This is a genomic window from Streptomyces sp. NPDC036822, from assembly GCF_055609145.1.
Map to the genome: position 1 here is coordinate 280354 of NZ_JBVJPY010000006.1, position 56421 is coordinate 336774.

49 protein-coding genes (2 of these 49 cut by a window edge) are annotated in these 56421 nt (G+C 73.3%); 19 read left to right on the forward strand and 30 right to left on the reverse strand.

Features of this window, described 5'->3' with window-relative positions; genetic code table 11:
• From ACZ68P_RS17075 to pdxH, 5 genes are all read right to left on the reverse strand, one after another.
• A protein-coding gene (locus ACZ68P_RS17075) for an RNA polymerase sigma factor (RefSeq protein ID WP_471007160.1) crosses the window boundary here: on the reverse strand, positions 1-747 show its 5' portion. Its footprint begins 399 nt before the window's first position; the window shows 747 of its 1146 coding nt (coding positions 1-747); its start codon is at positions 745-747; its stop codon lies beyond the left edge, outside the window.
• A 16-nt stretch (positions 748-763) separates the two neighbouring features.
• Positions 764-1171 carry a YciI family protein gene (locus ACZ68P_RS17080; protein ID WP_471006816.1) on the reverse strand — a complete coding sequence of 136 codons (408 nt, stop codon included), beginning with the start codon at positions 1169-1171 and terminating at the stop codon, positions 764-766.
• A 211-nt stretch (positions 1172-1382) separates the two neighbouring features.
• Positions 1383-5312 (reverse strand): hypothetical protein, encoded by a 3930-nt coding sequence (locus ACZ68P_RS17085; protein WP_471006818.1) that lies wholly within the window; start codon positions 5310-5312, stop codon positions 1383-1385.
• A 112-nt stretch (positions 5313-5424) separates the two neighbouring features.
• Positions 5425-6765, reverse strand: a complete 1341-nt coding sequence (locus ACZ68P_RS17090; protein ID WP_471006819.1) for a PAS domain-containing protein — start codon at positions 6763-6765, stop codon at positions 5425-5427.
• Positions 6766-7184: 419 nt separating this feature from the next.
• Positions 7185-7838, reverse strand: coding sequence for a pyridoxamine 5'-phosphate oxidase (gene pdxH, locus ACZ68P_RS17095; RefSeq protein ID WP_471006821.1), 654 nt, complete (start codon positions 7836-7838; stop codon positions 7185-7187).
• A 197-nt stretch (positions 7839-8035) separates the two neighbouring features.
• Here pdxH and ACZ68P_RS17100 point away from each other — a divergent pair, with 197 nt between their 5' ends.
• Positions 8036-9136, forward strand: a complete 1101-nt coding sequence (locus ACZ68P_RS17100) for a citrate synthase 2 (RefSeq protein ID WP_471006822.1) — start codon at positions 8036-8038, stop codon at positions 9134-9136.
• Here ACZ68P_RS17100 and ACZ68P_RS17105 read toward each other — a convergent pair.
• From ACZ68P_RS17105 to ACZ68P_RS17145, 9 genes are all read right to left on the reverse strand, one after another.
• Positions 9115-10146: an isopenicillin N synthase family dioxygenase gene (locus tag ACZ68P_RS17105; RefSeq protein ID WP_471006824.1), complete on the reverse strand. Its 1032-nt coding sequence runs from the start codon at positions 10144-10146 to the stop codon at positions 9115-9117. The two genes, ACZ68P_RS17100 and ACZ68P_RS17105, sit on opposite strands and share 22 nt — an antisense overlap.
• 483 nt (positions 10147-10629) lie before the next feature.
• A complete protein-coding gene (locus ACZ68P_RS17110; RefSeq protein WP_471006826.1) occupies positions 10630-11208 on the reverse strand; it encodes a TetR/AcrR family transcriptional regulator in 579 nt (192 codons plus the stop codon).
• The gene (locus ACZ68P_RS17115) at positions 11196-11918 is read right to left on the reverse strand and encodes an enoyl-CoA hydratase family protein (RefSeq protein ID WP_471006827.1); all 723 of its coding nucleotides are present in this window, start codon (positions 11916-11918) and stop codon (positions 11196-11198) included. The genes ACZ68P_RS17110 and ACZ68P_RS17115 overlap by 13 nt, the downstream gene beginning before the upstream one ends.
• A complete protein-coding gene (locus ACZ68P_RS17120) occupies positions 11915-13489 on the reverse strand; it encodes a 4-coumarate--CoA ligase family protein (RefSeq protein ID WP_471006829.1) in 1575 nt (524 codons plus the stop codon). Before ACZ68P_RS17120 ends, ACZ68P_RS17115 begins: the two co-directional genes overlap by 4 nt.
• Positions 13490-13534: 45 nt before the next feature.
• Positions 13535-14689: an acyl-CoA dehydrogenase family protein gene (locus ACZ68P_RS17125; RefSeq protein WP_471006830.1), complete on the reverse strand. Its 1155-nt coding sequence runs from the start codon at positions 14687-14689 to the stop codon at positions 13535-13537.
• Positions 14690-14840: 151 nt separating this feature from the next.
• On the reverse strand, positions 14841-16754 hold the full coding sequence (locus tag ACZ68P_RS17130; RefSeq protein WP_471006832.1) for an acetyl/propionyl/methylcrotonyl-CoA carboxylase subunit alpha: 1914 nt from the start codon (positions 16752-16754) through the stop codon (positions 14841-14843).
• A 7-nt stretch (positions 16755-16761) separates the two neighbouring features.
• On the reverse strand, positions 16762-18363 hold the full coding sequence (locus ACZ68P_RS17135; RefSeq protein ID WP_471006834.1) for an acyl-CoA carboxylase subunit beta: 1602 nt from the start codon (positions 18361-18363) through the stop codon (positions 16762-16764).
• Complete coding sequence (locus tag ACZ68P_RS17140; RefSeq protein WP_471006836.1) at positions 18360-20048, reverse strand: acyclic terpene utilization AtuA family protein; 1689 nt, start codon at positions 20046-20048, stop codon at positions 18360-18362. Before ACZ68P_RS17140 ends, ACZ68P_RS17135 begins: the two co-directional genes overlap by 4 nt.
• On the reverse strand, positions 20048-20836 hold the full coding sequence (locus tag ACZ68P_RS17145; RefSeq protein ID WP_471006838.1) for a TIGR03084 family metal-binding protein: 789 nt from the start codon (positions 20834-20836) through the stop codon (positions 20048-20050). The genes ACZ68P_RS17140 and ACZ68P_RS17145 overlap by 1 nt, the downstream gene beginning before the upstream one ends.
• Before the next feature lie 162 nt (positions 20837-20998).
• Between ACZ68P_RS17145 and ACZ68P_RS17150 the strand changes: the two genes are divergently transcribed.
• On the forward strand, positions 20999-22117 hold the full coding sequence (locus tag ACZ68P_RS17150) for a COG1361 family protein (RefSeq protein ID WP_471006840.1): 1119 nt from the start codon (positions 20999-21001) through the stop codon (positions 22115-22117).
• 16 nt (positions 22118-22133) lie between these two features.
• Here the strand turns inward: ACZ68P_RS17150 and ACZ68P_RS17155 are convergent, their stop codons facing one another.
• Positions 22134-23057 (reverse strand): EamA family transporter, encoded by a 924-nt coding sequence (locus ACZ68P_RS17155; protein WP_471006843.1) that lies wholly within the window; start codon positions 23055-23057, stop codon positions 22134-22136.
• Between the two features lie 184 nt (positions 23058-23241).
• Between ACZ68P_RS17155 and ACZ68P_RS17160 the strand changes: the two genes are divergently transcribed.
• Entirely contained in the window at positions 23242-24207 is a 966-nt protein-coding gene (locus tag ACZ68P_RS17160; RefSeq protein ID WP_471006845.1) for a LysR family transcriptional regulator, read from the forward strand.
• On the opposite strand, the gene ACZ68P_RS17165 is transcribed toward ACZ68P_RS17160, so the two are convergent.
• Positions 24204-24797 carry an MBL fold metallo-hydrolase gene (locus ACZ68P_RS17165; RefSeq protein WP_471006846.1) on the reverse strand — a complete coding sequence of 198 codons (594 nt, stop codon included), beginning with the start codon at positions 24795-24797 and terminating at the stop codon, positions 24204-24206. The two genes, ACZ68P_RS17160 and ACZ68P_RS17165, sit on opposite strands and share 4 nt — an antisense overlap.
• A gap of 91 nt (positions 24798-24888) precedes the next feature.
• Between ACZ68P_RS17165 and ACZ68P_RS17170 the strand changes: the two genes are divergently transcribed.
• Positions 24889-25914, forward strand: a complete 1026-nt coding sequence (locus ACZ68P_RS17170) for a GlxA family transcriptional regulator (RefSeq protein ID WP_471006848.1) — start codon at positions 24889-24891, stop codon at positions 25912-25914.
• A gap of 67 nt (positions 25915-25981) precedes the next feature.
• On the opposite strand, the gene ACZ68P_RS17175 is transcribed toward ACZ68P_RS17170, so the two are convergent.
• A complete protein-coding gene (locus ACZ68P_RS17175) occupies positions 25982-28729 on the reverse strand; it encodes an FAD-binding and (Fe-S)-binding domain-containing protein (RefSeq protein WP_471006850.1) in 2748 nt (915 codons plus the stop codon).
• Positions 28730-28791: 62 nt separating this feature from the next.
• Here ACZ68P_RS17175 and serC point away from each other — a divergent pair, with 62 nt between their 5' ends.
• Positions 28792-29910: a phosphoserine transaminase gene (gene serC, locus ACZ68P_RS17180; RefSeq protein WP_471006851.1), complete on the forward strand. Its 1119-nt coding sequence runs from the start codon at positions 28792-28794 to the stop codon at positions 29908-29910.
• 88 nt (positions 29911-29998) lie between these two features.
• Here serC and ACZ68P_RS17185 read toward each other — a convergent pair whose 3' ends face one another.
• The 4 genes from ACZ68P_RS17185 to ACZ68P_RS17200 form a co-directional block, all read right to left on the reverse strand.
• A complete protein-coding gene (locus ACZ68P_RS17185; RefSeq protein WP_471006852.1) occupies positions 29999-30364 on the reverse strand; it encodes a cupin domain-containing protein in 366 nt (121 codons plus the stop codon).
• A 171-nt stretch (positions 30365-30535) separates the two neighbouring features.
• Entirely contained in the window at positions 30536-31546 is a 1011-nt protein-coding gene (locus ACZ68P_RS17190) for a WD40 repeat domain-containing protein (RefSeq protein ID WP_471006854.1), read from the reverse strand.
• Positions 31547-31821: 275 nt separating this feature from the next.
• The gene (locus tag ACZ68P_RS17195) at positions 31822-32613 is read right to left on the reverse strand and encodes a hypothetical protein (protein ID WP_471006855.1); all 792 of its coding nucleotides are present in this window, start codon (positions 32611-32613) and stop codon (positions 31822-31824) included.
• An 8-nt stretch (positions 32614-32621) separates the two neighbouring features.
• Positions 32622-33311: a hypothetical protein gene (locus ACZ68P_RS17200; RefSeq protein ID WP_471006857.1), complete on the reverse strand. Its 690-nt coding sequence runs from the start codon at positions 33309-33311 to the stop codon at positions 32622-32624.
• Between the two features lie 243 nt (positions 33312-33554).
• Here ACZ68P_RS17200 and ACZ68P_RS17205 point away from each other — a divergent pair, with 243 nt between their 5' ends.
• Positions 33555-34250, forward strand: a complete 696-nt coding sequence (locus ACZ68P_RS17205) for a GDSL-type esterase/lipase family protein (protein WP_471006860.1) — start codon at positions 33555-33557, stop codon at positions 34248-34250.
• A gap of 83 nt (positions 34251-34333) precedes the next feature.
• On the opposite strand, the gene ACZ68P_RS17210 is transcribed toward ACZ68P_RS17205, so the two are convergent.
• On the reverse strand, positions 34334-34804 hold the full coding sequence (locus ACZ68P_RS17210; RefSeq protein WP_471006862.1) for a carboxymuconolactone decarboxylase family protein: 471 nt from the start codon (positions 34802-34804) through the stop codon (positions 34334-34336).
• A 112-nt stretch (positions 34805-34916) separates the two neighbouring features.
• Here ACZ68P_RS17210 and ACZ68P_RS17215 point away from each other — a divergent pair, with 112 nt between their 5' ends.
• The 4 genes from ACZ68P_RS17215 to ACZ68P_RS17230 all read left to right on the forward strand — a co-directional run bounded on the left by ACZ68P_RS17215 (position 34917) and on the right by ACZ68P_RS17230 (position 37075).
• Complete coding sequence (locus tag ACZ68P_RS17215) at positions 34917-35426, forward strand: MarR family winged helix-turn-helix transcriptional regulator (RefSeq protein ID WP_471006864.1); 510 nt, start codon at positions 34917-34919, stop codon at positions 35424-35426.
• An 822-nt stretch (positions 35427-36248) separates the two neighbouring features.
• Positions 36249-36587, forward strand: a complete 339-nt coding sequence (locus ACZ68P_RS17220) for a MerR family transcriptional regulator (RefSeq protein WP_471006866.1) — start codon at positions 36249-36251, stop codon at positions 36585-36587.
• A gap of 23 nt (positions 36588-36610) precedes the next feature.
• Entirely contained in the window at positions 36611-36823 is a 213-nt protein-coding gene (locus ACZ68P_RS17225; protein WP_471006868.1) for a DUF6131 family protein, read from the forward strand.
• A gap of 78 nt (positions 36824-36901) precedes the next feature.
• Positions 36902-37075, forward strand: coding sequence for a hypothetical protein (locus ACZ68P_RS17230; protein WP_471006870.1), 174 nt, complete (start codon positions 36902-36904; stop codon positions 37073-37075).
• Between the two features lie 70 nt (positions 37076-37145).
• On the opposite strand, the gene trhA is transcribed toward ACZ68P_RS17230, so the two are convergent.
• Positions 37146-37967 carry a PAQR family membrane homeostasis protein TrhA gene (gene trhA, locus ACZ68P_RS17235; protein ID WP_471006872.1) on the reverse strand — a complete coding sequence of 274 codons (822 nt, stop codon included), beginning with the start codon at positions 37965-37967 and terminating at the stop codon, positions 37146-37148.
• A gap of 573 nt (positions 37968-38540) precedes the next feature.
• Here trhA and ACZ68P_RS17240 point away from each other — a divergent pair.
• From ACZ68P_RS17240 to ACZ68P_RS17255, 4 genes are all read left to right on the forward strand, one after another.
• On the forward strand, positions 38541-38744 hold the full coding sequence (locus ACZ68P_RS17240) for a cold-shock protein (protein ID WP_017237636.1): 204 nt from the start codon (positions 38541-38543) through the stop codon (positions 38742-38744).
• A gap of 252 nt (positions 38745-38996) precedes the next feature.
• On the forward strand, positions 38997-40508 hold the full coding sequence (locus ACZ68P_RS17245; RefSeq protein WP_471006875.1) for a DEAD/DEAH box helicase: 1512 nt from the start codon (positions 38997-38999) through the stop codon (positions 40506-40508).
• Positions 40509-40554: 46 nt separating this feature from the next.
• Positions 40555-40962, forward strand: coding sequence for a CBS domain-containing protein (locus ACZ68P_RS17250; RefSeq protein ID WP_471006877.1), 408 nt, complete (start codon positions 40555-40557; stop codon positions 40960-40962).
• Between the two features lie 49 nt (positions 40963-41011).
• On the forward strand, positions 41012-41323 hold the full coding sequence (locus ACZ68P_RS17255) for an SCO5918 family protein (protein WP_471006879.1): 312 nt from the start codon (positions 41012-41014) through the stop codon (positions 41321-41323).
• Between the two features lie 230 nt (positions 41324-41553).
• Here the strand turns inward: ACZ68P_RS17255 and ACZ68P_RS17260 are convergent, their stop codons facing one another.
• Positions 41554-42609, reverse strand: a complete 1056-nt coding sequence (locus ACZ68P_RS17260) for an SGNH/GDSL hydrolase family protein (RefSeq protein ID WP_471006881.1) — start codon at positions 42607-42609, stop codon at positions 41554-41556.
• Positions 42610-42733: 124 nt separating this feature from the next.
• Here ACZ68P_RS17260 and ACZ68P_RS17265 point away from each other — a divergent pair, with 124 nt between their 5' ends.
• Entirely contained in the window at positions 42734-43723 is a 990-nt protein-coding gene (locus tag ACZ68P_RS17265; RefSeq protein WP_471006882.1) for an aldo/keto reductase, read from the forward strand.
• A gap of 155 nt (positions 43724-43878) precedes the next feature.
• On the opposite strand, the gene thpR is transcribed toward ACZ68P_RS17265, so the two are convergent.
• Positions 43879-44448, reverse strand: coding sequence for an RNA 2',3'-cyclic phosphodiesterase (gene thpR / locus ACZ68P_RS17270; protein ID WP_471006884.1), 570 nt, complete (start codon positions 44446-44448; stop codon positions 43879-43881).
• Positions 44449-44551: 103 nt separating this feature from the next.
• Between thpR and ACZ68P_RS17275 the strand changes: the two genes are divergently transcribed.
• Positions 44552-45058: a GNAT family N-acetyltransferase gene (locus tag ACZ68P_RS17275; protein ID WP_471006886.1), complete on the forward strand. Its 507-nt coding sequence runs from the start codon at positions 44552-44554 to the stop codon at positions 45056-45058.
• A gap of 88 nt (positions 45059-45146) precedes the next feature.
• Here the strand turns inward: ACZ68P_RS17275 and ACZ68P_RS17280 are convergent, their stop codons facing one another.
• Both ACZ68P_RS17280 and ACZ68P_RS17285 read right to left on the reverse strand, forming a co-directional pair.
• Positions 45147-46502 (reverse strand): MFS transporter, encoded by a 1356-nt coding sequence (locus ACZ68P_RS17280; protein ID WP_471006888.1) that lies wholly within the window; start codon positions 46500-46502, stop codon positions 45147-45149.
• A gap of 43 nt (positions 46503-46545) precedes the next feature.
• Positions 46546-47007 carry a MarR family winged helix-turn-helix transcriptional regulator gene (locus tag ACZ68P_RS17285; protein ID WP_471006889.1) on the reverse strand — a complete coding sequence of 154 codons (462 nt, stop codon included), beginning with the start codon at positions 47005-47007 and terminating at the stop codon, positions 46546-46548.
• A 130-nt stretch (positions 47008-47137) separates the two neighbouring features.
• Between ACZ68P_RS17285 and ACZ68P_RS17290 the strand changes: the two genes are divergently transcribed.
• Positions 47138-47329: a ribbon-helix-helix protein, CopG family gene (locus ACZ68P_RS17290; RefSeq protein ID WP_471006891.1), complete on the forward strand. Its 192-nt coding sequence runs from the start codon at positions 47138-47140 to the stop codon at positions 47327-47329.
• A gap of 54 nt (positions 47330-47383) precedes the next feature.
• On the opposite strand, the gene ACZ68P_RS17295 is transcribed toward ACZ68P_RS17290, so the two are convergent.
• Complete coding sequence (locus tag ACZ68P_RS17295) at positions 47384-48835, reverse strand: NCS2 family permease (protein WP_471006893.1); 1452 nt, start codon at positions 48833-48835, stop codon at positions 47384-47386.
• 259 nt (positions 48836-49094) lie between these two features.
• On the opposite strand from ACZ68P_RS17295, the gene ACZ68P_RS17300 reads away from it, so the two are divergent.
• The gene (locus tag ACZ68P_RS17300; RefSeq protein ID WP_365715597.1) at positions 49095-49385 is read left to right on the forward strand and encodes a DUF2530 domain-containing protein; all 291 of its coding nucleotides are present in this window, start codon (positions 49095-49097) and stop codon (positions 49383-49385) included.
• A 137-nt stretch (positions 49386-49522) separates the two neighbouring features.
• Positions 49523-51931, forward strand: coding sequence for an HAD-IC family P-type ATPase (locus tag ACZ68P_RS17305; RefSeq protein ID WP_471006894.1), 2409 nt, complete (start codon positions 49523-49525; stop codon positions 51929-51931).
• 167 nt (positions 51932-52098) lie between these two features.
• Here the strand turns inward: ACZ68P_RS17305 and ACZ68P_RS17310 are convergent, their stop codons facing one another.
• Both ACZ68P_RS17310 and ACZ68P_RS17315 read right to left on the reverse strand, forming a co-directional pair.
• Positions 52099-55299 carry a sacsin N-terminal ATP-binding-like domain-containing protein gene (locus ACZ68P_RS17310; protein WP_471006896.1) on the reverse strand — a complete coding sequence of 1067 codons (3201 nt, stop codon included), beginning with the start codon at positions 55297-55299 and terminating at the stop codon, positions 52099-52101.
• Between the two features lie 957 nt (positions 55300-56256).
• Positions 56257-56421 carry the 3' portion of a DUF3027 domain-containing protein gene (locus ACZ68P_RS17315; RefSeq protein WP_471006897.1) on the reverse strand. Its footprint extends 756 nt past the window's final position, so the window shows 165 of its 921 coding nt (coding positions 757-921); its start codon lies off the right edge, out of view — the gene reads right to left on this strand; it ends in the stop codon at positions 56257-56259.

Genomic DNA, 56421 nt, shown 5'->3' on the forward strand with positions numbered 1-56421 from the left:
CTGAAGGATCTCGACGCCCTCGGCGATCGACGCCGTGTCCCACCGGCTTCGGTCCTGCTCGGCGAGCGGCACCAGGCCGCCGTCGGGGCCGGTCCTGGAGGCGCGCCGGGCGTGGTGCAGCAGCATGAGGGCGAGCAGCCCGGCCACCTCCGGGTGGTCGATCGTGGCCGCGAGCCGGCGGGTGAGCCGGATGGCCTCCGCGGCGAGGTCGACGTCGCCGGAGTAGCCCTCGTTGAAGACCAGGTAGAGGACGCGCAGCACGGTGGCGACGTCGCCGGGCCGGTCGAACCGCACGCCGGAGACGGTGCGCTTGGCACGGCTGATGCGCTGCGCCATGGTCGCCTCGGGCACGAGGTAGGCCCGCGCGATCTGGCGGGTGGTGAGCCCTCCCACGGCGCGCAGCGTGAGCGCGACCGCGGACGACGGCGTCAGGGACGGGTGGGCGCACAGGAAGTAGAGCTGGAGCGTGTCGTCCACCGCCGGCGCGGGTCCGGGCGCCGGCTCCTCCTCGACGCGTACCTCGCGCCGTCGGCGGGCGGCCTCCGAGCGGGTCGCGTCGAGGAACCGGCGCCAGGCCACGGTGACGAGCCAGCCCTTCGGGTCCCGCGGCTGTCCGGCCGGCCAGACGCGGACCGCCTCGACGAGCGCGTCCTGCACGGCGTCCTCGGCCGCCGCGAAGTCGGCTCCGCGGCGGACGAGGACGGCGAGGACGCTCGGCGTGAGGCTCCTCAGCAGGGCCTCGTCCATCTGCGTCACCGGAGGGTCACTCCGTGATGGTGGGGGGCGCGGTCAGGAACGGGCGCAGCTCCAGCCACTCGTGGATCGGCTTCCCGCCCGCCCCGGGGGCGGCCGACAGCTCGCCGGCCAGCTCGACGGCGCGGTCGTAGCCGTCCACGTCGATCACCATCCAGCCGGCGATGAGGTCCTTCGTCTCGGCGAACGGGCCGTCGGTGACGGGCGGGCGCCCCTCGCCGTCGTAGCGGACCCACGTGCCCTCCGGGGCGAGCGCCTGCCCGTCGACGAACTCGCCCGTCTTCTCCAGCCGGGCCGCGAAGTCGCCCATGTACCGCATGTGCGCCGAGATCTCCTCGGGCGTCCACCGGTCCATGGGCACGTCGTTGGCCGGGGCCGGCGCGCCGCGGTAGTGCTTGAGAAGCAGGTACTTGGCCATGGTCGTTCTCCTCGCATCCGGTGCGGACCATTCTGGTCGCGCTCACCCCGGGGACGGAGCGGGACGCGGGTTCTCGACATCGCCGTACGAGATTTCCGGATGTCTTTTCCCCCGACGTCGGCGCTGCGGGCGCAGCCCGGCCGAACGACCCGGGGGGCCGCGGCGAACTTCCGCCGCGGCCCCCGAGCCACTTCTCGTCGCCTCCGGCCGGCTATCCGGTGTAGTAGCCCGCGATGTCGGCCAGCAGGTCGACCGAGCCGGCGTGGTTGTAGAAACCGACCTTGCCGTTGACGACCGGGACGATCACCAGGTTGGGGATGGTCGTCCCGGCGGTGAAGTTGAGGTTCGACGCGCTCGTGCGGGTCGTACCGTCCGGGTACACGGACACGAAGCCCGTCGCCGTCGGGTTCGTCGCGGTCACGTTCAGCACGACCGCCGTGACCCCGGCCGGAATACCGCTCACGCCGGCCACCTGGAGGGTGACGGTCTTGGCCGCTCCCACCTTGGCCTGCGGGACCCCGAGCCCGGTCCGGGTGTCCATCAGCCGGGTGGGCGTGACCGGCTCGTACCCGGAGCCCGTCCCGTCGGTGGTGAAGTACCCGGCGACGTCGGCCAGCAGGTCGACCGAGCCCGCCTTGTTGAAGAAGCCGACCTTCCCGTTCACCACCGGGACGACCACCAGGTTCGGGATCGTCTGCCCGGCCGAGAAGTTCAGGTTCGACGCGCTCGTGCGGGCCGTACCGTCCGGGTGGACCGACACGAAGCCCGCCGCCGTCGGGTTCGTCGCGGTCACGTTCAGGACCACGGCCGTCACCCCGCTCGCCGGAATCCCCGCCGCACCGGCCGCCTGAAGGGTGACCGTCCCACCGGGACCGACCTTCGCCTTCGGCACCCCGATCCCCGCCCGGGTGTCCATGAGCCGGGTCGGCGTGATCGGCTTGTACGTGGAGCCCGTCCCGTCGGTGGTGAAGTACCCGGCGACGTCGGCCAGCAGGTCGACCGCGCCCGCGCGGTTGTAGAAACTCACCTTCCCGTTCACGACGGGCACGACCACCAGGTTCGGGATCGTCTGCCCCGCCGAGAAGTTCAGGTTCGACGCGCTCGTCCGGGCCGTACCGTCCGGGTACACGGACACGAAACCGGCGGCGGTCGGGGCGGTCGCGGTCACGTTCAGCACGACCGCCGTCACCCCGCTCGCCGGAATCCCCGCCGCACCGGCCGCCTGAAGGGTGACCGTCCCACCGGGACCGACCTTCGCCTTCGGCACGCCGAGCCCGATGCGGGTGTCCATCAGGCGCGTGGGGGTGAGGGGCTTGTACGTGGAGCCGTCGGCCGTTCGCGGTGTCACCGTCAGCGAGCCGCGCGCGTACTGCATGCCGCCGGCGATGACGGACGCGCTCCAGGTGCCCACGGGAGCGTTGCGGAGGTCCACCGTCGCCGTCAGGGTGCGGGCGTCCTCGGAGACCGAGACGGTCGTGGCCGTCAGGGGAGCCGGGCCGCCGAACAGTCTCACCTCGTCGCGCAGACGGAGTGCCGTGCCTTTCACGGTCAGAGTGGCGATCCTGCCGCTCTCGGCGGATCCCGGAGAGAGCGACGTGACGGACACCACCTCGGTGCCGCACAGGAACGACGAGCAGTCCAGCCTCGCGCTGAAGTCCGTCCTGGACGCCTTCTCGGGGAGCCCCAGCACGAAGGTCGACGGTGACGAGACCGGCGGGGCCGGCTCGTTCAGGTAGCACTGGTATCCGGCGGAGGCCGCGTTGCAGCGGTTGTCGAGTGCGGCGGTGTACAGCGCGGGCACCGCGAGGTCCGTGGCACCGGAGGTGTCACTCACCTTGACGTCGAGGCGGTCCCTGTGCGCGGTGGGCAGCACCCGGCAGACAGCGGTGTGCTGCTCGTCCAGGGTGCCGGTGATCGGACCGTAGCCGTAGCTGATGTTCGGGACCTTCACGCACTCCGGAGCGGGGCCGGACGGCGTAGCAATCCGCAGGGCGTCGAGACGGTAGGACCCGGCGGCCTTCAGGTGCGGCGGCACGGTGATGAGGACCTGGTAGCGCGTCGAACCCGTCACCGCACAGGCCTTGTTCCGGTAGCCGCAGGTGGGGGCGTTGCCGTCGGCGCCGTAGGCGAGGATGTTCGCCGTGCCGAGCGGGTCCCGGACGTTGAGGTGCAGGGTGTCCCCGGCGGCCTCGGTGGTGACCTGACGGCACAGCAGCGTCCCCGGTGCGCCCATCTCGCCGCCCGTGGAGGCTCCGCCCACCGGAGTCGCGGCGACCGCCGGGCAGCCCTTGGCCGTCGCGGTGACGTCCCGGCGCGTCAGGGTGTAATCCCCGGCGATGTCCCGGCCGGCGAGGAGGACGGTGTGCGCGACACCGGGGGTGAGGTGGCAGGTGGTCCAGGAGCCGAGTGAGGACCAGAGCTGACAGATCTGCTTGCCGGTGGCGTCGACGACCGAGAGCTGCGCGGCGGTCAAGGTGCCCGGTGCCGCCTGCATCTGGAGGTTCTCCGCGATGGAGTGGGCGTCGGCCGGGATGGACAGACAGTGCGAGAAGACCCCTCCGCCGGTTGTGACCCGGGCCGAAGGGCTCAGCGCGGTGAAGTCTCCGACCGGGATCGCGGGACACGTGCTCGGCACGTCCGTGCGGTGCAGGACGGCCCTGTACGCACCGGTCGGCGGCAGGGTGTCGTCGGTGGAGATCAGCGCGCGGTACGGGGCGGGGCCCGTCAGCGCACAGGTGCCCAGCAGGAGCCGGTCGTCACCGCACCGCGTGGTGCCGGTCGCGTCGACCACCACGACGTCCGCACGGGGTTCGGGGCCGCCGAGCGGAGTCATGATCGCGATCGTGGCGTCCTGGGGCATCGGCAGCCGCACGCAGTCGATCTCTCCCGGCGCCGCGAAGGATCCGTCGAGGACGCCGAGCGCGGCGGGCTCGCAACCGGTGGTGGAGGCCCGGTCGAGGATCAGGGTGGGCCGGTCGGTCACCACGGTGTACGCGACATCCGCCGCGAGCTCACAGAGCAACCAGGTCTCGCAGACCGTCCGGCCCTGGTGGTCGTACACCTCGAGGCGGGTGCGCTCACCGTGGCCCGCCGCGACGCCGAACAGGTCGTACGTGCCGGCCGCGGGAGCGGTGAAGGTCCTGCAACCCGTGGGCGACGGCGCTTCCACCGGCGCGGAGCCGTACGCGTTGAGGGGCGCCGCGGCGCACCCCTGCGGGTCGGACAGCCGGCGGATCGTCAGTGTGTACTCGGCGGGGAATCCGTCCTCGACGTGACGGACGTGCCCGAGGACGCGGTACGGGCCGTCGCCGGTCAGCACACAGCCCTCGCTGCCGTCCTCCTCGCGCACGCAGATGTCCCGGCCGGTCCCGTCCGTGATCCAGGCCACCTCGTCGCCGTACTTGGTCGTGCGGAAGTCGACGGTGATCCGCTCGCCCGCCTTGCCGGTGAACGGCTGGCAGACGAGGCCCATGTGACTGGGCACCATCGCCTTCACGGGCTCACGGTCCCAGGAGGTGCCGGTCGCGGTGAGGCAGCCGGCGGTGGTGGCGAGGGGGATGACGACGACGAGCGCCTCGTCGGGGTCGACCGAGCCGTTGACGAGCCGCACGGTGAACGCCCCGGAGCGGGGCAGCTCGCACCAGCCCGAACCCCACCGGTGGTCGTAGCAGTCCAGCTCGGTCTCGCCGTCGAAGACGACGGCCCGGGTGTTGTTGTGCAGGTCGTCCAGCAGGACGCGGTGCAGACCGGGCCGTTCGGCGGTGAAGGTGAAACAGGCGGTGCCTTCGGGCCCGAGAGCGGCCTTCCCGACCGCCTCGCCGGGGTCACCCAGCGGAGCGAGCGGGAGGACGGAACAGTCGTCCGCCGCCGGAGCGTCGGCCGTGGCAGCGGTGGCGGCCGGCCTCTTCGCCTTCGACGCGGGGCCGGCCGGCGCGGGGCCGGCCGAAGGCCGGGCGGCGGCCGCCGTGACCGCCGGAGCCTCGGCCGCCGACGCCTCGATCGCCCGAGCCTCGGGGACGGACGCCGAGGCCGCTCCGGCCGGAAGCAGCAAGGACAGCAGGACTGTCAGCGCGCACAGCACCGCGGTGGACAGCGTGGTGTACGGCGCGGGTCTTCCCGCCGCATCTGGTGACTTGGGCATGCCCGTTCCCCCCGGAGCGGTGACATCGTGAAAGTGACGTGATGATCGCACACGTGACCGACACGAGCTCCGGCGTTGTCCCCAGCCCGCCCCGAGGGGCGGGCCCGGCCCTTCACCTCTCCGTGGTGTCCAGCGCCGCCAGGTCCAGGTACGCCGCCACCCGGCCCCCCACCGTCTCCGCGTATATCGTGTCCGGGCGTTCGAACGAGGGGCGGCAGGAGGAGCGGAGGAAGGTCGCCACGCCCACCGTGCGGCCGCGGCTGCGCAGGGGGAGGCAGAGCGAGTGGGCCGCGTCCTGCGGCCAGTGGCGGTCCGTGGCCCAGCTTCCGGCGGGTGTGGGGGCCGAGGCGCGGATCGGGCCCTGACGGGAGAGGGCCTGGAGGGCGGGGTGGCCGGAGGGGTAGCGGAGCGGGACGCCGCCGCCCGCGACCGGGGCGACCGGGCCCGGGGCGCCCGCGGGGGTGGCCACCGCGCGGGCCAGGCGCCGCTCGCCCGCCGTGACGTCGACCAGCACGTGGTCGGCGAACCCGGCCAGGGCGAAGTCCAGGAGCACGGTCGCCGCCTCCGTCGGGTCCTCGCACTCCGCCGCCGCCGCGCCCGCGCGGTGCAGCTGGCTGTAGCGGAAGCGCAGCCGGTTCGCCTCCTGCTCCGCCAGCCGCTCCTCGGTCACGTCCTGGAAGAGCCACCCCACGCCCAGCGGCACGGGCTCCTCCGCCAGCGGCGACGACAGCCGCACGAAGGCGTTGCGCCAGCACCGTCTGCGCTCGCCGTCCGCCGCCCGGAGCGTCACCCACACCTCGGCCGCCGCCCGGGGCGCTCCCTCCGCCAGCACGTGCTGGAGCGCGCTCTCCAGCTCCTCGACGCCCTGGACGAGCAGTTCGGCGAGCGGCCGTCCGAGCGGGGTCCTGGGCCCGACGCCCATCGCCCGGGCCGCCTGCCCGTTGACGACGGTCGGTCGCAGGTCGACGTCGACCAGGACGACACCCCAGGAGGCGTCGTCGAACAGCGCCTCGCTCAGCGCGATCGACCGCTCCAGGTCGATCTGCGCGTGCACCTCGCTGAACGCGCAGTACACCCCGGCCGGGGCGCCGTCCGCCCCGCGCACCCCCGCCGACTGCGTGCGGACGAGCACCCGGCCGCCGTCCTTGCGGAGTAACGCGAACTCGTGCACCTGCCGGCCCGGCGCTCCCATGGCTCCCATGAGCCGCGCGAGGGCCTCCGCCGCGTCCGGGCTGCGCGCCGCCCACCCGTCGAAACCGCGCCGCCCGACAGCCTCGGCGGCCGACCAGCCGAGGATCCGCTCGGCCTCACGGTTCCAGTGCGTGACGGTGCCGTCGGCATCGAGGGCGCAGAGCGCCGCGTCCATGCCGTCCAGCAGCGCGGCGAGCAGATCCGCCCCGGGCCCGTGCCCGTCGGCCGCCCGTTCCGCGGTCTCGCTCGTGGAAGCACTCATCCCGGACCCCCTGGCAGGACGGTGTACGCGCGTGCACCCGCACGCCCCGCAGCCAATTCAACTGGAACGTGACGCAGGACACACCCTCTTCCGTGAAATCGTTGCGCCCCGGAAGCGAACTCCCGGTGCCGCCTCCGGCACGGCCCTCCGAAAAAACACTTGAGCCCTCGCTCCGCGGTTCTTAAGGTGTGGGTACACGCGAAAGGAGGTGATCCGAAAAAATGGTTTCTTTTCGGACTCGTGAGGTGACTGCGGGCTGACGCCTGCCGTCGCACTCTGTGCCTCGGCAGGTCACGCTGCCGAAACCCCAGCAGTCACCCGACCCGTGGGCCGCCGGTAAGTCCGGCCGGCTCTCGTCCGAACTCGAGCGGACGGGACCAAGGCTCACGGGTCGTCCGCGTTCCCGGGCGGCCTCCGGGTCAGGGCGAGAGGCGCTCGATCCGCCAGTCCCCGCCCGCGCTCACGTACCGCAGCCGGTCGTGCAGGCGGTTCTCGTGGCCCTGCCAGAACTCCACCGTCTCCGGCACGACGCGGAAGCCGCCCCACTCCGGCGGCACCGGCACCTGCTCGCGCTCCGGGTAGCGCGTGGCCAACTCCGCGTAGCGCGTGAGGAGCTCCTCCCGCGACTCGATCACCGAGGACTGCCGGCTGGCCCAGGCACCGAGCTGCGAGCCGTGCGGACGGGTGCGGAAGTACGCCACGGTCTCGTCCCGGCCCGTGCGGGCCGCCCGCCCGGTGACGATGACCTGACGGGCCAGGGGGTGCCAGGGGAAGAGCAGCGAGACGTACGGATTGGCGGCCAGTTCGCCGCCCTTGCGGGAGCCGTAGTTGGTGTAGAAGACGAAACCGGCCTCGTCGAAGTGCTTGAGCAGCACCGTGCGCGACGAGGGACGGCCGTCGGGCGTGGCGGTCGAGACGACCATGGCGTTCGGCTCGTGGATCGCCGGACTGGTGGCGGTCTCCTTGAACCAGCGCGCGAACTGTTCGATCGGTTCGGGGGCGAGGTCGGCCGCGGAGAGCCGCGGGGTCCGGTACTGCTCGCGCATGTCGGCGGGATCGAGAGCGTCGGTCACAAGGTCATCCTGCCGTAGCGACGCAGTTTGCCCGGCACCGCGCGGCGCTAACCCTTCGTCGCCGGATCGGCGCAGTGTGCCGGATGTCACGCTTCCCCGCATCATCGGAACCGTACAGACTCTTCGGCTGGATGACTGTTACTTCCCGACCATGCCCGTCCCGACGGATGATTGATCATCGATAGAGGAGCCGCCTGATGTCCGACTTCGTACCCGGACTCGAGGGAGTCGTCGCGTTCGAAACGGAGATCGCCGAACCCGACAAGGAGGGCGGCGCTCTCCGGTACCGCGGCGTCGACATCGAGGAGCTGGTCGGCAACGTCTCGTTCGGCAACGTCTGGGGCCTGCTGGTCGACGGGGCGTTCAACCCCGGTCTGCCGCCGGCCGAGCCGTTCCCGATCCCCGTGCACTCCGGCGACATCCGCGTCGACGTCCAGTCCGCGCTCGCGATGCTCGCCCCCGTGTGGGGCCTCAAACCACTGCTCGACATCGACGCCGAGCAGGCCCGTGACGACCTCGCCCGGGCCGCCGTCATGGCGCTGTCGTACGTCGCCCAGTCGGCGCGCGGGCAGGGCCTGCCGATGGTGCCGCAGAGCGAGATCGACAAGGCGCAGTCCGTCGTCGAGCGGTTCATGATCCGCTGGCGCGGCGAGCCGGACCCGAAGCACGTCCAGGCCGTCGACGCGTACTGGACGTCGGCCGCCGAGCACGGCATGAACGCCTCCACCTTCACCGCGCGCGTGATCGCCTCGACGGGCGCGGACGTGGCGGCGGCGCTGAGCGGCGCCGTGGGCGCGATGTCCGGACCGCTGCACGGCGGAGCCCCGTCCCGCGTCCTGGGCATGATCGAGGAGATCGAGCGGACCGGCGACGCCACCGCGTACGTCAAGCAGGCCCTGGACAAGGGCGAGCGACTGATGGGCTTCGGCCACCGCGTCTACCGCGCCGAGGACCCGCGCGCCCGCGTCCTGCGCCGTACGGCGCGCGAGCTGGCCGCGCCGCGCTTCGAGGTCGCGGAGGCGCTGGAGAAGGCGGCGCTCGAGGAGCTGCACAACCGCCGCCCGGACCGCGTCCTCGCGACGAACGTGGAGTTCTGGGCGGCGATCGTGCTCGACTTCGCCGAGGTCCCGGCGCACATGTTCACGTCGATGTTCACCTGCGCCCGTACGGCCGGCTGGTCGGCTCACATCCTGGAGCAGAAGCGCACGGGCCGGCTGGTGCGCCCGTCGGCGCGCTACACGGGCCCGGGCCAGCGCAGCCCGCGGGAGATCGAGGGTTACGAGGACATCGCGGGCTGATTCCCGCCGGTCAGCAGGCCCGCGTGATGGCGGGCCGCGGTCAGCGGGTGGGCGCGCAGTTTGCCCTTCAGCTCGTTGCGGCCGTACTCGGCGAACAGCGGGTTCGCCGGGTCGGCCGTGACCCCGGGCGCCGACTCGGCGTACGGGAACTCCAGCGGCCGGATCCGGGCGTCGAGCCGCGGGTTGTAGAAGAACGGGACGGAGAAACGTTCCGTCGCGGCCGGCGGGGAGACGACCCGGTGGTTGGTGGCGAGGAGATAGCCGTTCGTCGCCACTTCGAGGAGTTCGCCGAGGTTGACGACGAAGGCGCCGGGCAGCGGCGGTACGTCGTGGAAGACGCCGTCCTCGCGCTCCACCTGGAGCCCGCCGACGTGGTCCTGCAGGAGCAGGGTGAGGAAGCCGTAGTCCTTGTGGGCGCCGACGCCCTGGTCGTCCCCGTCGTCGGCGGAGCCCGGGTAGCGCACCAGCTTGAGGTGCGGGTGGGCGTGGGCGCCGAAGATGTCGTCGTAGAAGCCGGCGGGCGCGCCGATGGAGGCGAGCAGCTCGTGCAGCAGCCGCTCGGCGACCCCGCTGAGGCGCTCGACCCAGTTCAGGGCGGCGAGGCGCAGCTCGGGAAGGGTGGCGGGCCACTGGTTGGGCCCCTGGAGCCACCAGTACGGGGCCTCGTCCGGGCCGGGCACGTGAGCGGGCCGCTCGGCGCCGATGTCGAGCTGGTCGCGCCAGTCGCGGGAGCCGCCGGTGCGCTCGTCGCCGACCCGGGTGTAGCCGCGGAAGTGCGGCGAGAACGTGGTGTCGATGGCGTGCCGGTCCGCCTCCGGCAGGGCGAAGAAGGCCCGCATGGCGGCGGTGAGCGCCTGGGTCTCGGCGTGGGTGACGCCGTGCCCGACGAGCTGGAAGAAGCCGACGTCGTGGGCGGCGGAGTGGAGCTGCGCGTGCAGCAGGCGCCGGGCCTGGGGGCCGCGGTCGGCGGCGGCGAGGTCGACGATGGGGAGCTGGGAGCTGTAGGTCATGGTGTGCGTCCGCGTGGGGTGTACGGGGGCCCGGCCGGGCGGGGTCTCCGCCGGGTGACCGGGAGGGGTGGGCGTGCCGGGGTCAGGCGGACGGCCGACAGCCCATGCTCGCGACGCGGAGGAAGTCCACGTGGCGACGGCGTACGAGCGAAAGCATGCGACCAGCGTACTGCGGGGGGCGCGGGGCGTATGTGGCGGCCCTCACAGGTGCCGGCCGTCCGCGGTGAGGGAAGCCCGCCGGAACCCCCGGCTCGGAAGGCGCGCGGGAAGCCCGCCGGAACCCACCGGTGCGGGAGGCGCGCGGGAAGCCCGCCGGAACCCCCGGCTCGGAAGGCGCGCGGGAAGCCCGCCGGAACCCACCGGTGCGGGAGGCGCGCGGTGGGCGGCATCCGACACCCCCGGGAAGGCCCTCGGGCCGGCCGGTGGCTCCGCCGAGGGCCTTGTCCACCAGCTCCGCCCACCGGGCCCTCGGGCCGGCCCGGCTCAGCCGAGGGCCTTGTCCACCAGCTCCGCCCACTGGGCCACCACCCGCTCCCGACGGGCGCGGTCGTCCGAGAGGAGGGTCGCGAGGCCGAGGCCGCGGGCCATGTCCAGGAGGCCCTGGACCGTTTCGCGGACGCCCGGCAGGGACTCGTCGGCGCCGAGGAGCTCGACCGCGATGCGGTGGGACTCGCGGCCGACGCGGGCCTCCAGGTCCGTGACGCGGGCGCGCAGCTGCTCCTCGTCGGAGGCGGCGACCCACAGGTGGAGGGCGGCGCGGAAGAGCGGTCCCGTGTAGAGGTCCACGAGGGCGACGACGACCTCGCGGCGGTCACGGGCCGCGAGGGTGCGCAGGGCCTGGGAGCGTTCCTCGGCGACGTACTCGACGGCCGCCGTGAAGAGGTCCTCCCGGGTCGGGAAGTGGTGCTGGGCCGCGCCGCGCGAGACGCCCGCGCGCTCGGCCACGGCGGAGACGGTGGAGCCCGCCCAGCCGTGTGCGGCCAGGCAGGACACCGCCGCCTCCAGGAGCCGCTGCCGGGTGGCCCGGCTGCGGTCCTGCTTGGGAGCGGTCACAGCGCCCATTCGGGGTCCCGTCGTTCGAGGAATGCCGTCATCCCTTCGCGCGCCTCGGCGGAGGCGAACAGCGACGCGGAGCGCTGCACCAGCTCCTCCGCGTGCTGCTCGAAGGTCTCCAGGACTGTAGCCGTGACCAGGCGCTTGGACTCGGCCAGGCCCTGGGGCGAGGCCCTGCGCAGCCCGTCCAGGATCGGTTCCAGCTCCTCCTCGCCCGCCGTGACGAGCCCGACGCGGACGGCCTCCGCCGCGCCGAAGCGTTCGCCCGTGAGGTAGTAGCGGGCCGCCGCCCGGGGCTCCAGCCTGGGCAGCAGGGTCAGCGAGATGACGGCCGGGGCGACCCCGATCCGTACCTCTGTCAGCGCGAAGTCCGCCTCCGGCGAGGCCACCACCAGGTCGCAGGCGCCCAGCAGCCCGAGACCCCCCGCCCGGGTGTGCCCGCGCACCACGCCGACCACCGGTTTGGGCAGCTCGACGATCTGCCGCAGCAGCGCCACGAAGGTGTACGGGTTGGGCGGCGCCTTCAGGTCCGCGCCCGCGCTGAAGGTGGAGCCGGAGTGGGTCAGCACCACCGCCCGTACGCGCGGATCCTTCCCGCACGCGGCCAGCGCCTCGGCCAGCTCGGCGACCAGGCCGGACGAGAGCGCGTTGCGGTTCCCGGGAGAGTCCAGGGTCAGGGTGGTGATGCCGCGTTCCTCGGCGACGGAGACCAGCGTCATGAGCCTTCTCGCTCCCTCAACTCGCGGCGCAGGATCTTCCCCGACGCGGCCCTCGGCACGCCGTCGACGAACTCCACCCGCCGGATCTTCTTGTACGGGGCAACCTGCCCCGCCACGAACGCGATGATGTCCTCGCCGGTCAGTCCCGCCGCGTGCGGCTGCCGGACGACGTACGCCTTCGGGACCTCGTTGCCGTCCTCGTCGTACACGCCGATCACCGCCGCGTCGGCGACGCCGTCGTGCGTGAGCAGCAGCGCCTCCAGTTCGGCCGGGGCGACCTGGAAGCCCTTGTACTTGATGAGTTCCTTGACCCGGTCGACCACGAACAGCCAGCCGTCCTCGTCGACGCGGCCGACGTCGCCCGTGTGCACCCACCCGTCGGCGTCGATCATGGCCGCGGTGGCGTCGGGGCGGCCCAGGTACCCCTTCATGACCTGCGGCCCCCGGATGGCGACCTCGCCCTCCGCGCCCGGCTCGGCGTCCTGCTCCGGGTCGTCGAGGGAAAGGATCCGCATCTCGGTGGAGGGCAGCAGCCGGCCGACGGCCCCGGGCGGCGGGTCCACGGCGTCGAGCGGGACGACGTGGGTGCCCGGGGACAGCTCCGTCATGCCGTACGCCTGCCGGACCGGCGGCAGTTTCAGCCGCGCCGAGCACGCCTCGGCGAGAGAGGCGTCGAGCGGTGCGGCGGCGCTGACGATGTACTCCAGGGAGGAGAGGTCGTAGGCGGCGACGGCCGGGTGCTTGGCGAGGGCGAGGACGATCGGCGGGGCGACGTACAGGCCGTTGATGCGGTGCTTCTGGATGGCGGAGAGGAACTGGTCGAGCTCGAAGCGGGGCAGCACCACCACGGTGGCCCCCTGCCGCAGCGGGGCGTTCATCAGCGCCGTGAGGCCGTAGATGTGGAAGAACGGCAGGACGGCGAGGATCCGGTCGCCGGGGCCCATCGGGACGAAGGGCTCCAGCTGGGCGAGGTTGGTGGCGATGGACGTGTGGGTGAGCATCACGCCCTTGGGGACGCCGGTGGTGCCGGAGGAGTACGGCAGGGCGGCGACGTCGGTGTCGGGGTCGATGTCGACCCGCGGCTCGGGCGCCGTGGAGGCGAGCATCGACTGCAGCGAGCGGTGCCCCCGCGCCGTGTCGCAGACGAATATCTCCTCGATCCCGCCCGCGAGTTCGGCGGCCCGGCGGGCCGGACCGAGGAGCGGGGAGACGGTGACGATCCAGCGGGCGCCGGAGTCGCGGAGCTGCTTGGCGAACTCCTCAGGGGTGGCCAGCGGATGCACGGTGGTCACGGACGCGCCGGCCCGGGTGGCGGCGTAGAACGCCACCGGGAACAGCACGGTGTTGGGGCTGTGCAGGGCGAGGACGTCGCCCTTGCCGACGCCCGCCTCGGCGAGCCCGGCGGCGATCCGCCGGTGGAAGGTGTCGACCTGGGCGTACGTGAGGGTCAGCTCGCCGGCCCCGTCGATCAGGGCCGGGGTGTCGCCGTGTGCGGCGGCCCGGCCGAGGACGGCCTCGTGGATGGGGAGACGGACGGCCCGGACATCCGCGTACTCGCTGTGAAACACCATGCGTGCCCCCTGGAGTGGTGGAAGGTGGCGTCAGGATCGCGTGTGTCAGTACGACTTGGGGAGACCCAGGGACTGGTGGGATACGTAGTTCAGGATCATTTCCCGGCTGACGGGGGCGATCCGGGCCACGCGGGAGGCCGTGACGAGCTGGGCGAGGCCGAACTCGCGGGTGAGGCCGTTGCCGCCGAGGGTGTGGACGGCCTGGTCCACGGCCTTCACGCAGGCCTCTCCCGCCGCGTACTTCGCCATGTTGGCGGCCTCGCCTGCGCCGATGTCGTCACCCGCGTCGTAGAGGAGGGCGGCCTTGCGCATCATCAGCCGGGCCAGTTCCAGCTCGATGTGGGCCTGGGCGAGGGGGTGGGCGATGGCCTGGTGGGCGCCGATCGGCGCCTTCCAGACCTGGCGCTCCTTGGCGTAGGACACCGCCTGGCCCAGGGCGTAGCGGCCCATGCCGATGGCGAACGCGGCGGTCATGATCCGCTCGGGGTTGAGCCCGGCGAAGAGCTGGAGCAGGCCCGCGTCCTCGTCGCCCACCAGGGCGTCCGCCGGGAGCCTGACGTCGTCGAGGGTCAGCTCGAACTGCTTCTCCTGGGCGGCGAGTTCCATGTCGATGACCTGGCGGCCGAAGCCCGGGGCGTCGCGCGGGACGATGAAGAGGCAGGGCTTGAGGTTGCCGGTGCGGGCGTCGGAGGTGCGGCCGACGATGAGGGTGGCGTCGGCTATGTCGACGCCGGAGACGAAGACCTTCCGGCCGCTCAGGACCCAGCCGTCCTCGGTCCTGGTAGCGGTGGTGGTGATGCGGTGGGAGTTCGAGCCGGCGTCGGGCTCGGTGATGCCGAAGGCCATGGTGCGGGTGCCGTCGGCGAGGCCCGGCAGCCACTCCCGCTTCTGCTCCTCGGTGCCGAACCGGGCGATGACGGTGCCGCAGATCGCCGGGGAGACGATCATCATGAGGAGGGGTGCGCCGGCCGCGCCGGCCTCCTCCAGGACGATGGAGAGCTCGGCTATGCCGCCGCCCCCACCGCCGTACTCCTCCGGCAGGTTCACCCCGAGGTAGCCGAGCTTCCCGGCCTCGGCCCAGAGGGCGGCCCGGTCGAAGCCCCGGCCGTGGCGGTGGCCGAGGGCGGAGACGGCGGAGCGCAGGGCGGTGTGCTCGGGGGACTCGATGACGGAACTGGCGGAACGGGCGGAACCGGTCATTGCTCTTCCTCCTGTGCATCGGGCGGTGCGGGCGGTCGGTGCGGGTGCTGCGGTGCGACGGGGGCGAGGAAGCGTCCGTGCAGGGGTGCGGGGCGTGCCGGTACGTCGGCCGGGGGCCGGGACGGCGTGCCGGTCCGTACGCCGGCCAGGGTCAGGCCGGCGTGTCGGGCGCGGGCTCCGCCGCTCCGGCGGCCGGTGTGTCGGGCGCGGGCTCGGCCTGGACGACGGCGAGCAGGGCGCCGACCTCGACCTGGCGGCCCGCGACGGCGTGAAGCGCGGTGAGCGTGCCCGAGGCGGGGGCGGTGACGCGGTGCTCCATCTTCATGGCCTCCAGCCAGAGCAGCGGCTGCCCGGCCGTGACCGGGTCGCCGACCGCGAGGCCGTCCGCGACCCGGACGACGGTGCCGGGCATGGGCGCGAGCAGCGAACCGGGAGCGGTCTGCTCCCGGGGGTCGGGGAAGCGGGGCAGCACGGTGAGGCGGTGGGCGCCGACGTGGACGGTGTCGCCGTACCGGGCGACCTCGAAGTCCCGGACGACCCCGTCGACCTCCAGGCGCACCCGGTGCGGGGTGACGCTCACGGCGCGCACCCCCTCGGGGGCCGTGACCGTGTAGCCGCCGCCCCGGGAGGGCCGGTAGCGCACCTCGTACGGACCGTAGGAACGGCTCTCGTCCTGCGAGCGCACGTTGCGCCAGCCGCCGCCGAACCTGCCGGCGCGCCCGGCCGCCTCGGCGAGCGCGGCGGCGACGGCCGCGTACGCCTCCCCGTCCGGCGCCCCGGTCAACGCGGTGAGGTTCCGCTCGTAGAAGCCGGTGTCCAGCAGGGAGTCCGTACGGAACTCCTCGTGCCGGAGCGAGGCGACGAGCAGGTCGCGGTTGGTGACCGGCCCGTGGATCCGCGCCCGGGCGAGGGCGCGGGCGAGCTTGCGCACGGCCTCGGCGCGGGTGGGGGCGTGGGCGACGACCTTGGCGAGCATCGGGTCGTAGTGCACGCCGACGGTGTCCCCGGAGGCGAAACCGGAGTCGACCCGGACCCCGCCGTCCGGGAACTCCAGCGTGTGCAGCCGGCCCGTCTGCGGTGTCCACCCCCGCGACGGGTCCTCGGCGTAGAGGCGGGCCTCCACGGCGTGGCCGCGGGCGGCCGGCGGCTCCGGGGGCAGCGGGACGCCCTCGGCCACCGACAGCTGGAGGGCGACCAGGTCGACGCCGAAGACCGCCTCCGTCACCGGGTGCTCGACCTGGAGGCGGGTGTTCATCTCCAGGAAGTGCGGCCGGCCGTCCGCGACCAGGAACTCGACCGTCCCCGCGCCGACGTATCCGACGGCCTTGGCGGCCCGGGCGGCCAGATCCACCAGCGACGCCTCCAGCGCCTCCGGCAGGCCGGGCGCCGGCGCCTCCTCGATCACCTTCTGGTGGCGGCGCTGGAGCGAGCAGTCGCGCGTCCCCAGCGTCCACACCATCCCGTGCGCGTCGGCGAGGACCTGCACCTCGACATGGCGGCCGTGCTCGACGTACGGCTCGACGAAGACCTCGCCGTCGCCGAACGCGCTCGCCGCCTCCGCCGACGCGGCGGCCCGTTCGGCGGGCAGGGCTGCGAGGTCGCGGACGATCCGCATCCCCCGGCCGCCACCGCCCGCCGCCGCCTTCACGAGCACCGGGAGGTCCGCCTCGGTGACGTCCACGAGCGGGGCGATGCCCATGAGTTCCTTCGCCCGCGTCTTCGAGGCCATCGCCTCGATCGCGGCCGGCGGCGGCCCGATCCACACCAGCCCCGCGTCCAGGACCTGCCGGGCGAAGTCCGCGTTCTCCGACAGGAAGCCGTAGCCCGGGTGCACCGCGTCCGCGCCCGCCGCGAGCGCCGCCTTCACCACCAGGTCGCCGCGCAGATACGTCTCGGCGGGAGCAGCGCCCGGCAGCCGTACCGCCGCGTCGGCCGCCCGTACGTGCAGCGCGGCGGCGTCCGCGTCGGAGTACACCGCGACCGTCGCGACGCCCAGCTCCCGGCACGTACGGAACACCCGGCAGGCGATCTCGCCCCGGTTCGCGACCAGTACCGACTGAATCATCGAAGCCTCACATTCGGAAGACGCCGAAGCCGCCGCGCGCGCCCTCGACCGGTGCCGTGTGGATCGCGGACAGGCACAGCCCGAGGACCGTGCGGGTGTCGCGGGGGTCGATGACGCCGTCGTCGTACAGCCGCCCCGACAGGAACATCGGCAGCGACTCCGACTCGATCTGCGCCTCGACCATCGCCCGCAGACCGGCGTCGGCCTCGTCGTCGTAGGGCTGCCCCTTGGCGGCGGCCGAGGCGCGCGCGACGATCGACAGCACGCCCGCGAGCTGTTGCGGGCCCATGACGGCCGACTTGGCGCTCGGCCAGGCGAAGAGGAACCGCGGGTCGTAGGCCCTGCCGCACATGCCGTAGTGGCCGGCGCCGTAGGAGGCGCCCATCAGCACGCTCAGATGCGGCACCCGCGAGTTGGACACCGCGTTGATCATCATGGCGCCGTGCTTGATGATGCCGCCCTGCTCGTACTCCCGGCCCACCATGTACCCGGTGGTGTTGTGGAGGAACACCAGCGGGATGTCCCGCTGGTTGGCGAGCTGGATGAACTGCGCCGCCTTCTGCGACTCGGCGGAGAAGAGGATTCCCTGCGCGTTGGCGAGGATGCCCACGGGGTAGCCGTGCAGCGCCGCCCATCCCGTCACCAGGCTCGGCCCGTAGAGCGGCTTGAACTCGTCGAAGTCGGAGCCGTCCACGATCCGGGCGATCACCTCGCGCGGGTCGAACGGCGTCTTGAGGTCCCCCGGCACGATCCCGAGCAGTTCGTCCTCGTCGTACTTCGGCGGCTCGGCGAGGGAGACCGGATCGGGGTGCGCCTTGCGGTGGTTGAGCCGGGCGACGATCCGCCGGGCCTGGCGCAGCGCGTCCGCCTCGTCGACGGCGTAGTGGTCGGCGAGTCCGGACGTCCGGGCGTGCATCTCGGCGCCGCCGAGCGACTCGTCGTCGCTCTCCTCGCCCGTCGCCATCTTCACCAGCGGCGGGCCGCCGAGGAAGACCTTCGACCGCTCCTTGATCATGACGGTGTGGTCGGACATGCCGGGGACGTACGCCCCGCCGGCCGTGGAGTTGCCGAAGACGACCGCGATCGTGGGGATCCCGGCGGCCGACAGCCGGGTGATGTCCCGGAACAGCGCCCCGCCGGGGATGAAGATCTCCTTCTGGGAGGGCAGGTCCGCGCCGCCGGACTCCACGAGCGCGATGCACGGCAGCCGGTTGGCGTAGGCGATCTCGTTCGCGCGCAGGGCCTTCTTCAGCGTCCACGGGTTGGAGGCTCCACCGCGCACGGTCGGGTCGTTGGCGGTGATCAGGCACTCGACGCCCTCGACGACGCCGATGCCGGTGACGATCGAGGCGCCCACGGGGTAGTCGCTGCCCCAGGCGGCGAGCGGGGACAGCTCGAGGAAGGGGCTGTCGGGGTCGATCAGCAGCTCGATCCGTTCGCGGGCGAGCATCTTGCCGCGCTTCCGGTGCCGCTGGACGTACTTCTCGCCGCCGCCCGCGAGCGCCTTGGCGTGCTCGGCGTCGAAGGCGGCCAGTTTGTCGAGCATGGCGGCGCGGTGGGCGGCGTGGTCGGGTCCGCCGGTGTCGAGGGCGGAGGCGAGGACGGTCACAGCAGTTCCTCCGGGATGTCGAGTACGCGGGCGCGGAGCCATTCGCCGAGAGCCTTGGCCTGGGGGTCGAAGCGGGCCTGGGAGGCGACGCCCTCGCCGAGGAGGCCGGTGACGACGAAGTTCACCGCCCACAGGCCCGGCAGGTCGTGGCGCACGACGGGGAGCCCGGCGGTCTCCGGCAGCAGCAGCCGGAACCGCTCCACGGTCAGGGTGTGGGCCAGCCAGCGCCAGGCGGCCTCGGTCCGCACCCACACCCCGACGTTGGCGTCGCCGCCCTTGTCGCCGCTGCGGGCCCCGGCGACGAGCCCGAGCGGGGCGGGCCGCACCGGTCCGGGCGGCAACGGCGCGGGCGGGGGCGGGGCGGGCACGGGCTCCAGGACCCGGGTTCGGGCGGGAACCGGGAGGTCGCGCCGGGTTCCGTCGGGGAGGACGGCGATGTGCGGGACGTCGGCGGCGGGCACGTGGGCGGCCTCGAAGACGCCGTAGGGCGCGCCCTTGGCGGGCGGGGCGGTGACGTGGAAACCGGGGTAGCTCGCGAGGGCCAGCTCGATGGCGGCGCCGGTGAGGGCGCGGCCGACCGGTTCGGGGGCGGGGTCCCGTACGACGAGGCGGAGCAGCGCGCTCGCGGTCTCCTCGGTGTCGGCGTCGGCGCGGTCGGTGCGGGCCGTCTCCCAGCGGAGTTCGGCGGGGCGGGTGCCGGCGCGGTCGAGCGCGTCCTCGATCTGGTCGCGTACGAGCCGGGCCTTGGCCTCGATGTCGAGACCGGTGAGGACGAAGACGACCTCGTTGCGGAAGCCGCCGAGCCGGGTGATCCCGGCCTTGAGGGTGGGGGGCGGGGCCTCGCCGCGTACGCCGTCGATCCGCACCCGGTCCGGGCCCTGCGGGGTGAGCCGTACGGTGTCGAGCCGGGCGGTCACGTCGGGTCCGGCGTAGCGCGCGCCGGCCGTCTCGTAGAGGAGCTGGGCGGTGACCGTGCCGACGTCGACGACGCCGCCGGTGCCGGGGTGCTTGGTGATGACGGAGGTGCCGTCGGCGTGGATCTCCGCGAGGGGGAAGCCGGGGCGGCGGACGTCGTGGCCGGTGAAGAAGGCGTAGTTGCCGCCGGTGGCCTGGGTGCCGCATTCGAGGACGTGCCCGGCGACGACGGCGCCGGCCAGCTTGTCGTGCCACCCCGGTGTGTCCGGGCTCCAGCCGAAGCGCCACTGGGCGGGTCCGGTGACCAGGGCCGCGTCGGTGACCCGGCCGGTGACGACGACGTCGGCCCCGGCGTCCAGGCAGGCGGCGATGCCGGCGCCGCCGAGGTAGGCGTTGGCCGTGAGGGCGCCGTCCGGGGACGGGAGGCGGTCGCCTTCGACGTGCGCGATCCGGGCGGGGACGCCGAGGCGTTCGGCCAGGGCGCGCAGGGCGTCGGCGAGACCGGCGGGGTTGAGGCCGCCCGCGTTGGTGACGATCCGCACCCCGCGCTCATGGGCGAGGCCCAGGCCCTCCTCCATCTGGCGCAGGAACGTCCTGGCGTAGCCGGATGCCGGGTCCTTGAGCCGGTCGCGGCCGAGGATGAGGAGGGTGAGTTCGGCGAGGTAGTCGCCGGTGAGGACGTCGAGTTCGCCGCCGGTGAGCATCTCGCGGACGGCGTCGAAGCGGTCGCCGTAGAAGCCGGAGGCGTTGCCTATCCGCAGGACGTCCATCAGGCCCCCCGGGGCGGGCGGCCCGGTCCCGCGGGACCGGCGAAGGCCTGGGCGATACGGGTCCACCGCTCGGCCTCGGCGCCTTCGGTGGTCAGGGCGGTGTCGTCGCGGTGGACGCGCTGGGTGACGAGGAGACAGAAGTCGAGGGCGGGCCCGGTGATCCGCTGGGTGGCGTCGGGCGGTCCGTACAGCCACGTTCCGCCGTCGGGCGCGGTCAGTTCGACCCGGAAGGGCCCGGCCGGCGCCGGGATGCCCCGGACGAGATAGGCGTAGTCGCGGGCCCTGATGCCGATCCACGCCACGTGGCGCAGCCGGGCGGTCGGCTCGGTGGCGACGCCGAGCGCGTCGGCGATGTCCCGGCCGTGCGCCCACGTCTCCATGAGCCGCGCGGTCGCCATGGAGGTGGCGCTCATCGGCGGCCCGTACCAGGGGAAGCGGGCGCCCTCCGGCGCCGCGCGCAGAGCCTCCCGGAGCCGCTCGCGGCCCTCGCGCCAGCGGGCGAGCAGCTCCGCGGGCGGCAGCGCGGCGCCTTCGGCCGCCCCTTCGTCGACGAAGCGGTCGGGGGCGGCCATCGCCTTCTCCGTCTCGCCGGCGAAGGCGTCGGGATCGGTGGCGGCGAGCAGTGCGGCCCGGTCGGTCCAGGCGAGATGCGCGATCTGGTGGGCGACGGTCCAGCCCGCCGCGGGCGTCGGGGCCGCCCACCTCTCCTCGGCCTGCTCCCGTACGAGCCGGTCGACTTCCTCGCTCTCCTCGCGCAGGTCGTCGAGGACGACGGCGGGGTCGGACACGGTGCGCTCCCCTCGGGAAGGGTGGGACACGGGCGTGCCGAGGAGCATGGCAGCGGACGGGGAAACAATCAAGCATGCTTGCTTGGTTAATCGTCGTACAACCTTCCGGGCGGTCGGGTCGTCCAACGGTCAGGCGTGGGGCGACGAGCGGGGGACGGGCGTATGAGGCGTGGTCCGGCACGGACGATGACGGGCATCGGGGCGGCGACCCTGCTCCTGGGGGCGCTCACGGCGACGGCGCACGCCGCACCCGTCGCGGACGGTGTGGACGTGAAGGTTGCCCTGACGGCGGACGTCGCGGTCGTGGCTCCGGGAAAGATGGTGATCTTCACCGTCGGTGCCGGCGTCGTGTCGGGGACGGTGCCCGCCCTGGGCGTGTCGATCGCGCTGCCGCGCGGAGTCACGTACGAGAAGTCCGGCAGCCACCCGGCGCGCTGCGCACCCACCACGGACGGGCGCACCCTCACCTGCCGGGCCCGGGGCTCCGAGCAGCACGTGGGGGAGCAGGTGTATCTGAGGTTCGACGAGGACACGCCGGCGGGGACCACGCTGACCCTCACGGCCACCGCGGACATCGGCGACGCGGTCGACACCAGGCCCGAGGACAACACCGCGACCGCGACGGTCGACGTCCGGACGGGCAACGACGTGGGCGTGGAGTGGAAGGCGCCGTCCGGTTCCGTGCGGCCGGGCGAGACCGTCCGGACCGAGCTGGTCGTGACCAACCACGGGCCCGGACGGATCGAGAGCTTCGTCGTGCGCCTGTCCCTCTACGGCGACTACCACGACTACTGGCCCAGGGGGTACGACAAGGCCTGCTGGGCCGACCCCGGCTCCCTCACCTGCGACCTGTACGACGGCCTGGCACCCGGCGAGAGCCGCGCCCTCCCCTTCACCTGGAAGTTCCCGCAGAAGGCGGCCGGGACGACCTTCCGCGTCCCGACGGGGCTGCTGCCCGACACCCTCGACCCCGTGACCGAGAACGACAGGGACGAGCTGGTGATCCGGATCGCGAAGGGGCCGAAGCCCACGCCGACCGCCACCCCGCCGACCGGGTCGCCGAGCCCGGAGCCCACCGCGACTCCCGCGCCGACCTCGTCCTCCCCGGCCACGACCCCGGCCGGCACCCCGACGAAAGGCTCCGGTTCCGGGGGCGAGCTGGCCCGCACGGGCAGCGGTTCGGTGGCCGCGACCGCCGGCCTGGCCGGGACGCTGATCGTGGCCGGCGGACTCGCGCTGCTCGTGCGGCCCCGCAAGGTCAGCGGTCGGCCGCGCGCCTGACCCGGGTGCGGACGGGTCAGCGGTCGGCCGCGCGCCCGACCTGGGTGCGGACCGCGCCCATGCTCGCCGCGATCACGAGCGCGATGGCCAGGGCGTCCGTCGGGGAGGGGGCCTGACTCAGCACCAGGAGACCGGCGGTCGCCGCGATCGCCGGCTCCAGGCTCATCAGGACCGCGAACGTCGGCGCGGGCAGCCGTCGCAGCGCCAGGAGCTCGAGCGTGTACGGCAGGACCGAGGAGAGCAGGGCGACGGCGAGGCCCAGGCCGATCGTCGACGGCACGAGCAGCGAGTCACCCGCCTCCGCGATCCCGAGCGGCAGGCTGAGGACGGCGCCGAAGGCCATCGCGAGCGCGAGGCCGTCCGCCTGCGGGAAGCGGCGGCCGGTGCGGGCGCTGAAGACGATGTAGGCCGCCCACATCGCACCGGCGGCGAGCGCGAACGCCGCGCCCACCGGGTCGAGGCGGTCGAATCCGCCGCCGCCGAGCAGGACGACACCGCCGAGGGCCAGTCCGGCCCAGAGCACGTTCACGAGCCGGCGGGAGGCCACCACCGACAGGACCAGCGGGCCGAGGACCTCCAGGGTCACGGCGGCTCCGAGCGGAATCCGGTCGGCGGCCTGGTAGAAGAGGACGTTCATGCCCGCCATGGCGGTGCCGAAGGCGACGACGGTGGCCCAGTCGGCGCGGCCGTAGCCGCGGACCCTGGGCCGGCAGACGACCAGCAGGACGGCGGCGGCGAGGACCAGACGCAGGGTCACCACCCCCAGCGCGCCGGCCCGGGGCATCAGCAGGACGGCGAGGGCGGACCCGAACTGCACGGACAGGCCGCCGGTGACCACGAGCGCCACCGGGCCGAGGCGGTTCGCGCGCCCAGGACCGGCGGAGACGGTCGCGGCCTCCGGCACGGAGACGGCGGCGATGTCCTTGACCGGGCTGTCCACCGGCTCACTTCCTCACATGATCCATACGGTTCAGCTCAATGCACTTCCAGTACAGAATAGTGCACTGTCGTCCAGGTGTCGCAGCACCCGGCGGGCATCCCCGCGGAGAGCCACCGACTGTCACCGTACGAGCCCCCGCGCGGCGCCGGAAATGCCGATTGGGCTGCGGTTATGCTCGCCCGACATGGGCATCGAGCTGCGTCACCTCCGCTCCTTCCTCGCCATCGCCGAGGAGGGCAACGTGACGAGGGCCGCCGCCCGTCTCCACCTCACCCAGCCCGCCGTCTCCCGCACGCTCGCCGCCCTGGAGAGACACCTCGGCGTCCGGCTCGTCGACCGCTCCACCCACCACCTCGCCCTCACCATTGAGGGCCACGCCTTCCACGACCGGGCGGCCGCCGCCGTCGCCGCCTTCGACGCCGCCCTGGACCCGGAGCTCCTGCGCCACCGGCCGCTGCGGCTCGGCCACGCCTGGGCGGCCTTCGGCCCGTACACCACCCCCCTGCTGCGGCGCTGGCAGCGCGAGCACCCCGAGACCCCTCTCGACCTGCTCCGCGTCGACGACCGCACCGCCGGACTCGTGCGCGGCGAGGTGGACGCGGCCCTGCTCCGCGGCGAGGTGGACGCGCCGGGCCTCGTCACGGAGGAGCTGATCACCGAGACGCGGGTGGCCGCGCTCCCGGCGGACAGCCCCCTGGCGGGGCGCGAGAGTGTGCTCCTCGCGGACCTCGCCCGCGAGACCGTCGTCCTCAACACCGTCTCCGGCACGACCACCCTCGACCTCTGGCCCACCGCGCCGCGCCCCGTCGGCACGCTCACCGTCGCCAACACGGACGACTGGCTCGCCGCGATCGCCGCGGGCCGGGGCGTCGGTGTCTCGGCCGCCTCCACGGCGGACATGCACCCGCATCCGGGCGTCACCTACCGCCCCCTCACGGACGCGCCCCTCGTCCACACCGTCCTCGCCTGGCGGGACGCGGCCCCGCATCCGGCGATCGGGGCGCTGGTCGCCCTGGCCCGCGAGATCACCCGGAGCCCGGAGTCCGGCCCGGACGACAGGCTCCGGAGACCGCCCGGACACGACCCGGCCCGACACCCGGGCCGTGCCGGCTGGGCCCGCACGGCACCCCGTCCGGACCGACCCGGCTAGACCGGCACGCGGTCCACCGTCGCGAACGGCTCCCCGTGCCCCGGGACGATCACGTCCGAGGCCGCCATCACCCGGAGGCGCGAGGTGCGCAGCGTGTCGCGGTCCGGTGCCACCGGGTCGTCCGCCGGGCCGTCCGGGCGCCACCACAGGTCGCCGACGAAGGCCACCACACCGTCCGCCGTCCCGGCGAGGAGGGTGATGTCCTCGGCGCTGTGGCCGGGGGTGCGGATCAGCCGCAGGGAGCCCGTGAGTTCGTGGCCCTCGGCGTCCCGGTCGGTCCACTGGTCGTCCAGGTACTCCGCCTTGTGGTCGTGGACGCGGGCCCGCCCGAAGAGACCGACGTTCATGGTGTTGTCGGGGTGGTGGTGGCTGAGCACGACATCGGTGATGTCCTCCGGTCCCAGGCCCAGTTCCGCGAGCGGCCCGAGGATGCGGTCGCGGTGGGCCACCATGCCCGGGTCGACGATCACATGCCGGTCGCCGTCGTGCACGTACGAGACGGTGGCGGCGACCCCGGGGCCGGTGGAGAGCGTGTAACCGGTGGTCAGGACGGTGTAACGGGCGCTGGCGCCGAGCGGCTTCTCTGTCATGCCCCCACTCTCGCCGGGCCCCCGGCCCGTCACGAGTGGCCGTCCTGCCACCGATCGCGGGTTTCGTGCCAAGCCGTGGCACACTCCCCGCATGAAGGTCGCCGCCTACGCCCCGCCGCGCGTCGGCATGCTCGCCGTCGGTCTCGTCGCCGAGGTCTTCGACGCCCGCGCCCCCGGCCTGCCGCGATTCGACTTCGCGCTCTGCACCGAACGGCCCGGTCAGGTCCCCACCGACCTCGGCGTGCCGCTCGCAGTCGAGCAGGGACTCGACCGGATCGCCTCCGCCGACCTCGTCCTCGCCCTGCCCTGGGCCGACTTCCGCACCCCGCCTCCCGACCCCGTGCTCGACGCCCTGCGGGCCGCCCACGCCCGCGGCGCGCTGGTCGGGGCCCACTGCGTGGGGACGTTCGCGCTGGCCGCCGCCGGACTGCTCGACGGGCTGCGGGCCACCACGCACTGGCGGTTCGCCGATCTCCTCGCCCGCCGCCATCCGTCCCTCACCGTCGAACCCGACGCGCTGTACGTGGACGAGGGCCGGATCCTCACCGGCGCGGGCGCCGCCGCCGGGTTCGACCTCTGCCTGCACCTGCTGCGCCGCGAGTACGGGGCCGCCGCCGCCAACGCCGTCGCCCGTGACCTCGTGCTGCCCCCGCACCGCGACGGTGGGCAGGCGCAGTACCTCGCGGCCCCCGTCCCCGAGGACGGCGAGGACGAACGGCTCGCGGACGTCCTCGCCTGGGCCCGCGCGCACCTCCACGAACCGCTGCCCGTCGCGGAGCTGGCCCGGCGCGCGCTGATGAGCCGCCGCTCCTTCGCCCGCCGCTTCACGGCCGCGACCGGCACGACCCCGCACGCGTGGGTGCTGGGCCTGCGGCTCGCCCGGGCGGAGGAGCTCCTGGAGACGACCGACCTGCCGGTCGAGGAGGTCGCCCGCCGCGTCGGGTACGGCAGCGCGGCCGTCCTGCGCGAACAGTTCGTCCGCCGCCGGGGCGTCCCACCCCGCACCTACCGCCGCACCTTCGGCCGCACCCCGGACCGCGGGGTTCCCCCGGGCAAGGCACCGGACCCGCCGGCCGCCACGGGCAAGGCACCGGACCCTGAGGCCCCGGCTCCCTGAGCCGGGGCAGTCACGGGCGGAAGGCCCGGCCCCCGGGACTCCCACCGGCCCCCCGGGGCCGCCGCCCCTACCGCTCCTCCTCCTCGCCGGAGGTCAGCGCCTCCGCCAGGACCTCCGCCAGGTGGCGGGCCTGGTGGTCGGTCAGGTGGCCGATCTGGGTGCGGCAGGAGAAGCCGTCGGCGAGGACGACGGCGTCCCCGCCGTCCGCCGCCGCCGTCCGGAGCGCGGGCAGGAGCTGGTCCTCGGCGCACGCCACGGACACCTCGTAGTGGCCGGGCTCGAAGCCGAAGTTGCCCGCCAGACCGCAGCAACCCCCGCTCAACTCGCCCTCGAGGCCCGCCCGTCCGCGCAGCACACGCTCGACCGAGTCGCCCAGCACCGCGTGCTGGTGGCAGTGGGTCTGGCCGACGACGCGCCGGTCGAGCCGCGGGGGCTCCCACCCGGGCGCGAACTCCTCCAGGGCCTGGGCGAAGGTCCGTACGGACGAGGCGAGCCGGGCCGCGCGCGGGTCGTCCGGCAGCAGCTCCGGCAGGTCCGTGCGCAGGGCCGCGGCACAGGACGGCTCCAGGACGACGACCGGCGCCCCGAGCACCGGATCCATCACGTCCAAGGTCCGGCGCATCGTCGTCCGGGCGCGGTCCAGCTGGCCGGTCGAGACGTACGTCAGGCCGCAGCAGACCCGTCCCGGCGGCAGGCCCACGCTGACGCCCGCCGCGCCCAGGACGCGTACCGCCGCCTTGCCGACCCGCGGCGCCAGGTGGTTGGTGAACGTGTCGGGCCACAGCAGCACGTCCGACGACGTCCCGAGCCTCGCCCCGAACCAGGAGACGAAGGTCCGGGCGGCCACCCTCGGCAGCGGCCGTTCGGGGGCGGAGCCCGCCAGGCGGGCGGCGAAGGGAAGCATCCGCCCGATGTTCAGGGCCGGCCCGAACCAGCGCAGCCACTCCGGCAGCCGGCCCATCGACAGATGCGCCCGCGGCCTGCGCCGCCCTTCGTAGTAGCGGTCGAGGAACTCCGCCTTGTACGCGGCCATGTCGACGCCCACCGGGCAGTCGCTCCTGCACCCCTTGCACGACAGGCACAGGTCCAGCGCCTCCCTCACCTCCTCCGAACGCCAGCCGTCCGTGACGACCTCCCCGAGGGCCATCTCGTGCAGCAGCCTGGCCCGGCCCCGGGTCGAGTGCCGCTCCTCCCCCGTCGCGCGGAACGAGGGGCACATCACGCCCGGCCCCGTGCTCGGCCCCTCCACCCGGCACTTGGCGACTCCCACGCAGCGGGCGACCTCGGGAACGACCACGGGCAGGCCGGTGAAGCGGAGGTTCTCGTCCAGCCGGGCCGGCCGCACCAGCATGCCCGGGTTCAGACCGCCGTCCGGATCCCACAGGTCCTTGACCTCGCCGAAGAGACGGACGAGGCCGGGGCCGTACATCCGCGGCAGCAGTTCGGCCCGCGCCTGCCCGTCCCCGTGCTCCCCCGACAGCGAGCCGCCGTGCGCGACCACCAGGTCCGCGACAGCCTCGGAGAACTCCCGGAACCGTCCGACACCCGCCCCCGTCCACAGGTCGAAGTCGACGCGGACGTGGACGCAGCCGTCACCGAAGTGCCCGTACGGCGTCCCGCGCAGCCCGTACTCCTGCAACAGGGCCCGGAACGCGCGCAGATACGACCCCAGGCGGGCGGGGGGCACCGCGCAGTCCTCCCAGCCCGGCCAGGCCGCCGTACCGTCGGGCATCCGGGTCGCCGTCCCGGCGGCGTCCTCGCGGATCCGCCACAGCGTGCGCTGCCCGGCCGGATCCGTCACCACCGCCGCGTCCAGGGCGTCCGCCGCCCGGACCAGGGACCGCGCCGCCGGCTCCCCGTCCATCTCGACGAAGAGCCACGCCCCGCCCCTGGGCAGCCCCACCGGGTCCCGCACCAGGTCGGCGGCCATCCCCTCCACCGTCAGCGGACCGTGCGCCAGGAGCCCCGCCGCCGCGTCGGCCGCCGCGCTCTCGTCCGCGTACCCGAGGACGGCCAGCACCGGCGAGGCCGGCGCCTCGACCAACCGCACGGTCGCCTGGGTCAGCACCCCCAGCGTGCCCTCGCTCCCGCAGAACGACCGGGCCACGTCCGCGCCCCGCTCCGGCAGCAGCGCGTCGAGCGCGTAGCCCGAGATCCGGCGCGGCAGACCGTCCGGATAGCCGGTCCGCAGCGCCGCCAGGTGCGCCCCGACCAGGTCCCGCAGACCGTCGGGCGCGCCCCGCCAGTCCCGGCCGAGGCGCAGCCGCGTCCCGCCGTAGGTGAGGACGTCGAGCTCCCGGACGTTGTCGGCGGTGGTTCCCCAGGCCACCGAGTGCGCCCCGCACGCGTTGTTCCCGATCATCCCGCCGAGCGTGCAACGGCTGTGGGTGGACGGGTCGGGTCCGAAGGTGAGCCCGTGCGGGCGGGCCGCCTCCCGCAGCCGGTCGAGGACGACCCCCGGCTGGACGACGGCCGTCCGGGCCTCGGGGTCCAGGGAGACGACGGCGCGCATGTGGCGGGTGAAGTCGAGCACGACGCCCGTGCCGGTCGCCTGTCCGGCGATGGAGGTGCCGCCGCCGCGCGCGACCACCGGCACGCCGAAGTCCCGGCACACGGACAGCGCCGCCGCCACGTCCGCCGCGTCGCGGGGAGCGACCACCCCGAGCGGTACCCGGCGGTAGTTGGACGCGTCCATCGTCATCAGGGCACGCGCGGTGGTGCCGAAGTCGACGTCTCCGGCGACGGCGACGCGGAGCGCCGCTTCCAGTCCTTCGTCTCTTCCCACCAGGTCAGGATGGACCACACGTCGTCTCATCCGTCGTCTCATCCGGCGGACATCGTCTGACGCGGCCCTTCCGACCGGATACGCTCCGTCTCGTGGCTGAGATCCGGATTCCCGCTGACATCAAGCCCGCCGACGGCCGTTTCGGCGCGGGCCCCTCCAAGGTGCGTACGGAGGCGCTGGACGCCCTGGCCGCCACCGGCACCTCTCTCCTCGGCACGTCCCACCGCCAGGCCCCGGTCAAGAACCTGGTCGGCGAGGTACGTGCCGGAGTGCGTGACCTCTTCTCGCTGCCCGAGGGCTACGAGGTGATCCTGGGCAACGGCGGCTCGACCGCCTTCTGGGACATCGCGACCCACGGGCTGATCGAGTCGAAGTCGCAGCACCTCAACTTCGGCGAGTTCTCCTCCAAGTTCGCGAAGGCCGCGAAGCTGGCCCCCTGGCTGGCCGAGCCGACCGTGATCTCCTCCGACCCGGGCACCCACCCGGAGCCGAAGGCCGAGGCGGGCGTCGACGTCTACGCGTTCACCCACAACGAGACCTCCACCGGTGTCGCGGCCCCGGTCAAGCGGGTCGCCGGCGCCGACGAGGGCGCGCTGGTCCTCGTCGACGCGACCTCCGGCGCGGGCGGCCTGCCGGTCGACATCACCGAGTCGGACGTCTACTACTTCGCCCCGCAGAAGTCCTTCGCGGCCGACGGCGGTCTGTGGCTCGCCGCGTTCTCCCCGGCCGCCCTGGAGCGCGCGAAGAAGATCCACGAGTCCGGTCGTCACATCCCGGAGTTCTTCTCCCTGCCCACGGCGATCGACAACTCGCTGAAGAACCAGACGTACAACACCCCGGCCCTGTCGACCCTCTTCCTGCTCAACGAGCAGCTGAAGTGGATCAACGGCCAGGGCGGTCTGGACTGGGCCGTGGCCCGTACGAAGCAGTCGTCGCAGAACCTGTACGGCTGGGCCGAGGACTCCAAGTACGCGACGCCGTTCGTCACGGACCCGGCGAAGCGCTCGCAGGTCATCGGCACGATCGACTTCTCCGACGAGATCGACGCGGCGGCGGTCGCCAAGGCGCTGCGCGCCAACGGCATCGTGGACACCGAGCCGTACCGCAAGCTGGGCCGCAACCAGCTGCGGGTGGCGATGTTCCCGGCGGTCGACCCGGCGGACGTGCAGGCGCTGACGGCCTGCATCGACTACGTGATCGACAAGCTCTAGCGGTTCTCACGGCGAGGGGCCCGGCGGTGACACACCCCCGGGCCCCTCGCCGTATCCCGCTCCCCCGTCGTCCCTCACCCGGGTCCGCTCAGCCCGACTGCGCCTTCACGTGGTCGATCACCTCGTTGAACTCGACGGTCGGCGAGAACTCCACGACGTCGACGTCCTCCAGCGCCTCGGGCGCGTGCCCGGGACCCCAGTAGTAGGCCTGGCCCGCCTCGTAAGTCTCCTCACCCGAGGCGGTCCGCATCCTGATCCGGCCGCTCAGCAGATAGCCCCAGTGGGGGCACTGGCAGAGGTCGCCTTCCAGGCCCTTGAGCGCCGGTCCCATGTCGGTGCCCTTCGGGAGGTGGATGAAGGCGACGGTCATGTCGCCTCCGGCCTCACGCATACGGAAGTCCACGCCCCCGCCCTCCATGGCGACGGGGGTGTCCTCGCGAGTGAATCCGGTCATGGTTCCTCCACGCCTCTCACGACCGGTCCGGTCCCGGCGTCGGGTCCTCCGGTCCCCGGTGACCGGTCTCCTTCCAGTCTCGACCCGGGGGCGCGCCTGGTCGACGCGGGCAGGTCGGCGGCGGTCGGCCCCGCCGGGCGAGAGGGCCCCCGCGCCGCGGGTCGGCGGCGGTCAGCCCCGCCGCAGGAGACGCTTTCCGCCGATGACCAGGGCGGTCGCGAGGCCGAGGACGATCACGCCGGTCGTGAAGTCGCCTTCCTCGCCCTCCTGCCCGCCGGTCCCGCCCTTGCCGTTCCCTGCGCCGTCCCCGCCGCCCGGCGGGGTGGTGGCCCCTCCGGAGGCCGACGGGGCCGGATCACCGCCCGCCTTCCCCACCTCGACCCGTACGACCCGGCTGTCCTTCCCCTCCGAGCCGAACATCAGCGCCGAGCCGTCCTTCGTGTACGTCACCGACTCCGCCTGCCCCTGGAACGGCGCGCCCACGGACTCTCCCTCGCCCGCGATCCGGCCGTCCTTCCAGCCATAGGCCCGGGCGGAGAAGTAGCCGCGCAGGACGAGCGTCCCGCCGTCCGGCGAGAAGGCCCCGTCGGTCACCCACGGCACCTCGCCGATCCGCCGGAAGACGTTGGTACCGGCCGAGGAGAGCCGCTCGGGGCCCGCGTAGAGGCCGCCGCCGTCCTCGTGCTTGCTGGCGATGTAGACCCGGCCGGTCCTGGGATGGACCATCAGCGTCTCGGCGTTGCGGGCGCCGTCGGCGTACTTCACGTCGTACTGCCTGGCCTGGACGGTCTGGTCCTTCAGCACCTTCGGCTCGGGGAAGCGGTAGATCCACACGTGGTCCCAGGAGCCGTCGAGGTTGTCGCCGATGTCGCCGACGTAGATGTCCCCGTCGGGGCCGACGGAGACGGCCTCCATGTCCCGGGGGGTGCCGACGCCCTTCATGGTGAGCGTCGCGACGGTCTCGCCGGTACGGGAGTCGATGCCGTAGATCAGCGGGGCGTCCTGGTCGTTGTGCGTCCAGTAGACGCCGGGGTGGGCGCGGCTGGCGGCGAGACCGCTGGACTCGGTGATCCGGGCGTCCTTGACCGTGAAGTCCTGGTCGGCCTCGGCGGCCCCGGCCGGGCCGGCCGCCGAGAGCAGGAGGAGGACCGCGGCACCGGAGGCGTACAGGAGCGAGCGCATGGCCCAAGCCTGCCACGGGCGCCGACGGGACCGCCCCCGGGTGACCGGGGGCGGCCGTCACACGGAGGACGGTCCACCAGCGGGCCCAGGAGCGGCCCACGGGCGGTCCACGGGCCGTTCGCGCCGGTGGTCACGGGCCGCTCGTGGGCCGCCCTCGCGGGCCGTTCGCGCCGGTGGTCCCTCGGGAACCGCGGCCGGGTGCCCGCGCCGGTGGACCGGGCCGTCGGGCCGAGCCGTGCGCCGCGGTCGTCGGCGGCCGGAGCCGTGGCCCGCGGTCAGCAGCCGGAGCCGGCGGTCGTCGCCGAGGCGGAGAAGCGCTTCTTCGCGACCGGCTTGGCCGCCTTGAGCTCCGCGGCGAGCAGTTCGGCAGCCTGGCCGGCCATCCGGTCCTCCAGAGCGGCGGTGGCGTTCGCGCCGGCCGCCGGGGCGGCGGCGGGCGCCTTGACGGCCTTCGCCGTCCGGTGGGCGCGGCCCTCCAGTTCGCCGTTGCCGATGATCCCGGCGTCGTAGGGGATCTCGGATCCTCCGCCGAGGCCGCGCCAGCGTGCGGGCTCGGGCTCGTCGCCCGGCGCGCACCGGGCCTCCTCCCAGACCATGGCCATGATGTAGGAGTGCCCGGTCTCCACGCGGGGCCGCTCGTGCATGGCCATCTTCCGCGGGGCGTCGACGGCGCCGTCGCGGAACTGCCATCCGAACGCGTTGTAGTTCCAGGTCTTCGGCGCCTGTCGCGTGGCGCCCTTCCGGGACCACAGCACCTTCTCGATCCGCAGGGTGACCTGGCGTCCGAGGACCCCCTCGCCGCGGTCGACCTCCTGGCGGCTCGGCGGGAGCCGTCGTTCGGCGACGGCGGACACCACGACGACGTGGTCGGCGTAGGTGACCCAGTCCTCGGCGGTCGTGCTGGGCAGGTGGTCGGCGGCCTCGCCCAGGAGCACGCCGTCGGCGGCCGGGTCCTGCGCGGCGGGTCCGTCCGGGGCGGTCAGCAGGGAGGCGGTCACGGCGGCGGTGACGACCGCGGTGACGACGGCCGTCGCTCCGGCGGCCGCGATACGTGTACGGCGTCTCACGGTTCCCCCTAGAAGACGGAGTTGATGTTGTCCCGGTTGTTGGCCCCGAGGCCGACACCGTCACCCACGGGGGTCACCATGCAGCCGAGGGCCGTGTTCGTGTTGGTGAGCCGAGGGGACGCCTGCTGGCCGTGGACGAGGCCGATGGCGTGGCCGGTCTCGTGGCAGGAGAGTCCGCGCGAGTAGTAGCCGGCCCCGCGGATACGGATGTACTGCTGGTCGCAGCCGTACGAGCTGCCGTCCACCGCGTCGTTGCACCAGGTGACGCCGTCCGAGCTGTCGGACAGGTTGGTCGAGCCCTCCTGGTAGACGATGTCGGTCTCCGCGTCGCCGCTGAAGACGGGCGAGGAGTCGTAGGAGATCGTCAGGTCGGTGGGCCCGTAGTCGTTGCTCATGGTGCTCTGGACGGCGGTCCGGTCCGGGGACTCCAGTTCGTACTCGCCGCCGCTGTCCATGTAGTAGCTGACGGCCGCGTTGTCGGTGCGGCAGCTGATCTGACCGTCACCGCCGTCGGGGTCGTTGTGGCAGGTGCCCGTGTTGTTGGCGGTGGGGTGGATGTTGTCGGTGGTGGCGGCCCAGGCCACCCCGGCGCCGATCCCGACCGTCAGCGCGACGGCGAAGGTGGTCCATCTCGCGGCACGGCGGCGCTTGTCCCTGCCGGTGGTCTCGTCCGTGGATCTGTCCGTGGCTATCGGCACGGTTCCCCTTCTTCGTGCGGTCAGTGTCACTGCGGTGATCTGTTGCACGCGGGAGACAGTAACCCCTCGACGACACCTCACGAAGGGCAATTTCGTTACGGACAACGGGAGTTGGAGATCGGAAGGGGGCATCCCGCGACGTGGGGTGACGTCCGGGCCGAAGGCGGGGCGTGCCACATCGGTCCGGTGCCGTGTCCGGGATCACGTCGCAGGCCGCCGCCGCCGTCGGTGATGATGGGCGCCATGCGTTTCATGTTCGTCGGTGACAGTTGCACGATTGGCAGTGCCGGCGACTGCACGTGGCGCTACCGGATGTGGCAGCACCTGGAGTCCGGGTTCGGCGGACCGTACGAGATCGTCGGCCCGCGCGCCGAGCTGTACGACAAGGCCGCCGGGGCGCCCCTCTCGCACGACTACGCCGATCCTGCGTTCCCCGCCGCCGCCCGGCGCCACCTGGCGGGCTGGGGCGAGGGCTGGCTGCACATGGCGCCGCTGATCGGCGAGGCGATGACCACCACGCGGGCGGACGTCCTGCTGGTCTTCCTCGGCCTGATAGACCTCGGCTTCTACACGAACAGCGATCAGACCGCCGCCAACGTCCGCGCCTTCGTGGCGGCGGCCCGGGCGGCGAACCCGCACGTCAAGGCCGTCCTGATGCCGGTCATCCCGAACGTCAGGGCCGAGTCCGACGCGCCCTTCGCCGCCGAGTGCGACCGCTTCAACGTGCTGCTCGCGAAGACCGTCGCCGACCTGGACACGGCGGCCTCCCCGCTGCTGCTCGCCACCACCCCGGAGTCGTACGACCTCCGCGCGGACACCTACGACGGCACGCATCCCGGCCCGACGGGCGAGCACAAGCTGGCGGGCGCGTTCGCGGACGCCCTGCACCAGGCATGGGGCCTCGGCGCTCCGTACGGAGCGCCGGCCGCCACCCGCTGAGGACCGCCCGCCCACCCGTTCCCGCAAGGGCCCGGACGACGGCGGATCGTTCCCGTTCGACGAGCGGAGGGCCGACCGCCGTCTCACGCCGAGCGTGTGAGGCGGTTCGCCAGGGTGGACAGGGTGTACGCGCCGATGCCGAGGACGACCTCCAGGGCGTTCCGGCGGTCGTAGCCGTGCCGGAGGAAGCGGTGCAACTCGTCGTCGCCCACCGCGCCGGACGAGGCGAGCACCGCGCAGGTGAACCGGTGGATCGCCGCCAGCCGTTCGGGATTCTCCGCCGGACCGAGAGCGGCCAGCTTCTTCTCGTGCAGCGCGATGCACAGGTGGCACTGGTGGCGGTGGGCGACCGCGAGGACGACGGTCTCGCGGGAGTGCGGGTCGAGGGTCGTGGACTCGAACTTCGCGCTCAGTTCGAGGAAGCCGTCGAGCGCGTGCGGGGACTCCGCCATGCGGGCGACCGCCTGCGGGAGGTGACCCCAGGCGGCGGTCACGGCCTCCATCGCGGGACGGGCGGCGGGCGGGGCGGTCTCCACGGTGTGGTCGGTGAACAAGGCGACTCCAGGGCGAGAGGGACGGGCAAGAGGGATGGGCGAAGGAGGCGTGGGGCGGGAGGAACGCGCGAGAGCAGCGTGAGGCGGCACGCCCGGACGTAGAATCGTCAACATGGTTGACCATGCCGAGGAGAGAAACGTAAACCAGGTTGTCGAAGAGGGCAAGGGCTACGAGCTGCCACTCCTCCTCTTCGCCGGCTTCCGCACACTCATCGACCGGCTCCACGCCGAGCTGGCCGGTCAGGGCCACCCCGGTCTCCGCCCGGCCTACGGCTTCGCCATGCAGGCCATCGGCCGCGACGGGGCGACCGCCAGCGAGATCGGGCGGCGGCTCGGCGTCTCGAAGCAGGCGGCGGGCAAGACCGTCGACCGGCTCCTCGACCTGGGCTACGCCCAGCGCACCGACGACCCCGCCGACGCGCGCCGCAAGCTCGTCCGGCTCACCGCGCACGGCTTCGACGCCCTGGCGCGCTCGGCCGCGACCTTCGACCGGCTGCGCGCGGAGTGGACGGACACCCTGGGCCCGGGGCGCGTACGGGACATGGAGGACGCGCTGCGGGCCGTCGTACCGCCGGAGACGGCGTACCGCCTCGACGCCACGAGCTGGCTCGGCGGCCCCTGACCGGCGCCCCCGCCGAAGGACGTACATCCGGCGATGACCTCCCCGCGCCCGCCGAGGCCGTCACGGGGGTCGATTACCTCACCGACGGGTGCAGGAAAATCTGTGCTGGCTGGAGTAGACATTGGGTGGCGCTGTCGTTATGGTTTCTCTCGTAGCCCAGAGAGACAGCAGGGCCCGGCAGAGACGAACTGCCGGGCAGCAGTACCCGCAGTTGCAGTGCGCAGGACGGTGCGGTGGTGGAGTTTCGAAGCCAGGGTTGTTGCAGGACGGCGACGGGACTGACCACCGGACCGGGTGGCCCGCAGTGATCAGGGGCCGCCGACGGCACCGCCGTCATGGCGTTGGCGGTGCCGGGAGTGTCATACGCAGTACCCAGCAGCGAAGTCAGTCAGTGGTACCCCGGTGAAGGCGTCGGCTGCGGACGCGCGCACCGGGAAGTTCGGCAGTGGGGTTCCAAGCCAGAGCAGACGCAGGACGGGCAACGGGGCTGGCTGCCGAAGAGCGGCGCTGTCACAGGCCGCTGAGCAGTTCGCATCACCAGCAGTACGCAGTAGAGGTAGTTGATCCCGAGGGAAAGAAACGGAGGAGCGAAGCGCCATCAGGATCGCCCGGGCGGAAGTCTTGGGCCCGGGTACCGCAGGACATCGATAGTGAGGTGGTCTCCGGTCAAGCAACCGCGATCCCCGCACCCCCGACAGCATTCGGGTCCGGTGGGGCGAAGGCCGGCGCAGTATCAGGGCCGGCAGATGGTGTAGTTCCTTCGGGGCCCTGGTGCCGTACGGCACCAGGGCCCCTCCACGCGTCGACCGCAGAGAGGTGCAGATGACAGCAGACGACTCCTACGGCCGTCTCGACGACGACGACTACCCCGCCTACACGATGGGCCGGGCCGCCGACATGCTCGGCACCACACCGAACTTCCTCCGCGCTCTCGGCGAGGCCCGCCTCATCACCCCGCTGCGCTCCGAAGGCGGTCACCGCCGCTACTCCCGCTATCAGCTGCGCATCGCCGCCCGCGCCCGCGAACTCGTCGACCAGGGCACCCCCATCGAGGCCGCCTGCCGCATCATCGTCCTGGAAGACCAGCTCGAGGAAGCCCAGCGCATCAACGCCGAGTACCGCCGCACCGCTGAAGCGGCCCAGCCGCCGACCGCGGCCTGAGACACGGTTTGCGCGCCCGCCGGATGCCGGCGGGCCCCGGGCACGTGGTGCGGCGGGCACCGGACGAGGCCGGAGGTCACCATGATCCTTCTCGGGGTCACCCTGCCTGTATCGGCTTCGTGGCCGGCACTTCCCTCCTGCGGCCCATCGGGAGCATCCTGGTCCTGATCGGCGTCGCTCCGTGGATCCTCGGAGCGGTCGGTCACGCGGTCGGTGGACGCCGGCATGACTGGTAGACAGCTCGGCCCCGAGCGGACGCAGCTCACGTGGTCGAGTCTTCACCCGGCCGCCCTGCCGCAGGGAGGCGTTGCGCGATGTTCCTCTTCCTGATCCTCCTCGGCAGCGCCATCGCTCTGATCGTCATCGGCGCTGTCGTGGACGGAATGCTGTACCTGCTCTCCACCGGCGTGCTGCTTGTCGTCGTCGCCGTGCTGTACCTGCTGGTGCGCTCGATACTGCGCTCGCGCCGAAGCCGGTCCACGCCGTGACGCCAGGGGTCGACCTCGCGGGCCCTCCGGATGGCCGGCGAGTGGGTGAGGCGGCCCACGCCTCGCCCGCTCAGCGAGCGGCGAGAAGGATGGCGATGTAGTGCGCGGTGAAGGCCGCCACGGTCAGGGCGTGGAAGACCTCGTGGAAGCCGAACCAGCGGGGCGAGGGGTTGGGGCGCTGGAGGGCGTAGACGACCGCGCCCGCGCTGTAGAGAAGCCCGCCGGTCACGATCAGGGAGACGACGGCCACCCCGCCGCCGTGGAGGAAGTCGGGCAGGTATCGCACGGGTGCCCATCCCAGAGCCAGGTAGCAGGGGGTGTACAGCCAGCGGGGAGCTCCCACCCACAGGACGCGGAAGGCGATACCGACCAGCGCGCCCGTCCACACGACCCACAGCAGGAAGGACCACTGGTCCGGGGAGAGCAGGAGCACCGCGAGCGGCGTGCACGTGCCGGCGATGATCAGGAAGATGTTGGCGTGGTCGAGGCGACGCAGAACGGCCTCACCCAGTGGTCCCCAGGTGCCGAGGTGGTAGACGGCGCTGGTCCCGAACAGCAGCCAGGCCGCGACGGAGTACACCGTGCAGGCCCATACGGCCTGCGGTGTCCCCGCCAGACAGATGAGGACGATGCCCGCGGCGAGCGACGCCGGGACCATGCCGGCGTGGAGCCGGCCACGCAGTCTGGGCTTGATCGGTTCCACCAGATCGGCCGCCCGCTCGACGAGATCGGCGACCGGGTGGGAGCCCTCGGCGGTCCCGTCCCGGTGCGATCCGGAGGAAGGGCCGGTGGACTCGCGCCCCTCCCTCCGCGTGAACGGCGCAGGTCGGGCGCCGTCTCGGGACACTGCTCCCCGTCCCGAACCGGACGGCTGAGTCTCTCGGGAAACCATGTGCACATGCTAGGAACCGATCCACGACAGAACCCCGGCGGCCCACCGGATCGCCCCGGGGATCCGGATCGCTCCGGAGAGTGGCTGCCGGGCGGTCTCCTGGACTGCCGCAGGCAGGACAGGCCGAGATCCGCATCGTCGCCGCCGACGCCGAAACCGCCCGCGCCGTCGCCGAGGAAGCGCCGAGATCGAGGGCCCCGGCCCTCGTACCGCAGGCACCGGATTCCGATGACCTGCCGACGCCGCAGTCGGTCGACCGCCTTTGCTTCCGAGGCACTGCACTCGGAGTCCCTGAATACCTGTGCCCGCGGCCTGAGGATTTAGCGGCCATCGCGGAAAGAGTTTTTGTCGGCGGCGCACAGGGAGAAATATCCGAGGCACTCAGGCTGCGGCGACGTGCTACTGTCGATCTCAGTTGCAGTTTTGGTACCCAAAAACTTCGGGCGCCTCCCGCCGGCCACGTGCTTGTGGAAGCGTTCTGTATTTCCGGTCATTTTCCGGGCAGGGCATCATCGCGGCGACACGGCGTCCGTACGGTACGGATGCCGTCGTACTGCCCAAAGGAGAAATGACATGGCTGCTGGCACCGTGAAGTGGTTCAACGCGGAAAAGGGCTTCGGCTTCATCGAGCAGGACGGTGGCGGCGCTGACGTGTTCGCCCACTTCTCGAACATCGCCGCCCAGGGCTTCCGCGAGCTCCAGGAGGGCCAGAAGGTCACCTTCGACATCGCGCAGGGTCAGAAGGGCCCGACGGCCGAGAACATCGTCTCCGCCTGACGCTGACGCGTAATACGTAGCTGGGGCCCGCATCCTTCGGGGTGCGGGCCCCAGCTGCGTGCATTTCACAGGTCTTCGACCTGCACTGCGCCACCCGTATTTTCTTCGCTTGCCCGCTTGCGCGTCGACAGCTGTTCGACCCGGTTCAAGCCGCTTGCTTTCACATTTCATTCGGCCCGTGCCTGTGATTCCCCACGCTTTTCATTCGCTGCCGGAATTCCTAGATACGCGCCGTATCAAGGAAGGTTCTGAATGAACCCCACACGCACGAACAGCCGTTCCTCCCGCACTCGTGGCACCGGCGGTCACGCGTACGGCTCCACCGCACGTTCGCCCCGGAGCAGTCGCTTCGCATCGTCCGCGCCGAGCCGTTCGGGCGCGCCGAGCCGCTCCGGCGGCTACGGCCGTCGGCCTGCCGCGGTGCAGGGAGAGTTCGCGCTCCCGAAGACGATCACGCCGGCGCTGCCGTCCGTCGAGGCGTTCGCCGACCTCGACATGCCCGGGCAGCTGCTGGCCGCGCTCGGCGCGCAGGGGGTGTCCGTGCCGTTCCCGATCCAGGGGGCGACACTGCCGAACACCCTCGCGGGCCGTGACGTCCTGGGCCGCGGCAGGACCGGCTCCGGCAAGACCCTCGCCTTCGGCCTCGCCCTGCTGGCCCGTACCGCCGGGCAGGTCGCCGAGCCCCGCCAGCCGCTCGCCCTGGTCCTCGTCCCCACCCGCGAGCTGGCACAGCAGGTGACCGACGCGCTGACCCCGTACGCCCGCTCCCTCAGGCTGCGGCTTGCCACGGTCGTCGGCGGGATGTCGATCGGCCGCCAGGCCGGTGCGCTGCGCAGCGGTGCGGAAGTGGTCGTCGCCACCCCGGGCCGGCTCAAGGACCTCATCGACCGCGGTGACTGCCGGCTGAACCAGGTCGCGATCACCGTCCTGGACGAGGCCGACCAGATGGCCGACATGGGCTTCATGCCGCAGGTCACCGCGCTGCTCGACCAGGTGCGTCCCGAGGGGCAGCGGATGCTGTTCTCGGCGACCCTGGACCGCAACGTCGACCTCCTGGTCCGCCGCTACCTCACCGACCCCGTCGTCCACTCCGTGGACCCCTCCCAGGGTGCGGTCACCACGATGGAGCACCACGTCCTGCACGTGCACGGCGCCGACAAGCAGCGGATGACGACGGAGATCGCCGCCCGCGACGGCCGCGTGATCATGTTCCTGGACACCAAGCACGCCGTGGACCGCCTCACCCAGGACCTCCTCGACAGCGGTGTGCGGGCCGCCGCCCTGCACGGCGGGCGCTCCCAGCCGCAGCGCACCCGCACCCTGGCGCAGTTCAAGACCGGGCACGTCACCGTCCTGGTCGCCACGAACGTCGCCGCGCGCGGCATCCACGTCGACAATCTCGACCTCGTCGTCAACGTGGATCCGCCGACCGACCACAAGGATTACCTCCATCGCGGCGGCCGCACCGCGCGGGCCGGCGAGTCCGGCAGCGTCGTCACCCTCGTCACCCCCCAGCAGCGCCGCGACATGACCCGCCTCATGACCACCGCCGGCATCGTGCCCGTGACCACCCAGGTCCGCTCCGGCGAGGAGGCACTCGCCCGGATCACCGGCGCCCGCACCCCCTCCGGCATCCCCGTGACGATCACCGCACCCGTCACCGAGCGGCGCAAGCGCGGCACGACCACCCGCGGTCGGCGCGGCCCCGTCGCGACGGCGAGGCGTGCCGGCGCGCGGCGTCCCGCCGCTGACGCGGCGGCCTGAACACGACGTGATCCGAAAGCTGACCCATCTCCTCAGGAGGCACGTCGTGACGCTGGTCCAGACGCATCCCCGCCCGACATGCCCCGCTCCCGCGCAGCCGACGGCGGCCCACACCCTGGACGCGACCGGACCGCAGGTCAGCGATGACATGACCGTCGAGGTCGCCCTCTCGGTCATGGCCGGCGCCCGCACCGGACACCTGCTCGTCTGCGACGACGACGACCTGCGCATCGGCCTCGTCACCCGGGCTCAGCTCACCACCGTCCGCGACAGCCCCACCTACAGCGACCGGCTCCAGCTACGCGACCTCTCCCGCGACGGCGGACCGCGCACCTCGGCCACCGCCCTGCCGACCGGACGGGCCGTACGGCCCCGCCGGGTCGTCACGCCGTCCGTCGTGGGTGACCTGGACGGCACCCAGGGCGTCCCCGCGCCCGCCCTCGTCCTTGCGTGAACCGCCTCCCCACGGCGGACCCTCCCTCTTCCTCTCCCTGTGAGGCATCATGCGCTGTGTCATCGCCCGCTTCCCCTTCGACCTCACCAAGAGCGGCGTCCTGGAGTCCATGAAGGGCGTCAAGCCCGAGGAGGCCGTCGGCGAATCCGTGATCATCGGCCGCCGCACCTACCCCGCCAAGCAGGTCGGCCAGGTCATCACCCGTCAGGACCGCCGCGACTTCAGCGCCGGCGAAGTCCTCCGGGCCATGGCCAAGCTCGGATTCACCTGCCGCGACCTCCCCTCGAACGCCATGCCCGCCCGCGGCCTCAACCCCCTCCAGCACGCCTCCGCGATGCTCGGCGCCCCCGTGGCGGCCTGACCGTGGCCCGAGGGCGGACGTGAGCTGACACGCCGAGAGGGCTCGACCGGCACACGCCGGTCGGGCCCTCTCGCGTATCGGCCGCCCGCTTGCGCCGGAGGCGGGGCGGTGGGTCCCTCGGCAGGGGCGGCCCGTCGGCTCAGGAATCAAGCACGGCGGCGATGGCTGGATCTCACGTGCTCCCCTCCTCCACGACCGGATCACCGATCCGAAGGTCGGAGAGACGCCCTCTAGGCCGGACCCCGCCCGTACATCGCCGCGACCGACTGGGCCACCGTGTCGCCGTTCGTGTCCCGGCCCGTCTCGTTCGCCCAGAGGAACCACGGGAACGTCTGGTGGTGCAGCGTCACCTGCGACGGCTCCAGGAGGCCACCCACCGCCCGCCCCGTCCCGTCGCAGGCCGTCGCCGCGCCCGTCGCTGCGTAGAGGTCGACGAAGTGGGCGCCGTGCCGCTTCGCCTTCTCGGCCATCAGCGTGTTCAGACGGGCCTGGACCGAGTCGTCGAGCAGCGGCCACGCCGCCTCCGGCACGTCCGCCAGCGGACGGCCGGCCCCACCCGGAAGCTCCGTACGGCACAGCGCCCGGTCCTTCGGGACCAGCCGTGGATAGCCCACGAGCACGACGTCGGCCGCCGGGGACTCGCCGGAGATCTCCGAGAACAGCTTGTCCAGGTCCTTGCCGGTCTCCCCGAACCGCGTCTCCAGCCAGGCCGCTCCCGCGCCCCGGGCGAAGTACGCGGCGCACTCGCCCGCCGGGGACCCCGCGTCCACGGGGGCGTCCGGAAGGAGCGAGCCCTCCGTGCCGCGCAGGCGCGCGGAGCACTGCTTGAGCACCTGTCCGACGCCCGCCGTGCCGGCGCCGAGGCCCACGACGACCAGCCGGGTCTCCTTCGTCAGGGCACGCTTCTGGGGGGCGGCGCTCAGGCCCCCGCCGAGGTCCTGCGTCTCCCAGACGTGGTTCAGCCGGGCGCCCGCGCAGGAGACGTCCGCCGTGATGTCGAGCAGGATCGACTGATCGGCGAGCTGGTCCTCGATCACGTCGGGCAGGTTCTCCCGCGCCCGCACGCACAGCAGCGCGCCGTCCTCGACGGGGGCGATGCCGTAGCCGCCGATCGACGCGTCGCCCAGGAAGACCGCCGGCACCGGCCCGGCCGGCACCGGAGCGCCCGCACCGGACCGCGGTCCCGGTCCAGGGGCCGGGGGCTCCGGTCCGGCGCCCCCAGCCCCTCCCCCCACCGCCGCCATCAGCAACGCCACCGCCGCGCACGCCGTGCTCCTCAGCCCCATGCCCGCATTGAAGCGCGTCGTCCGGACGGACTCACCGCGTCCGGGCCCGGCTCACCCGGAGGAGCGATACGACCGAAATCAAACCCTTGCTTCGAGCGCACTCCAACGCCTTGGCTGTATGTCCATGAAGTACACGCAGCTCGGACGCACCGGACTCAAGGTCAGCCGACTCGTCCTCGGCACGATGAACTTCGGCCCGCAGACCGACGAGGCCGACAGCCACGCGATCATGGACGCCGCGCTCGACGCGGGGATCAACTACTTCGACACCGCCAACGTCTACGGCTGGGGGGAGAACAAGGGCCGCACCGAGGAGATCATCGGTACCTGGTTCGATCAGGGCGGCGACCGGCGCGACCGGACCGTCCTCGCCACCAAGGTCTACGGCAACATGGCCGCCGACGGAGAGGTGTGGCCGAACCACGACCGGCTCTCCGCCGTCAACATCCGCCGGGCCGTCGAGGCCAGCCTCAAGCGCCTGCGGACCGACTACATCGACATCTACCAGTTCCACCACATCGACCGCCGGACCCCCTTCGACGAGATCTGGCAGGCGATCGACGTCCTGATCCAACAGGGCAAGATCCTTTACGCCGGATCCTCCAACTTCCCCGGATACAAGATCGCCCAGGCCAACGAGGCCGCCGCCCGGCGCGGCGCCGTCGGGCTCGTCAGCGAGCAGTGCCTCTACAACCTCGCCGAGCGGCGCGCCGAGATGGAGGTCATCCCGGCCGCGCAGGAGTACGGCCTCGGAGTCATCCCCTGGTCGCCGCTGCACGGCGGCCTGCTCGGCGGCGTCCTGAAGAAGGAGAGCACGGGCAAGCGGCGGGCGTCCGGGCGGTCGGCGGACGCGCTGGCCAACACCTCCGTACGCGCGCAGGTCCAGGCGTACGAGGATCTGCTCGACAAGCACGGGATCGAGCCCGGCGAGGCGGCCCTGGCCTGGCTGCTCACGCGGCCCGGCGTGACCGGTCCGATCGTCGGCCCGCGCACGGCCGAGCAGCTGCACAGCGCGCTGCGGGCCGTCGAGCTGGAGCTCTCGGAGGAGGTGCGGGCCGGTCTCGACGAGATCTTCCCGGGCCCGGGGCCGTCCCCGGAGGCCTTCGCCTGGTGACGGGTGCGGCCGGTCACCGGGCCGGTCGGCGGCCGGTCGGCGGGCGCGGTTGACCCGCGGCCTCACACGACGGAGGCCACCGCGATGATCGCGAACATCAGGACGAGTACGCCGGCCATGATCCGGTTACGGGTTTTGGGGTCCACCCTTCGAGGTTAACCCGCCCCGCCCAGCGGCCAGGCGCCGACCTTCTCGTACCGCGGCTGTTCTCCCGGCACACCGCTCGCCGGGAGACGGCTGCGGACGAGGGCCAGCTCCCCCACCTGCCAGCGGGTGCCCTCGAAGGGGGCGAGCGCGTCGAGGAAGGGGCGCACGTCCGTGTCCACGCGGGCCCGGGCGATCGTCAGGTGCGCCTGGTAGCGGCGGTGCTCGTCCATCGCCACGCCCGCCCGGCGCGCGGCGGCGTCGGCACGCTCGGCCAGCAGGCGCAGCTCGTCCAGGCCGCCGGCCGCCCCCACCCACAGGGCGCGCCGGCCGAAGTGACCGCCTGAGTGGAGGCGCAGCGGGAACGGCGCGGTGCGGTGGGCGGCGCGGGCGAGGCGCTCGTGGAGGTCGGGGAGCAGCTCCTCGTCGACCTCGCCCATGAAGGCGAGCGTGAAGTGCCAGCCGGGCCGTGAGGTCCAGCGCAGAGCGTCGGCGCCGGGGAGGTGGGCCAGGCGGTCGACCACCCCGGCGAGCTCGTCGGTCGCTTTCCCGGGCGGCAGTACGGCAGCGAAGAGCCTCATGGGAAGAGTCTGGCAGCGGTGGGGGCCCGGCTCCCGGATCAGGCGCGAGGAACCGGTCGAATCCGGGGACGGGACCGGAGGGTCAGGCCCTACCCTCGGGCGGATGGAGATCAAGATCAGGAAGGGCGGGGCGGACGACGTACCCGCGATACTCGCGATGCTCGACAGTGCCATCGCCTGGCTGAACGGCAAGGGCATCACCGACCAGTGGGGCACCGAGCCGTGGTCGGCGCGGCCGAAGGCGGTGCGCCAGGTCGAGGAGACGGTGCTGGAGGGCAGCCCGTGGATCGCCGAGATCGACGGTGTCCCGGCGGGCACGCTCACCCTGACGCCGCACCCCGGCCCCCACGTGGCGCGGGTGGACGAGCCGGAGCTGTACGTCCGGCTGCTGACGATCGACGGCCGCTTCCACGGGCGGGGCGTCGGCGCGGCGCTTCTCGCGCACGCGGTCGAGGAGACGCGGCGGCAGGGCCTCTCCCTGCTGCGGGTCGACTGCTTCGCGGGCAGCGAGGGGCGGCTGGTGGCGTACTACGAGAGCCAGGGCTTCACGCCGACGGAGCCGTTCGCGGTGGGCGAGTGGCGCGGCCAGGTCCTGGAGCGCCGGGTCTGACGGGCGGGCGCGCAGGGCGGAGGGGCGGAGGGGCGGAGGGGCGGAGGGGCGGAGGGGATTCTCCCGGGCCCCTCGCGTCCCGCCCCGATCACGCCGCCGTGGCCAGGCGCTCGCGGGACTCGCGGGCCACGAGGCTGACCCGCGGGTGGCCGCGGCGCCACGCGAACGACATCCTCAGGCCGCCGACCTTCGCAAGGATCAGGGCGATGACGACGGCCGCCGTCAGGCTGACCAGCCCGCCCGTGGCGAAGCCGACCCGGGCGCCGTAGGTGTCGGTGACCCAGCCGAGCAGCGGGGCCCCGATCGGGGTGCCACCGACGAAGATCATCATGTACAGGCTCATCACCCGGCCCCGCATGACGGGATCCGTCGCCAGTTGGACGGCCGAGTTCGCGGTGACGTTGACCGTCAGGCCGACCATGCCGATCGGGACGAGCAGCAGCGCGAAGAGCCAGAAGGACGGGGAGAGGGCCGCCGCGATCTCCAGGAGTCCGAAGGCCATCGCCGCGCCGACCACCATCCTCAGGCGCGAGCTGCCGCGCCGGGCGGCGAGCAGGGCGCCCGCGAGGGAGCCGGCCGCCATCAGCGTGTTGAGGAAGCCGTACGTCCCCGCGCCCACGTGGTAGACGTCGTCGGCGAAGGCGGTCAGCCAGATCGGGAAGTTGAAGCCGAAGGTGCCGACGAAGCCTACGAGGACGATCGGCCACATGAGGTCCGGCCGCCCGGCCACGTACCGCAGACCCTCGCGCAGCTGCCCCTTGCCCCGGGGGGCGCGCGCGACCTCGTGGAACTCGCTCGGCCGCATCAGCAGGAGGCCGGTGAGCGGGCCGAGGAAGAAGAGCCCGTTGAGCAGGAACGACCAGCCGCTGCCGACGGTGGCGATCAGCACGCCCGCGACGGCCGGGCCGATCAGCCGGGCGGACTGGAAGTTCGCGGAGTTCAGGGAGACGGCGTTGCGCAGCTGGTCGGGACCGACCATCTCGGAGACGAAGGTCTGCCGGGCCGGGCTGTCGACGACGGTGACCATGCCGAGCAGGAAGGCGACGAGGTAGACGTGCCAGACCTGGACGTGGCCGGAGAGGGTCAGGACGGCGAGTGAGAGCCCGCAGAGGCCGAGGGCGGCCTGGCTGAAGAGAAGGATGAGGCGCTTGGGGTAGCGGTCGGCGATGACACCGCCGTACAGGCCGAAGAGCAGCATCGGCAGGAACTGGAGCGCCGTGGTGATGCCGACGGCCGCCGAGGAGCCGGTGAGGCTGAGCACCAGCCAGTCCTGGGTGATCCGGGCCATCCACGTGCCGGTGTTGGAGACGATGGCGCCGGTGAAGAAGAGGCGGTAGTTGCGGATCTTGAGGGAGGAGAACGTTCCGCGGTTCCCGGTCCCGGGAGAGGTGTCGGTGTCGGTGGGGTGGACGGGTGCGGAGTCTGCTCCGGGTCCCGTACTCAAAGCGCGTCGCCTCCTCGGCGTCGGTTGCGGGGCGGTCGGGCGACTACCCGCGGGGAAGGGGCGTCATGTGGGCGAGCTTCTCCAGGACGGGGGCGGCGGCACGCAGCGTGGCCCACTCGTCCTCGTCGAGGCCCTCGGCGAGGGTGGTCAGCCAGGCGTTCCGCTTGCGGCGGGACTCCTCGAGCATGGCCTCGGCCCGCTCGGTCTGGCTGACGACCTTCTGGCGCCGGTCGTCGGGGTGGGGATCGAGCCTGACCAGGCCCTTGGCTTCGAGCAGCGCCACGATGCGGGTCATCGACGGCGGCTGGACGTGTTCCTTGCGGGCCAGCTCGCCGGGGGTGGCGGAGCCGCAGAGCGACAGCGTGCCGAGCACCGACATCTCGGTCGGGCTCAGTGACTCGTCGACGCGCTGGTGCTTGAGGCGTCGGCTCAGCCGCATGACGGAGGAGCGGAGCGCGTTCACGGCCGCGACGTCGTCTGCGGTGCCGTGGGACAGGTCGGGCATGTTCCTTAGACTAACTCATTACTCTGGCTAAGTACCAACGGGAAGGGCGAGTCCCGTATGCATCACCCGAACGAGTGAGATGCATGCGGAAAGTGACGCAGCGGGCCGGTCAGCCGCGACCCTGACGGGCATGGCATCGACAGTGCTCAGCCTGCGCATCGACGGTGAGCTGCTCGACCGGCTCAGGGGACATGCCGCCAAACGCGGAATGAGCGTCCAGGACTATGTGGTCCGGACGCTCATTCGCGACGACTTCGACGAGCGGTTCCAGACCGCCGTCGACGAGACGGAGAAGTTCTACGGGGTGACCGGGCCCACGTGAGCCGCGGACGCGAGCCGCGAGCCGCGAGCCGTGGAGGCCCCGCGGGAGCGGCCGTTACGTGAGGCCGAGCGCCGGCATCGCGTAGTAGAAGACGAAGACCGCCGACACGACGTACATCGCCACCGGGACCTCGCGGCCCCGGCCGGCCGCGAGACGCAGCACGCTGAAGGCGATGAAGCCGATGCCGATGCCGTTCGTGATGGAGTACGTGAACGGCATCATCACCATGGCCAGGAACGCCGGCACCGCGATGGTGAAGTCGCTCCAGTCGATGTCCCTGACCGATCCCGCCATGATCAGGAAGCCGACCGCGAGCAGCGCGGGCGTGGCCGCCTGGGACGGGACCATCGTCGCCAGCGGCGTGAGGAACAGCGCCACCGAGAACAGCGCACCGGTCACCACCGAGGCGAGGCCCGTGCGCGCGCCCTCGCCGACGCCCGCCGTGGACTCCACGAAGCAGGTGGTGGCGGAGGACGAGGTGGCACCGCCGGAGGCGACCGCCAGGCCGTCCACGAGGAGCACCTTGTTGATGCCGGGGAAGTTGCCGTCCTTGTCCATCAGCTTGGCCTCGTCGCCGACGCCGAGGATGGTGCCCATCGCGTCGAAGAAGCAGGACAACAGCACGGTGAAGACGAAGAGGACGCCGGTCAGCATGCCGACCTTGTCGAAGCCGCCGAAGAGGCTCACCTCGCCGACCAGGCCGAAGTCGGGCGAGGCCACCGGGTTGCCGGGCCAGGTCGGGGTGGTCAGACCCCAGGACGGGACGGTGGCGACGGCGTTGATCACCATCGCGACGAGCGTCATCACGACGATGGAGATCAGGATCGCGCCGGGGACCTTGCGGATGATCAGGGCGAGGGTCAGCAGGGTGCCGAGGACGAAGACCAGGACCGGCCAGCCGGTGAGGTGGCCGTCGGCGCCGAGCTGGAGCGGGACCGTGGTCTGCGCGGCGTCGGGCATACGGGAGACGAAGCCCGAGTCGACGAGCCCGATGAGCATGATGAAGAGGCCGATGCCGATCGCGATGCCCTTGCGCAGCCCGACCGGGACCGCGCTCATCACGCGCTCGCGCAGGCCCGTCGCGACCAGCAGCATCACGACGATGCCGGCGAGGACGACCATGCCCATGGCGTCCGGCCAGGACATCCGGGGCGCGAGCTGGAGCGCGACGACCGTGTTCACTCCGAGGCCGGCCGCGAGGGCGATCGGGACGTTGCCGATGACGCCCATGAGGAGCGTCGAGAAGGCCGCGGTGAGCACGGTCGCGGTGACCAGCTGGCCCCCGTCGAGCTGGTGCCCGTACATGTCCTTGGCGCTGCCGAGGATGATCGGGTTCAGCACGATGATGTAGGCCATCGCGAAGAAGGTGGCGAAGCCGCCGCGGACCTCGCGGGCGACGGTCGAGCCGCGCTCGGAGATCCTGAAGAAGCGGTCGAAGCCGGAGACGGGCCCCTGGGGGGTGCCGGGCTCGGGGGCGGAGGCCTTGGCGGCGGCCGTACTGCTCATGCGGGGGTTCCTCTTCGGGGTCTCAATTTGGCGGTTCATACGAGAGAAACCCGCCAGAGGCAAACCGTTTCAGTATGAACACATGAACGAGCGACCGTCCATCTCCGCGCGTAGACCCCCGTGTCGACGCCCCGGACCCACCTCGGCGGACGGGGCCGGGAGCTCCGGAGCCGGGCCGGCGGACGGGGCCGAGGCCGCCGGAGCCAAGTCGGCGGACCGGCCCGGACGACCCGGGAGGCCCGCCGCCTAGACTGGCCGCATGGCGAAGTGGATCCCGAAGCACGAGGCACCCGACCCCCTGGAGGGGCCGGTCGTCGCCACCATCACCGGCGGCACGATCCTCTGGTTCGTCCTGTTCCTGGTGCAGGTCCCCTTCTACGGCTGGTTCGACGACCGGGACGCCGCCTGGTGGGTGTGGACCTGCCTGGCCGGTGCGGGACTCGGCCTGATCGGCATCTGGTATGTCCGCAGGCGCGAGGCGGCCATCCGGCGGGCCGAGGCCGCGGCCCGGGAAGCGGAGCCCGCGCAGGCCCCCGGGGACCTCCCGTAGCACCGCGGGCCCCGGGCGCTCCCGTCAGCCCCTCCGGGTCCTCCCGTAGTACCCCGGGACCATTCCGGTCCTCCTCCGGTCCGATCTTCCGTCCCTTCGGCGGGTGAACGACTCCTTCCGGTCGTAACGTCGAGAACATGACTCAGCGGGCGAAGATCGATACGGACGGCGTCGAGGGCACGACCACCGAACCCCCCGTCGTCCACCGCGTCGCCGGCCTCACCTCCGCCGAGGTCGCCGAACGCGTCGCCCGCGGCGAGGTCAACGACGTACCCGTCCGCTCCAGCCGCTCCACCGCCGACATCGTCCGCGGCAACGTCTTCACCCGGTTCAACGCGATCATCGGCGTCCTCTGGGTGATCATGCTCTGCGTCGCGCCGATCCAGGACAGCCTCTTCGGCTTCGTGATCGTCGCCAACACCGGCATCGGCATCATCCAGGAGCTGCGCGCCAAGAAGACCCTCGACGGGCTGGCCGTCATCGGCGAGGCGAAACCCACCGTCCGGCGCGACGGCGTCACCGCCGCGGTCTCCACCTCCGAGATCGTCCTCGGCGACCTGATCGAACTCGGACCCGGCGACAAGGCCGTCGTCGACGGGGAGGTGGCCGAGGCCGACAACCTGGAGATCGACGAGTCGCTGCTGACCGGCGAGGCCGACCCGGTCGTGAAGAAACCCGGCGACCCGGTGATGTCGGGCTCGTTCGTGGTCGCGGGCGGCGGCGCGTTCACCGCCACCAAGGTCGGCCGCGAGGCGTACGCCGCCCAGCTCGCCGAGGAGGCCTCCCGCTTCACCCTCGTCCACTCCGAGCTGCGCTCCGGGATCTCCACCATCCTCAAGTACGTGACCTGGATGATGATCCCGACCGCGCTCGGGCTCGTCATCAGCCAGCTCGTCGTCAAGGACACCGATCTCAAGGACTCCGTCGCCCGGACCGTCGGCGGCATCGTCCCGATGATCCCCGAGGGGCTCGTCCTGCTCACCTCCGTCGCCTTCGCGATCGGCGTGATCCGGCTCGGCCGCAAGCAGTGCCTCGTCCAGGAACTGCCCGCCATCGAGGGCCTCGCCCGCGTCGACGTCGTCTGCCTCGACAAGACCGGCACCCTCACCGAGGGCGGCATGGACGTCACCGAGCTGCGCCCGCTGGGCGGCGCCGACGAGGCGTACGTCCGCAAGGTCCTCGGCGCCTTCGGCGAGTCCGACCCCCGCCCCAACGCCTCGCTCCAGGCCGTCATCGACGCCTACCCAGACGCCGAGGAGTGGCGCTGCACCCAGGCGCTGCCCTTCTCCTCCGCCCGCAAGTACAGCGGCGCCGCCTTCAGCGAGGGCAACGGCGAGAGCTCCGCCTGGCTGCTCGGCGCGCCCGACGTGCTCCTGGCCGCCGACGACCCGGCGCTCGCCGACATCGACCACCTCAACGAACAGGGGCTGCGCGTCCTCCTCCTCGCGCGCACGACCCGCGACCTCGACGCGCCCGACGTCGCCCGCGAGGCCCGGCCCACCGCGCTCGTCGTCCTCGAACAGCGGCTGCGGCCCGACGCGGCCGACACGCTCGCCTACTTCGCCGACCAGGACGTCGCCGCCAAGGTCATCTCCGGCGACAACGCCGTCTCCGTCGGCGCCGTCGCCCTGAAGCTCGGCCTGCCCGGCGCGGCGCACACCGTCGACGCCCGCCGGCTGCCCGCCGAGCGCGAGGAGATGGCGAAGGTCCTCGACGAAGGTGCCGTCTTCGGCCGGGTCACACCGCAGCAGAAGCGGGACATGGTCGGCGCACTCCAGTCCCACGGGCACACGGTCGCCATGACCGGCGACGGCGTCAACGACGTCCTCGCGCTCAAGGACGCCGACATCGGCGTCTCCATGGGATCGGGCTCGGAGGCGACCCGGGCCGTCGCCCAGATCGTCCTGCTGAACAACTCCTTCGCCACCCTGCCCTCGGTGGTGGCCGAGGGCCGCCGGGTCATCGGCAACATCACCCGGGTGGCGACCCTGTTCCTCACGAAGACCGTCTACTCCGTGCTCCTCGCCGTCCTGGTGGTCTGCTCGCAGGTCGAGTACCCCTTCCTGCCGCGGCACCTGACCCTGCTGTCCACCCTCACCATCGGCGTCCCCGCGTTCTTCCTCGCACTCGCCCCCAACAAGGAGCGCGCCAGGCCGCACTTCGTGAAACGGGTGATGCGGTACGCCGTCCCCGGCGGCATCGTCGCGGCGGCGGCCACCTTCACCACCTACCTGCTCGCCCGCTCCCACTACGCCGGCCCCGGCGCCCTCGACGCCGAGACGAGCGCGGCGACCCTGACCCTCTTCCTGGTCTCCATGTGGGTTCTGGCGATCATCGCCCGCCCCTACACCTGGTGGCGCCTGTGCCTGGTCGCCGCGATGGGCGGATGCTTCCTGCTGGTCCTCGTCGTCCCCTGGCTCCAGGACTTCTTCGCCCTGAAGCTGGTGGGCGTGACGATGCCGTGGACGGCGGTCGCGGTGGCGGCGGCGGGGGCGGCGGTCCTGGAGTTCGCCTGGCGGTGGGTGGACCGGAGGTTCCCGGCGTAGGCCGGACGGGCGTCCCGGGCAGCGGCGGTACGGGCGTCCCGGGCGCGGCTCTCCGGGAGTCCGCCCGCATGTGCCCTACGGGAGTTCCCCGCGCCCCAGCCGTACGGGACGGCGAAGGGCCCCGGTCGCGTGTCGCGGCCGGGGCCCTCGCCGTTTCGGGGCGGGTGTCAGTCGAACCAGCGGTCCCGTGCCAGTTCCGCCGTGCGGGACGGGTCTTCCAGGAGGGCGGCCACCTCGAAGCGGCGGGGCCACTGGCCCGCCGCCCAGGCGAGGCCCGCGGCGACGCCCTCCAGGGTGGCGGCGTGGATGACGCCGTCCGGGGTCCGGCGCCAGTCCAGCTCCACGCCGCCGGCGCGCAGCTCCTCGTGCTCGACGTACGAGTCCGGGGTCGCCGGGCCGAGAAGGGCGTGCACCGAGGACGGGACGTCGTGCTCCTCGCCGACCGACGTGACCTCCGCCTCCACCGTCTCGCTCAGGCGCCGGACCTGGAGCAGCTCCGCCAGGTCGGCCGCACGGGACGGCGAGACCGGCAGCAGCGGCAGGTCCCCGGCGAGCGGCAGCAGGTCGGGGGCGTCGGCCACCAGCGCCTCGGAGGCGTCCACCACCACCAAGGAGCCGTCCACGACCGCGCGCAGTTCGTCCGGGAGGGTGACCTGCTCGGGGTCCAGATCGGCGAGCGCCGTGTAGAGGGCGTGCAGCTGGGCGCCGGTCACCTCGCGCTCCGGGTCCGCGAGACGGGACAGCAGCTCGGCCGCCCCGCCCGGCTCGTCCAGGAGCGCGGCGACCGAGGTGCGCACCCCCAGCGCCCGCAGGACCTGCTCGTCCTCGAAGCCCGTCGCGTCGGCGGAGTCGTACAGCCCGGCGAGGAGCGGGTCGGTGCCCGCCGCCCGCAGACCGGCGGGGCGGCGGCCGTCCAGGACGGGATGGTCGCGCAGCCACCACGCGGTGTATGAGCGGACCGTCTCCGTCGTCCCGTCCGGCATCAGCACCCGTACGGGCTGGGTGAGCGCGTCCCGCAGCGGCGGCCGGGCGAGCAGGGCCAGCGCCTGCGGCCAGGCGTCGTCGTCGACGAGGTCGAGGTCCCGGACGGCGACGATCTCCGTCGCCACCGGCGGGACCGGGGAGTCCGGCAGCCGGTCGAGGACGTCCTCGCACCACACGTCGACCGCGTCGAGCAGCCCGGCGTCGTCCGGCTCCGCGAAGTCCCCCTCCCGGGGCTCCAGTTCGTCCGGGTCGAGGACCAGGTCGGTGGCCCGGACCAGGGTGAAGTTCGCGAGCACCCCGCAGGCGGCCAGCGGCTGCTCGCCCCAGCGTTCGGCCAGCTCGGCGTCGCACAGGGCCAGCTCGTCGTCCCGCATCACCGCGGCGAAGGCGCTTCCGGGCAGGACCAGTTCACCGGCGGGCGCCGGCTCGCCCTCCTCGTCGGGCAGCGCCAGCGCGCCCAGCCACGGCTCGTCGCCCGGCTCCAGCTCCGCGTCCCGGACGAGCGCGAGCACCGTCTCGGCCAGCTCCTCCGCGTCCAGGGTGTCGGCGTCCTCGTCCCAGATCTCCCCCGCGTCCAGGGACGCGGCGACCGCCGCCCTGACCTGCGGGGTGGTCAGGACCGCCCGGGGCGTGGCGGGCAGCGCGCCGAGCTTCTCCAGGAGCGGGTGCGCCGCGTCCGGGTGCGCCACCTTGAGACCGAGCCGGGTGAGGTCGGCGGGCGTACGGTCCTGCGGCAGCAGGACGTGACGGGGCCCGATGGTCGTACGGGTCCGGGCGGCCGGCGCCGGCTCCTCCGGGTCCCCGCCGAACGCGGTGGGCTCACCGGCCGCGCCCGGCGCCGGGCCCGCCAGCGGGACCGGCAGGCCGGTCAGCCGGTCCGGGTCCACGCCCGCCAGGGAGTCGTACAGCCGCCACCACCACGACGGCGCCCGGTCCACCCCCGCGAGCCGGTCGATCGCCTCGGTCAGCGGCACCCGGCCGACACCGAGGGTCCGCAGCTCCGGCCGCCGCTCCAGACCGGCCGGCAGCAGGGCCGGGAAGACCTCCGCGAGGACGGCGACGGTCTCGGCGCCCGCCCCCTCCACGACCTCGGCCTCCAGGGGCCGCAGCGCGGGCAGCTCCTCCGAGGGCGCCGCGGGCGCCAGGAACGCCACGCGCGGCAGGCGTCGCAGGATCGCCGCCCGCAGCTCGCCGTCCAGGGCGCCCTTGCCCAGCGGCCCCGGCACGAGGTCGATCGCGGCGACCGTCACCGGCTGCCAGCCGCCGAGGAGTTCGGCGTACGCGTCCGCCGCGCGCTCCACGAGGAAGTCGGTGAGCGGCCCGGCCGCGGGGTGGCGGCGGGCGGTGTCCAGCGGCAGCGACGCGATCAGGAGGGCGGGCAGGCCGAGCGGCTCGTCGGTGGGGGTGGGCGCGTGGACGACGGGGGCGGTACGGGGGAATCTCGGCGCCCCTTCCCCGTCCACCGGCACGGCCCACGTCACCGACCAGTGCGGACGCAGCCGTTCCTCGACGGGCCGGCCCTTGAGGAGGGCGGGTTCGAGGGAGCCGCCATGGCTGACGGTCCGCCAGCGGTGCGTGCCCTGGGCGGCGCTGTCGTCGACGTGGACGTACCCCTCGTGCTCGGAGCGCGTGAGGGTCCGTACGCCGTCGGGGGTCTCCACCACGACCTCGGCGAGGCCGGGCAGGGTGAGGAGCAGGGCGTCGTCGATGGAGCCCAGGAGCCGCTCGGCGAGGTCGACGGCGGCGGAGTCGCGCAGCGGGAGCACGACGACGGTGTCGTAGCCCTCGGGGGCGGTGCCCTCGGCGGGCAGCGGGAGGCGCAGCAGGGGCACGTGGCCGTCGCGGCGCCGCAGCTCGTCCCCGAGACCGGGGCTGTGCCGGGCGGCTTCGGCGGCCAGCTCGCGGGCCTCGGCGAGGGACCAGCGGACGCCGCCGTGGCGGCCGAGGACGGCGGGCTCGTCGCTGACGGCGAGGACGGCGGCGAAGCCGACGCCGAAGCGGCCGACGGCGCCGGTGTCGTTCTCGCGCTTGGCGGAGGCGCGCAGGGTGGACAGGGACTCGACGCCGGTCGCGTCGAGCGCGGCACCGGTGTTGGCCGCGGCCAGGACGGCGGGGGCGTCGGGGCCCGCGGGGTGGAGGGTGAGCCGGAGGCGGCCGGTGACACCGGCACGGCCGGCGGCGTCGGCGGCGTTCTGGGCGAGCTCGACGACGAGCCGGTCGCGGTAGCCGCCGAGGGCGAGGTCCTCCTCGGCGTTGGCGTCCTCCCGGAACCGGGCGGGCCCGGCCCCCCAGGCATCGAGCACGCCCCGCCGCAGCCGGGCGGTACCGAAGGGGTCGGCTCCGTCGGTCGACGTCCTGACGCTGACGCTCACGTCTGACTCCACTCTGCGGAACGGGATGGGATGGGATGGGATGAGGCAGGGGCCCGAAGGTACCGCGCCCGGGCCCGACCTGGTGCGGGGCACCCGGCGAGGCGGTGTCCGGGAGGGGGGCGAGGGGTTCCCCGAACCGGGCCGGTCCGACCCCCGCGCCGGCGGCCTGCCGACCGGGGGCGGAAGGTGATCTCCCGCCCCGGGGCGGGCGGAGACGCACGGCGGGAGGGAGGGGAAGGCGACCCACGCCAAGCGGCCTGCGGGCAATGCGGAGGCCGCCCCGGGCCAGGCGGAAGACGACCCACGCCACGCGGCCTGCGGGCCTGTGGCCGGACGGGGAGCCTCCGGCGGGAGGCTCACGCCACGCGGCCTGCTGGCGGGCGGGGAACTCACCCTCGGGGTGGAAGGCGGCCCGCGCCACGGCGGCCTGCGGGCCGGACTCCGGCGACGGGCGGGCCGTACGCCTGTTCGCGAACGCGCCGGACCCTGCTGCGCGGTGGCCCGGGGCACCCCTGCCGACCGGTCGGGGCGTTCCGGCCGCGCGTCCGCCGGACACGGTCGCCGGCGGCGGCCTCGGGAACGCCTCGCCGGGCGGCCGGGGCAGGCGGCGGAGGGCCGGTCCCGCCGGACGGACACGACCTAGCGGTCTGTCAGGTCGCACCCGCCGGGCGGCCGGACCGGGCAGGCGGACGCGGTCGGCCGGGGTGACGGCGTCGAGGCGGCGGACCTAGCGGTCCGTCAGGTCGTACCGAGCACCTGGGCCGGCGAGGACCGCCCGTCGCGGCCTCGCGCGGGGTGCGGACGGAGGCGGGCACTCACCCGGTGGAGCCGAGCAGCCCGGCCGGAACCCCGATCAACCGGACCGAGGCCCACCCGCAGCCGGGCCGGCTCAGGCCAGGCCCGGCCGGACCGCAGGTCACCCGGACGGAGGCCCTCCGCAAACCGCGGCGCACCCCACCCGCGACCGGACTAGGAGTGGCCCAGGTCCTCCGGGGTGCCGTCCGGTTCGGAGACCGAGCCGGAGTCCTTGGACGGGCGCAGGGGGAACTCGTCCATCGCCATCGAGTCGTGGACCGGGGGCGCCGGGCGCGGGGGCTTCGGCATGACCGCGGCCTCGGAGTGGCCGCCGCAGCC

Bases quoted from the DNA above. Each gene is read 5' to 3' on its own strand.
- ACZ68P_RS17295 (WP_471006893.1), bottom strand. From the start codon at position 48,835: ATGAGCAGTACGGCCGCCGCCAAGGCCTCCGCCCCCGAGCCCGGCACC.
- ACZ68P_RS17175 (WP_471006850.1), bottom strand. From the start codon at position 28,729: ATGAGACGACGTGTGGTCCATCCTGACCTGGTGGGAAGAGACGAAGGA.
- ACZ68P_RS17230 (WP_471006870.1), top strand. From the start codon at position 36,902: ATGTTCCTCTTCCTGATCCTCCTCGGCAGCGCCATCGCTCTGATCGTC.
- ACZ68P_RS17160 (WP_471006845.1), top strand. From the start codon at position 23,242: ATGGGCATCGAGCTGCGTCACCTCCGCTCCTTCCTCGCCATCGCCGAG.
- ACZ68P_RS17275 (WP_471006886.1), top strand. From the start codon at position 44,552: ATGGAGATCAAGATCAGGAAGGGCGGGGCGGACGACGTACCCGCGATA.
- ACZ68P_RS17185 (WP_471006852.1), bottom strand. From the start codon at position 30,364: ATGACCGGATTCACTCGCGAGGACACCCCCGTCGCCATGGAGGGCGGG.
- ACZ68P_RS17150 (WP_471006840.1), top strand. From the start codon at position 20,999: ATGAGGCGTGGTCCGGCACGGACGATGACGGGCATCGGGGCGGCGACC.
- ACZ68P_RS17170 (WP_471006848.1), top strand. From the start codon at position 24,889: ATGAAGGTCGCCGCCTACGCCCCGCCGCGCGTCGGCATGCTCGCCGTC.
- thpR (WP_471006884.1), bottom strand. From the start codon at position 44,448: ATGAGGCTCTTCGCTGCCGTACTGCCGCCCGGGAAAGCGACCGACGAG.
- ACZ68P_RS17300 (WP_365715597.1), top strand. From the start codon at position 49,095: ATGGCGAAGTGGATCCCGAAGCACGAGGCACCCGACCCCCTGGAGGGG.
- ACZ68P_RS17240 (WP_017237636.1), top strand. From the start codon at position 38,541: ATGGCTGCTGGCACCGTGAAGTGGTTCAACGCGGAAAAGGGCTTCGGC.
- ACZ68P_RS17255 (WP_471006879.1), top strand. From the start codon at position 41,012: ATGCGCTGTGTCATCGCCCGCTTCCCCTTCGACCTCACCAAGAGCGGC.
- ACZ68P_RS17085 (WP_471006818.1), bottom strand. From the start codon at position 5,312: ATGCCCAAGTCACCAGATGCGGCGGGAAGACCCGCGCCGTACACCACG.
- ACZ68P_RS17220 (WP_471006866.1), top strand. From the start codon at position 36,249: ATGACAGCAGACGACTCCTACGGCCGTCTCGACGACGACGACTACCCC.
- trhA (WP_471006872.1), bottom strand. From the start codon at position 37,967: ATGGTTTCCCGAGAGACTCAGCCGTCCGGTTCGGGACGGGGAGCAGTG.
- ACZ68P_RS17205 (WP_471006860.1), top strand. From the start codon at position 33,555: ATGCGTTTCATGTTCGTCGGTGACAGTTGCACGATTGGCAGTGCCGGC.
- ACZ68P_RS17110 (WP_471006826.1), bottom strand. From the start codon at position 11,208: ATGGGCGCTGTGACCGCTCCCAAGCAGGACCGCAGCCGGGCCACCCGG.
- ACZ68P_RS17290 (WP_471006891.1), top strand. From the start codon at position 47,138: ATGGCATCGACAGTGCTCAGCCTGCGCATCGACGGTGAGCTGCTCGAC.
- ACZ68P_RS17125 (WP_471006830.1), bottom strand. From the start codon at position 14,689: ATGACCGGTTCCGCCCGTTCCGCCAGTTCCGTCATCGAGTCCCCCGAG.
- ACZ68P_RS17120 (WP_471006829.1), bottom strand. From the start codon at position 13,489: ATGGTGTTTCACAGCGAGTACGCGGATGTCCGGGCCGTCCGTCTCCCC.
- ACZ68P_RS17245 (WP_471006875.1), top strand. From the start codon at position 38,997: ATGAACCCCACACGCACGAACAGCCGTTCCTCCCGCACTCGTGGCACC.
- ACZ68P_RS17140 (WP_471006836.1), bottom strand. From the start codon at position 20,048: ATGGACGTCCTGCGGATAGGCAACGCCTCCGGCTTCTACGGCGACCGC.
- ACZ68P_RS17130 (WP_471006832.1), bottom strand. From the start codon at position 16,754: ATGATTCAGTCGGTACTGGTCGCGAACCGGGGCGAGATCGCCTGCCGG.
- ACZ68P_RS17115 (WP_471006827.1), bottom strand. From the start codon at position 11,918: ATGACGCTGGTCTCCGTCGCCGAGGAACGCGGCATCACCACCCTGACC.
- ACZ68P_RS17265 (WP_471006882.1), top strand. From the start codon at position 42,734: ATGAAGTACACGCAGCTCGGACGCACCGGACTCAAGGTCAGCCGACTC.
- ACZ68P_RS17090 (WP_471006819.1), bottom strand. From the start codon at position 6,765: ATGAGTGCTTCCACGAGCGAGACCGCGGAACGGGCGGCCGACGGGCAC.
- ACZ68P_RS17305 (WP_471006894.1), top strand. From the start codon at position 49,523: ATGACTCAGCGGGCGAAGATCGATACGGACGGCGTCGAGGGCACGACC.
- ACZ68P_RS17165 (WP_471006846.1), bottom strand. From the start codon at position 24,797: ATGACAGAGAAGCCGCTCGGCGCCAGCGCCCGTTACACCGTCCTGACC.
- ACZ68P_RS17080 (WP_471006816.1), bottom strand. From the start codon at position 1,171: ATGGCCAAGTACCTGCTTCTCAAGCACTACCGCGGCGCGCCGGCCCCG.
- ACZ68P_RS17105 (WP_471006824.1), bottom strand. From the start codon at position 10,146: ATGACCTACAGCTCCCAGCTCCCCATCGTCGACCTCGCCGCCGCCGAC.
- ACZ68P_RS17225 (WP_471006868.1), top strand. From the start codon at position 36,611: ATGCCGGCGGGCCCCGGGCACGTGGTGCGGCGGGCACCGGACGAGGCC.
- ACZ68P_RS17285 (WP_471006889.1), bottom strand. From the start codon at position 47,007: ATGCCCGACCTGTCCCACGGCACCGCAGACGACGTCGCGGCCGTGAAC.
- ACZ68P_RS17100 (WP_471006822.1), top strand. From the start codon at position 8,036: ATGTCCGACTTCGTACCCGGACTCGAGGGAGTCGTCGCGTTCGAAACG.
- ACZ68P_RS17260 (WP_471006881.1), bottom strand. From the start codon at position 42,609: ATGGGGCTGAGGAGCACGGCGTGCGCGGCGGTGGCGTTGCTGATGGCG.
- ACZ68P_RS17215 (WP_471006864.1), top strand. From the start codon at position 34,917: ATGGTTGACCATGCCGAGGAGAGAAACGTAAACCAGGTTGTCGAAGAG.
- ACZ68P_RS17190 (WP_471006854.1), bottom strand. From the start codon at position 31,546: ATGCGCTCGCTCCTGTACGCCTCCGGTGCCGCGGTCCTCCTCCTGCTC.